At 46.3% G+C, this 57671-nt stretch carries 45 protein-coding genes, 1 tRNA gene, 2 pseudogenes and 1 CRISPR repeat array (2 of these 49 only partly in view); of the genes and pseudogenes, 19 read left to right on the forward strand and 29 right to left on the reverse strand.

The annotated features are described in order from the left end of the window. Positions 1-661, forward strand: partial view of a mechanosensitive ion channel family protein gene (locus SPI9445_RS0111350; protein WP_017304869.1) — the 3' portion only. Its footprint begins 185 nt before the window's first position; the window shows 661 of its 846 coding nt (coding positions 186-846); its start codon lies beyond the left edge, outside the window; its stop codon occupies positions 659-661. Between the two features lie 275 nt (positions 662-936). Continuing rightward, positions 937-1021, forward strand: a tRNA-Ser gene (locus SPI9445_RS0111355). Positions 1022-1071: 50 nt separating this feature from the next. Further along, a CRISPR array of direct repeats spans positions 1072-4476; the repeat unit is 37 nt; unit sequence GTTTCAATTCCTAATAGGCATTATACATTATTTCAAG. A 334-nt stretch (positions 4477-4810) separates the two neighbouring features. On the opposite strand, the gene SPI9445_RS0111365 is transcribed toward SPI9445_RS0111355, so the two are convergent. From SPI9445_RS0111365 to SPI9445_RS25230, 4 genes are all read right to left on the reverse strand, one after another. Continuing rightward, on the reverse strand, positions 4811-6214 hold the full coding sequence (locus SPI9445_RS0111365; RefSeq protein ID WP_017304870.1) for an amidase: 1404 nt from the start codon (positions 6212-6214) through the stop codon (positions 4811-4813). 129 nt (positions 6215-6343) lie between these two features. Then, complete coding sequence (locus tag SPI9445_RS0111370; protein ID WP_017304871.1) at positions 6344-7744, reverse strand: amidohydrolase family protein; 1401 nt, start codon at positions 7742-7744, stop codon at positions 6344-6346. A 220-nt stretch (positions 7745-7964) separates the two neighbouring features. After that, positions 7965-8246: a hypothetical protein gene (locus SPI9445_RS0111375; protein ID WP_017304872.1), complete on the reverse strand. Its 282-nt coding sequence runs from the start codon at positions 8244-8246 to the stop codon at positions 7965-7967. Positions 8247-8253: 7 nt separating this feature from the next. Further along, entirely contained in the window at positions 8254-8520 is a 267-nt protein-coding gene (locus SPI9445_RS25230) for a hypothetical protein (protein ID WP_052646670.1), read from the reverse strand. Positions 8521-8772: 252 nt separating this feature from the next. On the opposite strand from SPI9445_RS25230, the gene SPI9445_RS0111385 reads away from it, so the two are divergent. Genes SPI9445_RS0111385 through SPI9445_RS0111395 form a run of 3 tightly spaced genes read left to right on the forward strand, consistent with a single transcriptional unit; the run spans position 8773 to position 11685 of the window. Further along, positions 8773-9186: a DUF3110 domain-containing protein gene (locus SPI9445_RS0111385; protein WP_017304874.1), complete on the forward strand. Its 414-nt coding sequence runs from the start codon at positions 8773-8775 to the stop codon at positions 9184-9186. A gap of 24 nt (positions 9187-9210) precedes the next feature. Next, positions 9211-10125 (forward strand): N-acetylmuramic acid 6-phosphate etherase, encoded by a 915-nt coding sequence (murQ, locus tag SPI9445_RS0111390; RefSeq protein ID WP_017304875.1) that lies wholly within the window; start codon positions 9211-9213, stop codon positions 10123-10125. Positions 10126-10176: 51 nt separating this feature from the next. Beyond that, positions 10177-11685, forward strand: a complete 1509-nt coding sequence (locus SPI9445_RS0111395; RefSeq protein WP_017304876.1) for a site-2 protease family protein — start codon at positions 10177-10179, stop codon at positions 11683-11685. 150 nt (positions 11686-11835) lie between these two features. Here SPI9445_RS0111395 and SPI9445_RS0111400 read toward each other — a convergent pair whose 3' ends face one another. From SPI9445_RS0111400 to SPI9445_RS0111445, 9 genes are all read right to left on the reverse strand, one after another. Next, positions 11836-14133, reverse strand: a complete 2298-nt coding sequence (locus SPI9445_RS0111400; RefSeq protein WP_017304877.1) for a transglutaminase TgpA family protein — start codon at positions 14131-14133, stop codon at positions 11836-11838. Positions 14134-14253: 120 nt separating this feature from the next. Beyond that, a complete protein-coding gene (locus SPI9445_RS0111405; RefSeq protein ID WP_164674509.1) occupies positions 14254-14613 on the reverse strand; it encodes a hypothetical protein in 360 nt (119 codons plus the stop codon). A gap of 148 nt (positions 14614-14761) precedes the next feature. Beyond that, positions 14762-15868: a hypothetical protein gene (locus SPI9445_RS0111410; protein WP_164674510.1), complete on the reverse strand. Its 1107-nt coding sequence runs from the start codon at positions 15866-15868 to the stop codon at positions 14762-14764. A gap of 28 nt (positions 15869-15896) precedes the next feature. Next, on the reverse strand, positions 15897-17015 hold the full coding sequence (gene hetZ, locus SPI9445_RS0111415) for a heterocyst differentiation protein HetZ (RefSeq protein WP_026079715.1): 1119 nt from the start codon (positions 17013-17015) through the stop codon (positions 15897-15899). 135 nt (positions 17016-17150) lie between these two features. Then, positions 17151-17345 (reverse strand): hypothetical protein, encoded by a 195-nt coding sequence (locus SPI9445_RS0111420; RefSeq protein WP_017304881.1) that lies wholly within the window; start codon positions 17343-17345, stop codon positions 17151-17153. Positions 17346-17905: 560 nt separating this feature from the next. Then, positions 17906-19114, reverse strand: a complete 1209-nt coding sequence (locus SPI9445_RS0111425) for an RNA-guided endonuclease InsQ/TnpB family protein (RefSeq protein WP_026079716.1) — start codon at positions 19112-19114, stop codon at positions 17906-17908. Positions 19115-19542: 428 nt separating this feature from the next. Beyond that, a complete protein-coding gene (locus SPI9445_RS0111435; protein WP_017304883.1) occupies positions 19543-20058 on the reverse strand; it encodes a YqeG family HAD IIIA-type phosphatase in 516 nt (171 codons plus the stop codon). Further along, on the reverse strand, positions 20055-21158 hold the full coding sequence (gene mltG, locus SPI9445_RS0111440; RefSeq protein WP_026079717.1) for an endolytic transglycosylase MltG: 1104 nt from the start codon (positions 21156-21158) through the stop codon (positions 20055-20057). The genes SPI9445_RS0111435 and mltG overlap by 4 nt, the downstream gene beginning before the upstream one ends. Positions 21159-21198: 40 nt before the next feature. Then, positions 21199-21786 (reverse strand): DUF3727 domain-containing protein, encoded by a 588-nt coding sequence (locus SPI9445_RS0111445; RefSeq protein ID WP_017304885.1) that lies wholly within the window; start codon positions 21784-21786, stop codon positions 21199-21201. Positions 21787-22064: 278 nt separating this feature from the next. Here SPI9445_RS0111445 and SPI9445_RS27555 point away from each other — a divergent pair, with 278 nt between their 5' ends. Then, a complete protein-coding gene (locus SPI9445_RS27555; protein ID WP_017304886.1) occupies positions 22065-24248 on the forward strand; it encodes an ATP-binding protein in 2184 nt (727 codons plus the stop codon). Positions 24249-24266: 18 nt separating this feature from the next. Continuing rightward, positions 24267-24593: an STAS domain-containing protein gene (locus tag SPI9445_RS0111455; RefSeq protein WP_017304887.1), complete on the forward strand. Its 327-nt coding sequence runs from the start codon at positions 24267-24269 to the stop codon at positions 24591-24593. A gap of 7 nt (positions 24594-24600) precedes the next feature. On the opposite strand, the gene SPI9445_RS0111460 is transcribed toward SPI9445_RS0111455, so the two are convergent. Then, entirely contained in the window at positions 24601-25962 is a 1362-nt protein-coding gene (locus SPI9445_RS0111460; RefSeq protein WP_164674511.1) for a glycosyltransferase family 87 protein, read from the reverse strand. Positions 25963-26230: 268 nt separating this feature from the next. Between SPI9445_RS0111460 and SPI9445_RS0111465 the strand changes: the two genes are divergently transcribed. Beyond that, positions 26231-27175, forward strand: coding sequence for a sulfotransferase domain-containing protein (locus SPI9445_RS0111465; RefSeq protein ID WP_017304889.1), 945 nt, complete (start codon positions 26231-26233; stop codon positions 27173-27175). 11 nt (positions 27176-27186) lie between these two features. Here the strand turns inward: SPI9445_RS0111465 and SPI9445_RS0111470 are convergent, their stop codons facing one another. Continuing rightward, positions 27187-28941 (reverse strand): protein kinase domain-containing protein, encoded by a 1755-nt coding sequence (locus tag SPI9445_RS0111470; RefSeq protein ID WP_017304890.1) that lies wholly within the window; start codon positions 28939-28941, stop codon positions 27187-27189. 412 nt (positions 28942-29353) lie between these two features. On the opposite strand from SPI9445_RS0111470, the gene SPI9445_RS0111480 reads away from it, so the two are divergent. Both SPI9445_RS0111480 and SPI9445_RS0111485 read left to right on the forward strand, forming a co-directional pair. Next, positions 29354-30466 carry a CobW family GTP-binding protein gene (locus tag SPI9445_RS0111480; protein WP_017304892.1) on the forward strand — a complete coding sequence of 371 codons (1113 nt, stop codon included), beginning with the start codon at positions 29354-29356 and terminating at the stop codon, positions 30464-30466. Positions 30467-31428: 962 nt separating this feature from the next. Beyond that, positions 31429-34068, forward strand: a complete 2640-nt coding sequence (locus SPI9445_RS0111485; protein ID WP_033374556.1) for a TIGR03960 family B12-binding radical SAM protein — start codon at positions 31429-31431, stop codon at positions 34066-34068. Here the strand turns inward: SPI9445_RS0111485 and SPI9445_RS0111490 are convergent. The 3 genes from SPI9445_RS0111490 to SPI9445_RS0111500 all read right to left on the reverse strand — a co-directional run bounded on the left by SPI9445_RS0111490 (position 34065) and on the right by SPI9445_RS0111500 (position 37573). After that, positions 34065-35300: an MFS transporter gene (locus SPI9445_RS0111490; protein WP_017304894.1), complete on the reverse strand. Its 1236-nt coding sequence runs from the start codon at positions 35298-35300 to the stop codon at positions 34065-34067. The two genes, SPI9445_RS0111485 and SPI9445_RS0111490, sit on opposite strands and share 4 nt — an antisense overlap. Before the next feature lie 282 nt (positions 35301-35582). Further along, entirely contained in the window at positions 35583-36140 is a 558-nt protein-coding gene (locus SPI9445_RS29590) for a hypothetical protein (RefSeq protein ID WP_017304895.1), read from the reverse strand. A 134-nt stretch (positions 36141-36274) separates the two neighbouring features. Next, positions 36275-37573, reverse strand: a complete 1299-nt coding sequence (locus tag SPI9445_RS0111500) for an RNA-guided endonuclease InsQ/TnpB family protein (protein WP_017304896.1) — start codon at positions 37571-37573, stop codon at positions 36275-36277. 274 nt (positions 37574-37847) lie between these two features. Here SPI9445_RS0111500 and uvrB point away from each other — a divergent pair, with 274 nt between their 5' ends. Continuing rightward, the gene (gene uvrB / locus SPI9445_RS0111505; protein ID WP_017304897.1) at positions 37848-39848 is read left to right on the forward strand and encodes an excinuclease ABC subunit UvrB; all 2001 of its coding nucleotides are present in this window, start codon (positions 37848-37850) and stop codon (positions 39846-39848) included. 432 nt (positions 39849-40280) lie between these two features. Here the strand turns inward: uvrB and SPI9445_RS0111510 are convergent, their stop codons facing one another. Continuing rightward, the gene (locus tag SPI9445_RS0111510) at positions 40281-41444 is read right to left on the reverse strand and encodes a pyridoxal phosphate-dependent aminotransferase (RefSeq protein WP_026079720.1); all 1164 of its coding nucleotides are present in this window, start codon (positions 41442-41444) and stop codon (positions 40281-40283) included. A 553-nt stretch (positions 41445-41997) separates the two neighbouring features. Here SPI9445_RS0111510 and SPI9445_RS32095 point away from each other — a divergent pair. Then, positions 41998-42207, forward strand: coding sequence for a hypothetical protein (locus SPI9445_RS32095; RefSeq protein ID WP_071525282.1), 210 nt, complete (start codon positions 41998-42000; stop codon positions 42205-42207). 315 nt (positions 42208-42522) lie between these two features. Beyond that, positions 42523-43107 (forward strand): thioredoxin family protein, encoded by a 585-nt coding sequence (locus SPI9445_RS0111520; RefSeq protein WP_017304900.1) that lies wholly within the window; start codon positions 42523-42525, stop codon positions 43105-43107. A gap of 378 nt (positions 43108-43485) precedes the next feature. Here the strand turns inward: SPI9445_RS0111520 and SPI9445_RS0111525 are convergent, their stop codons facing one another. From SPI9445_RS0111525 to SPI9445_RS0111540, 4 genes are all read right to left on the reverse strand, one after another. Then, positions 43486-43896, reverse strand: a complete 411-nt coding sequence (locus SPI9445_RS0111525) for a hypothetical protein (RefSeq protein ID WP_017304901.1) — start codon at positions 43894-43896, stop codon at positions 43486-43488. Between the two features lie 63 nt (positions 43897-43959). Continuing rightward, positions 43960-44946 (reverse strand): GAF domain-containing protein, encoded by a 987-nt coding sequence (locus SPI9445_RS0111530; protein ID WP_017304902.1) that lies wholly within the window; start codon positions 44944-44946, stop codon positions 43960-43962. A 100-nt stretch (positions 44947-45046) separates the two neighbouring features. After that, positions 45047-45355: a DUF3181 family protein gene (locus SPI9445_RS0111535; RefSeq protein WP_017304903.1), complete on the reverse strand. Its 309-nt coding sequence runs from the start codon at positions 45353-45355 to the stop codon at positions 45047-45049. Between the two features lie 6 nt (positions 45356-45361). Beyond that, positions 45362-45613, reverse strand: a complete 252-nt coding sequence (locus SPI9445_RS0111540) for a 2TM domain-containing protein (protein ID WP_017304904.1) — start codon at positions 45611-45613, stop codon at positions 45362-45364. 252 nt (positions 45614-45865) lie between these two features. Between SPI9445_RS0111540 and SPI9445_RS0111545 the strand changes: the two genes are divergently transcribed. The 6 genes from SPI9445_RS0111545 (at position 45866) to crtA (ending at position 52820) form a co-directional block, all read left to right on the forward strand. After that, entirely contained in the window at positions 45866-46075 is a 210-nt protein-coding gene (locus tag SPI9445_RS0111545) for a hypothetical protein (protein ID WP_017304905.1), read from the forward strand. Next, positions 46065-46454, forward strand: coding sequence for a type II toxin-antitoxin system VapC family toxin (locus SPI9445_RS0111550; protein ID WP_017304906.1), 390 nt, complete (start codon positions 46065-46067; stop codon positions 46452-46454). Before SPI9445_RS0111545 ends, SPI9445_RS0111550 begins: the two co-directional genes overlap by 11 nt. Before the next feature lie 114 nt (positions 46455-46568). Next, positions 46569-48815 carry a SulP family inorganic anion transporter gene (locus SPI9445_RS0111555; protein WP_017304907.1) on the forward strand — a complete coding sequence of 749 codons (2247 nt, stop codon included), beginning with the start codon at positions 46569-46571 and terminating at the stop codon, positions 48813-48815. Positions 48816-49060: 245 nt separating this feature from the next. Next, positions 49061-50767 (forward strand): ABC transporter ATP-binding protein, encoded by a 1707-nt coding sequence (locus SPI9445_RS0111560; protein ID WP_083883600.1) that lies wholly within the window; start codon positions 49061-49063, stop codon positions 50765-50767. A 159-nt stretch (positions 50768-50926) separates the two neighbouring features. Beyond that, complete coding sequence (locus tag SPI9445_RS0111565; RefSeq protein WP_052646633.1) at positions 50927-51724, forward strand: cistern family PEP-CTERM protein; 798 nt, start codon at positions 50927-50929, stop codon at positions 51722-51724. A 226-nt stretch (positions 51725-51950) separates the two neighbouring features. Next, a complete protein-coding gene (gene crtA / locus SPI9445_RS0111570) occupies positions 51951-52820 on the forward strand; it encodes a cyanoexosortase A (protein WP_017304910.1) in 870 nt (289 codons plus the stop codon). A 97-nt stretch (positions 52821-52917) separates the two neighbouring features. On the opposite strand, the pseudogene SPI9445_RS28475 reads toward crtA, so the two are convergent. The 6 genes and pseudogenes from SPI9445_RS28475 to hpsO all read right to left on the reverse strand — a co-directional run. Then, a pseudogene (locus SPI9445_RS28475) lies at positions 52918-53064 on the reverse strand (zinc ribbon domain-containing protein); the annotation flags it as partial. Further along, positions 53024-53578 (reverse strand): annotated as a pseudogene (locus tag SPI9445_RS29220) (type IIL restriction-modification enzyme MmeI); the annotation flags it as partial. The pseudogenes SPI9445_RS28475 and SPI9445_RS29220, both read right to left, overlap by 41 nt. Before the next feature lie 29 nt (positions 53579-53607). Then, positions 53608-55011, reverse strand: a complete 1404-nt coding sequence (locus tag SPI9445_RS0111580; RefSeq protein ID WP_017304912.1) for an aspartate ammonia-lyase — start codon at positions 55009-55011, stop codon at positions 53608-53610. Positions 55012-55038: 27 nt separating this feature from the next. Next, entirely contained in the window at positions 55039-56226 is a 1188-nt protein-coding gene (hpsP, locus tag SPI9445_RS0111585; RefSeq protein WP_017304913.1) for a hormogonium polysaccharide biosynthesis glycosyltransferase HpsP, read from the reverse strand. A gap of 42 nt (positions 56227-56268) precedes the next feature. Continuing rightward, complete coding sequence (locus SPI9445_RS25245) at positions 56269-57084, reverse strand: polysaccharide deacetylase family protein (RefSeq protein ID WP_017304914.1); 816 nt, start codon at positions 57082-57084, stop codon at positions 56269-56271. Further along, on the reverse strand, positions 57074-57671 hold the 3' portion of the coding sequence (gene hpsO, locus SPI9445_RS0111595) for a hormogonium polysaccharide biosynthesis glycosyltransferase HpsO (RefSeq protein WP_017304915.1). The gene runs 578 nt beyond the window's last position; 598 of the gene's 1176 nt are visible here — the last part of the coding sequence; its start codon lies off the right edge, out of view; it ends in the stop codon at positions 57074-57076. Before hpsO ends, SPI9445_RS25245 begins: the two co-directional genes overlap by 11 nt.

Below are 57671 nucleotides of genomic sequence, written 5' to 3' on the forward strand. Positions count from 1 at the left end.
AGACGAAACCCTAATTTCTTTCGCCGTCAACTTAACCTATTTTGGCGTATTAGTTTTCGTCTTCATTATCGTCCTTGGTCAGTTAGGCATCCAGACCACTGCAATTGTGGCGGCGCTCACATCCGGGTTTTTAGCTATCGGTTTAGCCTTACAAGGTTCTCTCTCGAACTTTGCGGCCGGGGTGTTATTGGTCATGTTTCGTCCCTTCCGGGTGGGTGACTATATCGAAGGTGCAGGGACTGGGGGAGTGGTTGAAGATATTCAAATTTTCACCACTATTTTAACCTCACCAGATAACAAAATGGTGGTCATTCCTAATGCGAGTTTGACCGGGGGAAACATCATCAACTATTCCGCTAAACCCATCCGTCGTTTAGACCTGATTTTTGGCGTGAGTTATAGTGATGATTTGAGCAAAGTTAGACAGGTTATTACGGAAGTTTTGGAAGCAGAAGAGCGGGTTTTAGCTGAACCTGCCTACACGATTGGCTTGTTATCTTTGGGGGACAGTAGCGTTAATTTTGCCGTGCGTCCTTATGTGAAAACGTCCGACTATTGGCCGGCTCATTTTGCCTTACAAGAAGCTATGAAACGCCGCTTTGATGCAGAAGGAATTAATATTCCGTTCCCACAACGGGATGTTCATATCTACAATAATTAGGGTCTGCTGTTCGCGAAGCGTTGCGTAGCAATATAACTCTGCTCCGGGTGGGAAACGGGGAATAGGGAATAGGTAATCGTCACCCTCGTTACTTGGCTGGAGCCAAGTAACGCCCTCTCGGAGACTCTGCCTCCACTCCAAGCGGCAGAGTCGCGCAATGCCCGTGTCACACGACTATTCCCCTCTCTTGCCTATTCCCAAAAAAAACGCCCAGATCCTACACAACTCCGGCAAAAGCTTGCTATTATAGGAAAGCCATCGGGGAAAAACCCCTTGGAGAGGTGGCAGAGTGGTCGATTGCGCTCGACTTGAAATCGAGTGTACCGCAAGGTACCGTGGGTTCAAATCCCACCCTCTCCGTATCAACGCTTAACCAAAGTGGGGGCAGCCTGCGCTGTCCTCGGTTTCAAGTTTCAATTCCTAATAGGCATTATACATTATTTCAAGCCTGTTGTTTGATTTGGGGCGCTCAGGGGAGCGGAGTTTCAATTCCTAATAGGCATTATACATTATTTCAAGGCAGCCCTTCGCTCCTTTTTTAAGCTCGGCCAAGAAGTTTCAATTCCTAATAGGCATTATACATTATTTCAAGAGCATTGTGGTCAGTTTCATCCTTATACAAGCCCGTTTCAATTCCTAATAGGCATTATACATTATTTCAAGATTAGTGCGGGTTGCTCTCTGGAGCGAGTTTGTCCAGTTTCAATTCCTAATAGGCATTATACATTATTTCAAGTCGATGGGCAAACGGAGAATGGATGGAATGGATGGAGTTTCAATTCCTAATAGGCATTATACATTATTTCAAGGGATCGGGGGGAGGACTGCCTATATGAAAATAGGTTTCAATTCCTAATAGGCATTATACATTATTTCAAGGCCGTCCGACTATGCTCGGTTCGTCTATGCCTTCCAGTTTCAATTCCTAATAGGCATTATACATTATTTCAAGATTCGCAGCGCGCCACTGGGAAAGTAAATAGTCAAGTTTCAATTCCTAATAGGCATTATACATTATTTCAAGATTCATGTCCTTTGTTAGTAGTTAACATCCCCCCAAGTATGTTTCAATTCCTAATAGGCATTATACATTATTTCAAGCTGCTGCTGCTCGTATCCATCTCCATAGATTTCGATGTTTCAATTCCTAATAGGCATTATACATTATTTCAAGTCTTTTCCTTCAACCCCGTTTAAGGTAGGTTCTTTGTACCGCATGGTTTCAATTCCTAATAGGCATTATACATTATTTCAAGAAGAGTTCTAACCCAACTTACAGAAACGTATTATTGTTTCAATTCCTAATAGGCATTATACATTATTTCAAGCATAATAACCTCCCTAATTTAAGCCATCCATAACTTTTTTGTTTCAATTCCTAATAGGCATTATACATTATTTCAAGGTTTGCCGAGGAGAGAGCCGATGCAAAGACTCGTTTCAATTCCTAATAGGCATTATACATTATTTCAAGTCGAGATTCGCTGGAAATCGCGCTCTAGGTTCGTGTTGTCGTTTCAATTCCTAATAGGCATTATACATTATTTCAAGTTCAAGCACACCGCTCCAAATCCCCTCTCTAGACACTCTCAGGTTTCAATTCCTAATAGGCATTATACATTATTTCAAGCTCGATTTGGGAGAAGCTTTTCCGTTTCTCGTAGGTTTCAATTCCTAATAGGCATTATACATTATTTCAAGCAGAAGCCCCTAGGAGGCTCTCTAAGCCCTCTTGGTTTCAATTCCTAATAGGCATTATACATTATTTCAAGCAATGGACTGAGCGGGATCTAGACTAGTGCCTAAAGTTTCAATTCCTAATAGGCATTATACATTATTTCAAGCTTTGTATAACACTATGATTACAGCTTCTGGAGATATCGGCGTTTCAATTCCTAATAGGCATTATACATTATTTCAAGTTTGGTTATTACTTCCGTTGGCGATCGCTCTCTCGTTTCAATTCCTAATAGGCATTATACATTATTTCAAGCTTCCCCCGTCGTGGTCAAATCGAGGGGGAATGGGTTTCAATTCCTAATAGGCATTATACATTATTTCAAGTCTTTAGCGTTCATTGTGCGTCTCCTTTTGGAATGTTTCAATTCCTAATAGGCATTATACATTATTTCAAGGAAACACGGTATGGCATCGGAACTAGAATTAATAGGTTTCAATTCCTAATAGGCATTATACATTATTTCAAGGGGAGTACACGCTATCTGGCGTGATGTGGAGGAAATCCGGGAGTTTCAATTCCTAATAGGCATTATACATTATTTCAAGATCAAGTTAATAGTGTCTAGATCATCTTGATTGGTTTCAATTCCTAATAGGCATTATACATTATTTCAAGGATCTTGTTTAATATATCTTCCTCCCCCGTAGAATGTTTCAATTCCTAATAGGCATTATACATTATTTCAAGCATATTTTCAATGCACCTACACAGAAAGGGATGTATCTGTTTCAATTCCTAATAGGCATTATACATTATTTCAAGTTGGAGATCAATCGTGGGCGGGGGCGACCCGGCAGGTTTCAATTCCTAATAGGCATTATACATTATTTCAAGTTTAATCTTTTATACTCATCTAAATTTTGCCCCGCAGCAGTTTCAATTCCTAATAGGCATTATACATTATTTCAAGATTGCATTTTTATTTGATTTTTTATTCAGGTTAGTTTCAATTCCTAATAGGCATTATACATTATTTCAAGGGGAGTATTCGATGGGAGCAGTGGCTTATATCTAAGCGTTTCAATTCCTAATAGGCATTATACATTATTTCAAGGGCCCGGCGGGCAGTTTTACAAGCAAATATCAGTGTTTCAATTCCTAATAGGCATTATACATTATTTCAAGATTGAGGATTGTAAGGAGGGGCGCGGTTTTGGATATGTTTCAATTCCTAATAGGCATTATACATTATTTCAAGCTTCCAATACACCAACGGGGGGAGGTGGGAAGACCTCGGTTTCAATTCCTAATAGGCATTATACATTATTTCAAGTTTACCCGGAGGATGCAGCCCTCTTGTACGGTGTTTCAATTCCTAATAGGCATTATACATTATTTCAAGAAATCTTATCTACCACTTACCGTTGCACCTGCAAGTTTCAATTCCTAATAGGCATTATACATTATTTCAAGCTAAAGCATCGGTAAGTGAACTGATGGAGGATTTAGGCACCTGCAAGTTTCAATTCCTAATAGGCATTATACATTATTTCAAGAATCCGAGGTCTGTAAGTTGGTCGGCAAGACCTTCGTTTCAATTCCTAATAGGCATTATACATTATTTCAAGTATAAATCTATTGTTACAAAATCCCGCTCAAGCTCAGTTTCAATTCCTAATAGGCATTATACATTATTTCAAGGAGGTCAGCCGCCGTCGTCGGGGTAATGAGCAAGTTTCAATTCCTAATAGGCATTATACATTATTTCAAGGTTGAGTATTGCTACGAGAAGATAGAGGAGGTGAGTTTCAATTCCTAATAGGCATTATACATTATTTCAAGTGGTAGTCTTCGCGCTTCTCCAGCCTATCTCGGCTGTGAGGTTTCAATTCCTAATAGGCATTATACATTATTTCAAGAAATCCAGACAGTTCAGAAAGCCCTCCACTGGCCGTTTCAATTCCTAATAGGCATTATACATTATTTCAAGTTTAAAGTTTGTTGGAGTTGGTAGGAAGATTTGCCGTTTCAATTCCTAATAGGCATTATACATTATTTCAAGCTAGAGGTTATTTTTCATGGCTCTAAATATTTCAGGTTTCAATTCCTAATAGGCATTATACATTATTTCAAGAGCGGCACTCTGAAACCCTGACCCTGTGGGAGTTTCCCGCTTGACTTGCGCGACACCCACCCTCAAACTATAACACAGCCTTCCGGAAAAGACAAGAAACGGCTGAAACCCTTGCCCTGTAAGGTGCGCGACAGTCTCCGAAACACAAAGCCATTGAAACCCAGACCCTCTTTGAGTTTCAGCCATTTTTCCAGATCCTGCAAAAAAAACACCCACCCCGTCGCGCTAAATTGTAATAGGGAACGGGGAACGGGGAACGGGGAACGGGGAGCAGGGGAGCAGGGGAGCAGGGGAGAATTGATTATTTTTCCCGACTCCCTAAGCCCTAGCGAACTTAGGAACCCGTCACAGGGCGGTTTTGAATCCAAGGTTGACGCTGTTCTAATTGAGCGGCAACAGCCAAAATAGTCCCATCATCGGCAGGTTTCCCGATCAGTTGAACGCCGACGGGTAAACCTTGGGGGTCAAACAGGACTGGGAGGGCGATCGCAGGTAAACCCGCCGCATTCACCCCCGGACAGGGCGCAATCCACTGAATAATCTTCTCTAAAGTCGCTTCAGGACTGAGATCCGCCCATTCCCCCACCCGAGGGGGAGCATGAAGATGAACGGGTAAAACCAACAGATCAAAAGACTCGAAAAAGGCGACAATTTGGCGGGCAATCACCTGCATTTGCAGCACCGCTTGTAAATAGTCCCCCGCACTGCCTGCCTGTTGCACTAACCACTGATTCATGGGGCTTAAGGCCTCAAGCGGTAGCCCAGAGAAGGCGGTTCCCGCTTGCCAGACTCGGATAAAGGGTTCGGTTAATCCGGTGAAATCAGGACTCGCTTCGGTGAGATGGTGTCCCATTTCCGCTAAATGCTGCACGGTTTGCCTAACGGCCTGTTGACCCGGTTCACTGGCCGGACCAATGGGGGTAATCTGGGTTGAAAAGGCAATGCGTAGGGACTGGGGAGGGTGGTTCAGGGCTTCAAGAAAGGGCTGGGGGGGAGCAGGCAACCAATAGGGATCCCCTACTACATAACCACTCATTACGTCTAAGAGGGCGGCAGCATCGGCAACAGTGCGGGTTAATATCCCATCGGTGGCGATGCCGTTCAGGTAATCTCCGGCCGGGGCGTGGGTGACGCGGCCGCGACTAGGTTTTAGCCCCACAATGCCACAACAGGCGGCCGGGGTGCGAATGGAACCGCCTCCATCGGAACCTTGCGCTACGGCACAGAGGCCAGCGGCCACGGCACTGGCTGCCCCCCCACTGGAGCCGCCGGAGGTGTGGTCTAAGTTCCAAGGGTTACGACTGGGGGGGAATCCGGGGGGTTCGACGTAGGGCCAGGCCCCAAATTCGGAGGAGGCGGTTTTACCTAAAATCGTGAATCCGGCTCCTTTCAGTTTCTGGACAATGCCATCATCGTAACTGGCGATGTTGTCTTTCATGGCGAGGTTGCCACAGGTGAAGGGCATCCCGGCGACGGGGTTTAGGTCTTTAATCGCGGTGGGGACGCCAAAAAAGGGGGGTAAGTCTTGGGGGTTGGTTTGGCGGAGTTGTTCGGTTTTGGCTTGGGCTTCGGCGATCGCTTGTTCCTCGGCCACATAGAAGAAACTGCCGAGATGGGGGTTGAGTTGGGCAATGCGATCGCAGTAAAATTGAGTGAGTTCTAAGGGGGAAACCTCACCAGTGCGGATGAGTTGGGCTTGTTCTAAGGCAGAGGTAAAGGCTAGATCAGTGTCATTCATGGGGAAAGTTTCACCAGGAGGGTGAGGGAGGGATAGGGTGAGAATTACTAAGGATTAAGGGGGAAAAATGCCCGCTTTGGGGATATCTTTTGGTTTTTCTGACTCAATCCCCAAAACCGGGATCAAATCTCAAGACAAGCCCATCACTTGACGATAATGAGCTTCCATTTGAGCAATATTGCTAGATTGGCGGTTAGTCGTCCATTCCCCATATTGCAGGAGATTCTGGCGTAAGGTGTCCAGGTCTAGGCGGGTAGACTGTCCGTTGCTGACAATGCGATCGCCATTTACCCAGACATCGGCCACCGCTTGGGTCGGGCGACCTGTCACCAATAAACCGATGGGATCGGTACGGGGCAGGAGAGATAAACTGGTGAGGTCATAGAGAACTAAATCGGCTTTTTTCCCCACGTCTAGGGATCCCATTTCCGCCCCCCTGCCTAACCCCGTTGCTCCCCCCAAGGCCGCCATTTCTACCGACTGGCGAGGGGTAATCCAGTGTCGATAATCCGCGTCGGTGATATTGTGCAGCATTGAGCCAATTTTAATCGCTTCGAGGAGGTCTTGACCATCATTGCTGGCGGCACCATCACAGCCAAAGGATACATTTACCCCTGCTTGGCGGTATTTCAACAGGGGAGCAATCCCACTGCCCAAGCGCAAGTTACTGAGGGGATTATGAACCACCGTTGAGCCAGTTTCTGCCAAAATTTCAATATCTCGTTCTTCTAACCAGACACAATGGGCTAAAGAGGTGCGCTCATTAAGATACCCAATCCGGTGGAGATGTTCTACAGCGCTGACCCCATATTTCTCATCAGCAAGGAGTTTCTGGGCTTTAGTTTCCAGTAAATGAGCATGACGACAGAGATTATGGCGATCGCTTAATTCAATACAGCCCTTAAATAACTCATCCGAACACAGTTGAATCCCCGTAGGAGCCACCATGATACTAATTCCCTCTTCCGGTCGATGAAACCGTTTCACCACCGTCTCCATCATGGCGAGAACTTGCTCTGTAGTGCAGTAAAATTGACCATGTTCCCGCCCGACTCCCCCATCCGGTATCCCAGAAGCTAGGGCTTGATCTTGAATCAACGGGCCGATAAACGCCCGGATGCCAATTTCTCGATACGCTTTAACGGCCGCTTCGACAGTTTCCACTTCCTGCCCCGGAATCAAGACTAAATGATCCACCACACAAGTTCCCCCAGAAAGCAGCGTTTCTAGGGCTGTGGCCAAGGCACTCAAATAGATTTGTTCTGGATTGAGGGGGGAAAATTCGTGCAGTTCCCCAATCCATAATTCCAACGGGTAGGGGGGAATCATGCCCCGTTGCCACATTTCCGAGGAGTGAGTATGGGCATTGACAAAACCCGGTAACAGGAGTTTATTTGTTCCCTCTACAACTGTACCGACGGGATCTAATTGGGGAGCGACGGCCTTAATCCGATCTCCTTCAATTTGAACATCAATCCGACCATATCCTCCCTCTGTGGCGATGAGTGCCTGTTGAATGGTAAAAGTCACGCTAAACGTCCCCTGTTCCTTAAATAAGCGACCAAAGTTAGGTCTATCTTAACAAGTTAGCTCATCGTCGGGAAGCCCCGCACTGTACGAATGTCAGTGTCGGGATGAAAGACGGTTAATTGAGGGGTTCGATGCCTCGAAAATTAACCAACAATCATTTACTAAGGAGTGACGATTTATCCCTAGATATTGTATAAGTTGTATAATAGGTTCATGTCAATTAATCATTGGCTAGATCAGCTGTTTCCGCTTGAACTTGTAAAGCTTCCTGATAAATATTCCCTAAAGACTCCCGAGGAAGATCCGTCACTTCAATGGCATCTAAATAGCAGCAAACTGTCTCTAGGACATGGGCTGAAATTTCCTCAGAAAATCCTTCGCCAAAGTCTCCCAATCCTTGACCCAAAAAATAGCGTTCTTCTGTAGGTAAAAACTCAATATAAACTTTTCCCCCCTCATGAATTTCTAGGCGAAATTGTCCATAGTCTTGACTTTTCATCATGATTATGTTAGACCCCCAGCATTCCTTTTAACTTAACTAAACCCATCAGTGTTAAAATACTACCAACACTAAGAACCCCTAAAAGACTCCCAGCACTTAACACACTTAACAGACTCCCCGCACTGAATACACTTAAGATGCTGCCGACACTGCCAATGCTTAATACACTGCCGACACTGCCAATGCTTAATACACTGCCGACACTGCCAATGCTTAATATACTGCGGTAGCTTTTCCAGCTTAGAATATTGCGGGGGGGAGGGGAATCTGTCATGGTTTTAGTTAAAGATTTAGCGAAAAACATTATCCTACTATTCCTAGGCTCTAGGATAGCAACCCATCTAACGGGTTCAGGAAGTGAGTTAAACCCAACAAGCCCAGACAACTTGGTTAAGGCAAACCAAACCCCAAGAAATGGGAGTTGTTTATAGGGAACATGAATTCCCCGACTCCCGAACGGCGACAGAACGACACCTTGCAGGTTAAGCTAAAAAGGGAAAACTGTCTCGCGCTAACTCCAAGACTGATGCTTGCACCGAAACAAATTTATATTCTCTTGATTAACGCTGGAACGGATAATGAGGGGATTCATTCCCTGCAAGTGGGCGATCGCAATAAAATCTTGATGTTTGAAACAGAAGACGATGCGACCCGCTATGCTCTGATGTTAGAGGCTCAGGATTTCCCCGTGCCGACAGTAGAAGGGTTCCCCTTTGAAGAAATCGAGGAATTTTGTCAAGAGGCGGGGTATGAATGGGAACTGGTAGAAAGCGGGCAGTTAGAACTTCCCCCCGAGGCGAACGTAAAACGGACAGATTGGGAACTAGAACAGGAAAAAAACGCCGAAGCGTCACCGTTTGCCCCTCCTTCTGAGTCCGAGGAGGAAATCCCGTCAGAACAACTCGATGCCATTCGTCGCCAACTTGAAGGGCTATTGTAAAGTAAGACAACCTCCCGTTTAATTATGCTTAATTTAGAATCCCGGGGTCATTTGCTCACAGAGCAGAATAACCCCAATAGTCAAAACTTAGACCAACTCACGACGCTGGAGTTAGTCGATTTGTTTAATCAAGAAGATTATAAAACCCTAGAGGCGATCGCCCAAGCCCGTCACCCTTTAGCCCAAGCCATTGATCTCACCAGTGCAGCCCTGGGTCAAGGGGGGCGTTTATTCTACATCGGAGCCGGCACCAGTGGCCGTTTAGGAGTCCTAGACGCGGCAGAATGTCCCCCCACCTTCTGCACCCCCCCGGAGTGGGTACAGGGCATTCTAGCGGGGGGAGAGGCCGCTCTGGTGAAGAGTTCAGAAGCCCTAGAAGATCGGGCAGAAGATGGGGCGGCGGCCTTAGCGGCGGTTGAGGTGACAGAACAGGATGTCGTGTTAGGGATTACGGCCGGAGGAACTACCCCCTATGTTCATGGTGCGATCGCCGAAGCCAGAAAACGAGGCGCGACCACCTTATTTTTAGCCTGTGTTCCCGCCGAACAAGTCCCCATCGAGGTGGATGTAGATATTCGCCTGTTAGTGGGGCCTGAAATCCTAGCCGGGTCTACCCGTCTCAAAGCCGGAACCGTGACCAAAATGGCCTTAAATATCCTCTCAACCGGGGTAATGGTGAAATTAGGCAAAGTCTACGGCAACCGCATGATCGATGTTTCCGTGACCAATCAGAAATTACGCGATCGCGCCCTCCGCATCCTCCAAGACCTCACCGACCTCGACCGCCCCCAAGCCGCCGACCTCCTCAACCGCAGTGGTCAGCGCGTCAAACTCGCCCTACTCATGCACTGGACCCAAGTCAGTCCCGAACAAGGACAACAACTCCTCAACCAACATCAGGGTCAACTGCGCCAAGCCCTCCAAAGCCACTCACATTAATTCCTGTTTCCCTTAACCCAACCTCAACCCTATTGTTGCACCCTAAGCCTCATGTTTAATCAATCCGAAACCGTCGCCACCCTTGCCATCATTCTTGTCGCCCTCGGTTTCCTCATCTGGGGCTACAATCGCTCTAAACCTTACGGAAAACTAGGGATTCTCGCCTGGTTACAATCCGTCGTCCTCATCACCCCCTGGTTACTCTTCTTCGGTTTAGTCGCCCTTGGAATTTATATCAACCTGATTGGTGTTATCTTTCTATTAGTCATCTCCTCGGGCATTTATATTTATCTCGGGAACCGTCTACGCTCCGAAGGTCAAGAAGCCATCTTACGAGAACGCGCCGCCCAACGTCTCGCCCAACAAGAAGTGGAGGAAAATCGCGAACCCTCTCCTCCCTCCCGAGTCGAAACCGGATCTCCCCGTACTCCCGACCTCATCCCCATCCCCGACGAAGACCTGCAAAAAATCAAAGGCATTTTCGGCATCGATAGCTTCTTTGCCACGGAAACCATTTCCTACCAAGAAGGAGCCATCTTTAAAGGGAATCTACGGGGAGAACCGGAAAAAGTCTATGAAAAACTCTCCAACCATTTAACCCAAGCCCTCGGCGAGAAATACCGCCTCTTTTTGGTCGATAGTCCCGAAGGAAAACCCGTCGTGATTGTCCTACCCAGTACGAATGATCCTCGCCCGGCCACCCTCGCCCAGAAAAACCTCGCCCTCGTCCTACTCATCGCCACCCTTGCCACCAGTTTAGAAGCAGCCGCCCTGTTGTTAGGGTTTGATTGGTTCAGCGACCTAGGACGCTATAACGAAGCCCTGCCCATTAGTGCCGGATTGTGGTTCATTTTAGCGGCTCACGAGGGGGGTCATTGGCTCTTCGCCCGTCGCCATAACCTGCGTCTGAGTGTCCCCTATCTCCTCCCCAGTTGGCAAATCGGCTGTTTTGGCAGCATCACCCGCTTTGAATCCTTGATTCCCCATCGTAGCGCCCTGTTTGATGTGGCTATAGCCGGCCCCGCCTTGGGGGGTATCATCTCCTTCCTCATGCTGATCACCGGACTCCTCCTCTCCCACCCCGGCAGTTTATTCAAAATCCCCACCGAATTTTTCCAAGGTTCTGTCCTCGTGGGAACCCTAGCTAAAGTTGTGTTAGGGTCTGCTTTAGAAGCCTCGATCATTGACGTTCACCCCTTAACCATGATTGGCTGGTTAGGCTTAGTGATTACCGCCCTCAACCTCATGCCTGCCGGACAACTGGACGGGGGGCGCGTGATTCAAGCCATCTATGGCCGCAAAACTGCCCGTCGTACCACCATCGCCACCCTGATCATTTTAGGCTTAGTGGCCATTTTCAGCCCCGGTAATCCCATCCCACTCTACTGGGGGATTTTGATTCTCTTCCTGCAACGAGACTTAGAACGTCCCACCCTCAACGAGTTAACGGAACCCGATGACACCCGGGCGGCTTTGGGATTATTGGCCTTATTTTTAATGTTGGCCACCCTCGTTCCTCTGAGTCCCAGTTTAGCGATTCGCCTCGGTATTGGGGCTTAGAGAGAGTCTGCTGAATATCCCTCTAAGCAATTTTAATAGGGCTTTCGATTGGGAGCGAGAAAGTGCAAGGTTTTAGTGATAAAGAATCAAAAAGGCTTGCCTTTTTCCGACTCCCCCTGTTCCACCCAGAGCAGAGTTATTCAGCCAACCCTAGAGAGTTCTGCGCCAACGTTTTAAACGCTGCAATTGTTTTTGTAGTTGACCCACATCCGGAGACTCCCCGCCATAACGCCATTGGATATAGGCCTGGGTGATGTTTTCGATGTGTTCCGCCACAGCCGGGGGATACTCTTGTAGGGCCGATTGCGCGTATTCTAGGGGGGTTTGGGCGGGGTGTTTGGGGTAGCCTTTCCCCCGCAGGAATAAGAGCATTTGCTGATAAGTTCGTTCCACAGGGGGGAGTTTTGTTAAACGCCATTGTTGCCCCCACCCTTGGAGGCCGTTCCAGCCTAACCAACCGATGAAGACTAAGGCGATCGCACTAATCAACCCCGTCAACAGACCAATCACACTTCCAGACACCCACAACCATAGACCCCCCAAGAAGCGCGCTAAACCGATAATCACTGTCACCCAGACAATACTGAGGAAATTTAGCACCCCAGAAGGCAACCAGCCCGCCACCCACTGCCAAATCTGTTGTAACACCCCAAAGGTTTCCACCTCCTCCACCGAAGGCGGAATCAGAGGATGACCGGGCATAGGATCAAAATTAAACCAGCCAAAATTACCGAAATAGACCTCCGTCATGGTGTGAGCGTCCGTACTGCGGACAATATAAAAACCCGTGAAGGGGTTAAATTGTCCGGGGGAAAAGCCCGCCGATACCCGGGCGGGAATATCAATAGACCGTAATAACATCGCCAACACCGTGGCAAAGTGATCTGGATACCCCCCCCCAGCATCAAGGAAGGTTTCCACCAGATCCTGATTTTCCCCCAGGGTAAAATCTTCTTGGATGGTATAACGTTGTTTCAGGGCTTGGGCGAGGTAGAGGGCTTTTTCGTAAGCATCGGTGATGGGTTGGGGAGAAGTCGCTAAAAGCTGTTGGGCTTCTTGATGTAGGCGTTCCCGAATCCCCGACGGCACCTCCAAATAAAACCGCCGAATCGACTCCGGATAATCCGTACTCGCCATCCGTAACGCCGTCCGATTGCGCACCGGAACATCAGAAATCACCGTATAGGTCAAATTTTCCCCCAAATAGGTCGGCGCTCGAATCGCCCCCTCTGGATCTAATCCCACCTCCGGAGTCGGAAAATAAATCTCCCGAGGATAAGTCAACGCCGGAATTAAATTCGGCAACGGCGACACCACCGTATAGGTTTGAATCACAGGTTTCGTTTCCCCTTGAGTCCCAGAAGCCGAGAGGAAAAAGCGATACGTCCAAGGGGGACGTTCCACCCGCAATAACTGTTCATCCCTAGAGATTTCCCAACCCTTGCCCGTGTACCGATCAAACCCTAACACCCGCCAAAAGCCCGGCGCTTGGGAACGCACCCGCAACACCACCCGAGGCGTAAAAGGCGCGCCTTCTCCATCTAGGGGGCTTTGATCCATCACACTATTAAACCCATAGTATTGACCACTCCCATCCCCGGTTAGCTCCCCATTGCCCCCGGTTCCCTCTGATCCCCCTAAATCATCTTCCCCAAAGCGTACCCCCGGCGTAAAAATCCCTCGGTTGCGGTTCGTAAACCGTTGATTCTCCAAATCCACGGACTGGGTAACAGGCAGAGTTTGCAACTGATAGCCCGGAAAACGGGGGAATAAGGCAAAAATCCCCAATCCTAGACCCAAAATAACCAGAAAAAACACCCCCAGTTGTTTAAAGGACAGGGGAGAGTAAGAAGAACGACGAGATGAGGGCTTAGGCTGACCCTTACGCCTCGGAGGAGTTTGGTCAAACCCCAAGCGGGAGCGATAATCCAAGACCAAAAGAGGCAAGGCCAAGGCGAGGAAAATCAAAATCATGGGGGCAAAGGCCAAGGTTTCGCTTAACGTGGCCGCTACCCCCAATAAAATTAGCCCAATGACCATGGAGTAGCCCAAATCTTGACGACGGGGCAAATCAAAGCTATGTAGGACTTGCAATTGAATTAATAATTCCGCCAATACCAGCCGGGTATCGTTCAAATTCGCAAAAAGATTGCCAAAAAACAAGACCAACGTCAAGAGCATCCCCAACGCGATGACAAATTTTAGGGCAATATTGCGTTTTTTGCGCCGTTGCCAAGCGACAAACCCCCCAATGGCACTAAGGGGAATAGCCCAGAAACTCATGGTGGTTCCGGCGGCCAAATCTGTGGCGATAATGCCTAAAAAAACCAAGAGTTGCACCGTGATGCGCAGAGAAATGGATTCCTCCGTCTTGGGGCGAGGTAAATTCTCTAATCGTTCCCAAAGGGAGGCGAGAAGGGGGATTTTCAGGAAGGGTGGGTTATTCATAATTAAGTCTGGGCTTAACCTGACCGAGGAAATCCTGCGGTCGGTATCGCCCCAAAAAGAGCAGGGTCTACTCTATTTATGCTTAATTCTCCCCTTTTGATCAACCCAACCCGCTCTGAGTTATTCCGGGAGGCAACGCTGAATCACACTCACAAACTCTGGCGGGGCTTGTCCCGTTTCTTGAATCCGGGCTACTGTAGTAACAAAATCCTCGGGATCTGGGTACAGTTCAACAAAGCCCTCCAAGGTACAAATACAAAACTTTTGAGCGGCCGCTAAGTAGTCCGGGGGCAAGTCTTGGGGAGTCATCCCTTCGGGAACAATCCCATCGAGACATCCCGCTAAGTACTGCGCACTAGCTGTTGTTCCTTCGTCGGGCAGGGGAGGGGATTGGGCCATGATGGGCAAGAATCCACCTCCACTCAAGCCCAGGGTTAAACTCAACAGAAACAAACCAATACGCCCAGTTTTCTTGTTCAACAGTGTAAGTCTCCTAATCATTCATGAATCCATGATGGGGAATTTTTCCTCAATCTGCCACCCTTATTTTAGCTAATCTGCCGAGAAACCCCGCGCTCTCGCGTTGGTGCAGACTGCCGATAGGCATTAGGGGAGCGTCGGGAGGAAGTCACGCCGTACAAATAATTTTGAACTGCAAGGGAATTTGCCGGAACTCGGCGAGTTGAATTTCTAGGAAATAGGGCTGTCCTAGTTGCCAGTCGGATAATTCTACGGTCAGAGATCCCCCATAGGTTCGTTGGGCAGTAATGGATTCCTGATGGGCTTGTAGGGTTAAACTTCCCCCTTTGGGTAATTGCACTCTGGCACGAATAGGGGGGCGGCTTAATCCATCCTCATTCTCTGCTGTTTCTGGGTCATAATCGACCCGTAAACGCACTACCCCCACTTGAGTATCCCAAAGCCGTTCTACAGTCCGTTGACGGGGCGAGAGGCTTAAGGTCAGGGTGTCGAGGATTTCCTTGGCCACGAGCAAGGATAAGGCCATCTGTTGTTCTGGGGTGGCTTGGGCATAGTCCGGGGGCAACAGGGTGGCTAACTGTTGCCGTTGTTTCTGTTGTTCCTGTTTGGATAAACGACTGGGGGCAAAACTGGGGGATAGACGAATGCGGTCTACCATTTCGTTTAACACCCGGTTGTAGTCGGGGAACAGGCTTTTCACGGCGTTAATCATCTGCGCACTAGATGGCCGTAGGGAACTCATGGCCTCACTACAACCGTCTAGTAACAGAGCCAGTACGTCCTCGGGAATGGACACTGGAAAGAGTTGGGCAATTTGAGGCAGCCAAATCTGGCGCGTTAAGGACTCTTGAGGGCTGTCTGTGGCCGCAACCACGGGTTCCTCGTCGGAGTATTCCACCGCATAATCGACTAATTCAGTTTCCCAAGGGAATAGCGGGGGTTTGCGTTCGATTTCTGCATAAAATTTACGCTTCAGGAGGGCATTAAAACGTCTTTCCACTATTGGTACTTCTCCCATGTCAAAACCTTCTAGGGTTTGTGTGACTTCATTAAGTTCGGAAGATGCCCAGTTCAAGTTTTCTGCCTCCCAATCTAGGGGGTCTAGTTGTACGGTATCCCAATCTGTCGTCATTGCTTCCTCAATCGGGTTCAATTCAGACTCCCCAGAAACTTCGGGGGAGGGTGGTGGACTGTCAGACGGTTCTTGTAGCCAATTTAGTAATTGGCGATACAAAAAGTCTAAGTTTTGATTCATCTCACTATTCATCGACCGATGCCCCTGATCAGGATACTGAACGATTCCGAATCTCCCAAGCCATTTCAAGCAGCTTAAACCATTGTTTTTCCGTTTGACTGACGGTGAGGGCAAGGGCTTGAGCAATTTCTGAGGTGGGAAGTCCCTGTTGTTTATATTGTAAGAGTTGGGTTTGTTGCGGGGTGAGTTGGGTTTGCAGTTGTTGCCATTCTTGGGGGGTTAATCCTAAGTTTTTTTCGAGGTCTGCTTCTAGCCACTGGTGTACCAGTTCCCAACGATGGTATAGGGCAAAGCGAATTAGGTGGTATTTAAAGCGCTGTTGTAGGTAGTCCCGTTGACGGGGGTTGATGCCTAGGATTTCTTCAATTTCACTGGCGTTGAGGTCTTTAAGACGCAGGACAAAGTAATCAATACAGTCGGGTTGTTCCCGGTCTTGGAGGTATTGCACTAATTCTTCAATGATGGTGTCCCGCAGGGTGGGATCCGGTGCGCTACTGCTGGCATCGACTAATAGGGAGCGTAGTTGCTGCACGAGGGGATCACTCCGTTCTCCATCGGCTTCGCTGACTCCTCCTTCTGCGGCGCTGTCCATGTCAATGGTGGCCTCGGGGGGTTGTTTTTGGGAGAAGGTTTGCGATCGCAGAATAATTAACTGTTGCGATCGCCGACCGGGTAACGGAATCCGCCGTTTGGCGTAGCGTTCACAAAACGCCATATATTCCGCCAACTCTAACAACGTCCGAGGAGAATAGGTTAACGGGAGTTGATTCTCCCGCCGGAAATTGTGCAAGGCTTCGGCGTAAAATCCCTGTAAAAAATCCTCAATCAGCGTCACTCGCGCTTGATAACTATTCGCCCCTTGGGCTGGGGAAATATACCGATACACAATGGCACTCAGTAGACTCTGTAACTCGACTCTACCCCGTTTAGACCCTAATTTGTAATACCGTAGACACTGTTTTAGGCGATGGTTCGCGAGGGTTTTAGCCCAATTTTCCACCTCCCCTGATGCCTGAATCCGACTGCTTTCCGTACAAATACGGTTGACTTCCGTCGCTAGTCGTGATGCGACACTGTGGCAGACCCGTTCAGAGGCACGGGTTTGCTGTCGCAGTTGGGTAAATAGGAATTGAAATATTGTCTCCACGTTCGGGTAGATCGTCCCTTACCAGACCGAGATTTACTATTGAACCTAGCACAAACCTAGACGTTCGGCACTAGGGGGAAGTTCTCTTTTTGACCAGAATAAGCGAATTTGCGGGTTTCTCTTAGGTGAAAATTATTAAAAGCGCCGGGTTTTCTCAATCCCATATAAGATACCACTCCCTAAGCTGAGGAGAAGCAAAATCCACAAAATGCCCCCCGGTAGCGAAGTGAAGGGGGGCAGGGCAAACCCCCGCAAGAGGTACAATCCAACGGTTGCCCCCAAGGAGATAAAAAACAGGTAGCTAATGATTCGTTCTGTAGGACGGGACATTTTTTAGGATCAGATCAATTGTTCAGTGGGCAGCGCTAGAGTATCAACACATCGTAAATGTTCTCCTACAACAGCGACACTCTAAATTTGTTAACAATCGTAATATTTTGTAAAAACCTAACTCATCTGCTGTCCCGTAATGTACAAGATCAAGTAGAATGGCGGGTATATGTACAAAAAAACTATAGTACATAAAATCCCACAAAGAGGTAGGTAGTATCTACTATAGATGTAGCTTGCGGAGGTGAACTACCCCACCCTGCCTAGGCGCGAGGATGGAGCTTCCTGATTCAATGGGAAGTGCTTTCTATACCGAAATATAGCGAGTCTTATCTTCCCGACCCAGGCAGAAGTCCTAGTTCCTAAGACCCAAATTTTCTCTTGCAACACAGCCCTTTTTAGCTTGGTTTTCGCTTTAGGAGTTAGTGGTCAAGTCCATCCCCTCCCTGCAAGCGAGGAAGGGGAATTCCGCAACATTTTTGTTAAAAGATGTCTAGCACACATACGGGTATTGAGTGGACTGTTGACACTCCCGTCGCTAAAAGCGAGGGATTCTTGGTTCACCGAGTTTCCTTAACTTGACAGGACGTATCCAACCAAGCCAGAGGGAATCTCTCCCCAAGCGTATAAGTTTCGGTGTGTCCCACCGTACTTAGTCCTCTTTTCAAAATGTTGATAGCAGCATTAACATCTCTATCTTCCGTATAACCACAATGGGGACAAACATGGGTTCTTGTAGATAGGGATTTAGACACTTTTTGACCACAGTTAGAACAGTTTTGACTCGTGTTATGGGGCGGCACTGCTACCGTAGCCTTACCATATTTAAAGCCAAAATACTCTAGCCATTGACGAAAAGTTGACCAAGCCGCATCATTAATAGATTTAGCTAGTCTAGAGTTTTTTACCATGCCTTTGACATTTAAGTTTTCGTAGGCGATGAAATCGTTAGATTTAATGACGCGCAATGCCTCTTTTTCGGCAAAGCCTCTACGTTGCCTACTTATTCTTAAATGTTTTCTAGCATATCTCTTTCTAGCCTTTTGATAGTTGTTTGATTGGGGTTGACCTTTCTTAAACTTTTTAGATTTCTGCCGATTCAGACGGTTTAATCTTTTTTCGGCCTGGCGATAGTATTGTGGTATCTCTACTGTTTCACCATCACTGTTCCCATAGAACACTTTTAAGCCTACATCCAATCCTACACATCTTTTAGTCGGTTCTAGCGGTTTAGCGTATTCCCGAATATCAACGTTAAGACAGAATTGGACATAGTAACCATCCGCTCGTTTAATAATCCTAACTCGTTTAATTTGGTCTAAAGGATAAAAGTTCAGGTCTCTAGTTCCTTTCAGTTTAACCGTCCCGATGTTTTTCTTGTCTGTGAAAGTTATCTTTTTTCGGTCCTCCGATAGTTTCCAACCAGAGTGTTTATATTCTACAGAACGGTTATTCTTTTGGAATTTAGGATAACCTTTTTTCCCTTTAACCTTTTTCTTACAATTGTCATAGAAACGAGCAATAGCAGACCATGCTCGTTCAGCAGATGCTTGTCTGGCCGTAGAATTTAGAGTATCAACAAACTTGAACTGTTTGGCGAGAACTGCACAGTATTTGTTGAGAGAATATTTGTCTACTTTGTCTTCTCTCTTGGCATCCATCCAAAGCTTTAACGCTTTGTTTCTAATGAATTGTACTGTACGAATAGCTTCGTCTATAGCCAATGACTGATCAGGCTTAAGCACAGCTTTCATCTCTAAGACAATCATTGTTTCTCGACCCCAAACAACTATTTGTATGCTATGCTATATAGCACAAATTGTCAAAGTTTGAGTCGTGCCTCGTGTCACTGAGCCTGTCGAAGTGCTGTTTCTATACTGGTCGGGGTTTCATCCCGTCGGTGTTCGTGAAACGTTGCGCAGCTGTCCCCGAGGGTCTTCACCCCGACATTCTCGATAAAACTTGGAACCCGACAACTGGAAGGAGCATTAACCCCCGGTAATTTAGGGGTTAATGCTGGAGGTCTTTTATGTTTAGGGTCTTTATATTGGCTGACCCCATTTTTATTAAGTTAATTGTCTTTATTAAGTTGGTTTTCATTCTCACATAGACACGACGTAAAGTTTTGTTTCCTAATATTTTCTTTATATTTTGTTTTGCAAACATACATGAATAATCATGAAGTTCCGTAACGACATCAGGAGTCATGGAGGGAGAAGCCCAGAATTTTAGTCAGCCAGACTTCAAAATTGCGGATAGGGTAGCCTTGACTAATAGCAGGGTCGATCATGGGTTCTACTAAAATGGTAAACATTCCCAGACGATTTCCGGCCAAGGCATCAGTCAGGAGGCGATCGCCTACCATTGCCACCTGTTCCACTGGATGCCCCATCGCTTCGAGGGCTTGGCGCAATTTTTTCCGAGAGGGTTTTCTCGCCCCCAATAAATAGGGCACCCTCAGCGACTCAGCAATCCCGCCAATACGAGACTCGCTGAGATTATTACTCACTAACCAAATATCAACCAAGGGGCGCACTTCTTCCAACCAGTCAGCTACTTCTGGGGAAACCGTGCGTTCTCTTAAGGGAACAAGGGTTTCATCCACATCTAAAACTAAACCCTTAAGTTGATGCTGTTTCAATAACTCTGGGGTAATATCCACCACAGACCCCTGTAACATTAAATCGGGTTTGAGAAAGCGAGTAAAAGTCATAACGATTCTGTATCTGTTTCTAGTTGGCGTTGGCGTTCTCGTTCTTGACGGATGCGTTGTGTAGCCGCTTCATGTTCTTCTAGGGTGCGGCTAAAAACGTGAGTCCCGTCATAATTAGCCACAAAAAACAGATATTCCGTCCTTTCGGGATTGAGAACTGCTCTTAAACTATCCACTCCGGGGCTACTAATGGGAGTAGGGGGCAAACCCTCATTCAGATAGGTATTATAGGGGGAGGGTTGGCGCACCTGGTCTAAGGTCAAAGGTTGATCGGGGGTTTGACGAATCCCTGTGCCGTATTCAACGGTTGGATCGGACTCTAAACGCATCCCCTGAGAGAGACGATTGAGAAAGACTCCCGCAATACGGGGGCGTTCTTGGGCAACGGCGGCTTCCTTTTCTACCATACTCGCCAACGTCACCCATTCTTGCAAGGTTAAATCTTGATTCTCCTGTGCCGCTTCATATAACGGTAATGCCACCTCCTGAAAACGGGCTAACAGGATTCGGATCACCTGTTGGGGTGTAGCACCTTGGGGAAACTGGTAGGTATCGGGGTATAAAAACCCCTCTAAATGGGGTAAATCCGGCGGTAGCCAAGGAAACTCCTCGGGGGAGGGCATTTCCTGCGTTGCGGCCATAAACTCCGCCTGAGTGAAGTATTGCCGCCGCTCAAACTCCGCCCCCATTTGCTCTAATGACCAACCTTCCGGCAGGGTGACACGGGAATCCTCCACTACCCCCTCCCAAATACGGCGGGCAATTTCTGGCATGGACTGGGTAGGAGTCATGGTATAAACCCCCGCTTGGAAACCCCCCTCTCGATTTTGCCAAGCGAGCCAAAATGCCCAAATATTCCAAGCCCAAGCCGAATGAATCATCCCGGTGGCTTCTAAATCTTGGCCAATTTGCCGGGTGGATGTTCCGGTGGTAATTTCCAGTTGAATCTGGGTTTCTTCGGGGGAGATATCCTCTCCGTCTACCACAGGGGAAATCGCCCAGTACCACCAAGTCGCACCATGTAATCCCGCCACTCCAATCATTAAAGGCAAGAGGAGAAGGGGATAAGTCCATTGGGAAAGTCTTCTCAAGAGGGTCATAAGCAGGGTTGGCAAAGGATGAAATCAGAGGGGGGTTGCTTTAATTCATGTCCTCTTGTTCAAGGGTTTGGACTAGGAATTCTTCGAGATAGGGTTGAATCTCTTCTAATTCTTCGGCCGTCAGCAATTCGACTTTTTCGTTGTGGCGGCGTTTGCCAAATAACAGGAGGGGATTAAGTGGGGTGTAAATTTCATATTCTTGGTCTTCATGGTAGAAGTGGGTCAGGAATTGAAACTCTTCTGACTCAACTTGACCCGTTTCGGTTTCAATTTCTAGGGTTAAGATGCTATCTTCTTCGGTTTCGGGTAATTCTCCCGCCACCGTGAGGGTATATCCGGCGTAGTTCAAGACTAGATTCTGTTCGGCTAAGACTGCTTTGGCATCGGGAAAGACTGTCTGGAGTTCTTCGGAATCTTCCACCCAAGTGGCCTCGGAATCGTCTTCATCACTATCCCAAGCAATGATCGTAATGGGAGAGTCTACGGGGAGTAGGAGTAAATACTGGTCATCCTTATGAAAGAAAGCTTGTTCGACAAAACAGGGTAGCGATCGCCCTTCCTCATCATAAAGATGAACTACTTCGCGGTTCGATTGCTCCGGTTCTGGAAAAAATTGGGAAGAGGACATAAATCAAACGCCACCAAAACAAAGAGTAGGTTTCAGAATAGCACGGGACAGGAGTCAGTAATCACGGATCCTTGGGAGTGGGAGAGAGGGAAGGGAGGGAATCGGGAGTCGGGAGTCGGGAGATAGGGGGACTTGATAACCGTAAGGTTGATTAATTTTCCTATGGCTTCCCCTGTAGTGGCTACATTGCTCTTTATGATGTAAGGAGAGAAACGATCCATTTGAATCATTTGGGGTGAATCAATACCTAGGGCCTGATAGTGGGAGTCTAAAACAAAATGAAGAGCTTAATAGTAGACGATGCAAGGTACAACCTAGAACCCTTGGAACAAGTCTTGCGATCGCGAAATTATCAGATCACCCGTTGTTCTGATGTCAATGCCGCTTGGGAAATCTTTGCCCAGGAAGTGTTTCCTTGGGTCTGGATTGCCTTGGGGGATGAGTTAGCCCCTCGTTTACACCTCTGCCAAGAAATGCGATCGCGCTTTCCCCAACTCCTCTGTATTGCCATCATCTCCAGCGAAAACCCCACCATCCTTGAACCTTGGCTCAATCATGGTGGTAACGATTATCTCATTCTTCCCGCCTCTCCCGAGCAGATTAACCTCCGTCTTACCATTTGGTCCAAACACATTCAACCGCAAATTTCCAGTCTAGAGCGCTTTCAATCCCTCGATACTGCCAGTTTACGCCCCCTCCATCCCGACACCATTAAACGGGCTGCCTTGATGCAGTTTCCCTACATTGCAACCCACCACCTCCGCCAAACCCTCATTCAATTTAAAAAACAACTGTCTGAACTCCTAGAACAACCCCGACAAATCCCCCTAGATACAGCTGCTAATGACTATTTAACCAGCATTTTAGATCGGGCGAATTTAATGCAGCAATTAGTCGGCGACTTACTCATTGATACCCAATCCCAATTACAAGAAGCCACCCCTAACCCCGTCATTCATCAGGATTATGTTATTGTTAACAGTAACTTCACCATTAAAGAATTTTCCGACAACGCAACCCACTTTTCTGATGGAAAATATATCCTCAAAAAAGGAGAAGACATCCGAAAAGTTTTTCCTGAATTTATTGGCTCAGAGCAAAACTTATTGCAAATATTAAAAGGTAAACATAAATCCTTTGAACTCCTAGGAGTAGGACGTTTTGATGAGCAAGATCACCCCCTCTATTTTGATATTCATGTTCTGAAATATCCAGAAAATATAGCAGGTAAACGATGCTTGATTGTTTTATTGAATAATGCGACAGAACGTATGGTCTTTCAGCAAAAACTCGTTCAAACAGCCAACGAAACACAACTATTACTTAAAAAACTTTCTAGCACAAAAGACTACATCAATCAGATCATTTTGTCAATGGCTGATGCTTTAATTGTCACCACGAAAACCGGACTGATCAAAAAAATTAACCCCGCTACCCAAAAACTGTTCGGTTATCGTGAGTTAGAATTATTAGGGCAACCTATTACTAAAATATTTGCGCCTCACTATTTTGACGTTCTGCGGGACCAACAACAAAATCATATATTGTCCTCTACTGAAATTATCTGTTGCAAAAAAACAGGTGAAAAATTGTCAGTTTCTTTCTCTTGTTCTCGCATAGAAACTGACGAAGGAATGGAAGAATTTGTCTATGTTGGTAGAGATATTACCGAGCGTAAACAAGCCGAAATTAAAATCAAAAATCTGAATTACTCCTTACAAGAGCGCACCCAAGAACTTGAATTAGTTAACGAAGAACTTGAATCCTTTTCCCGCACTGTTTCCCATGACTTAAAAACTCCCCTTTCCCATATCGAGTTTTTTAATCAGATGCTATTAGAAGAATATGGTGATTGTTTAGATAATGAAGGAAAAGATTATCTGGAGCAAATTAGAAAATCCTGTGTAAGAATGCGCCAGATGATCCACGATCTTCTACAATTAGCCCATGTTACCCGCACTGAGTTAACCATTGGTCAAGTTGACTTAAGTCAGATGGCGGAAAAAATTATAAAAGATCTGCAACGGAATAGTCCTCAACGTGAGGCCGTCTGTTCTATTGCCCCCAACTTAATTGTTTATGGCAATGAGGGATTGTTGCAAGTTGCCCTAGAAAACCTCTTAGGCAATGCTTGGAAATATACAAAAAAACAACCAAAAACTAAAATTGAGTTTGGGGTATTGTCTAGTCAAGTAAGACGAGCTGAAAATTTAGAGTACAATGGGGAAGATGAAACCCAAAGAGTCTATTTCATCCGTGACAATGGCGCAGGATTTAATATGGAATATGCAGACAAATTATTTACCACCTTTGGGCGGTTACATTCTCAAAGAGAATTTGAAGGAACAGGCATTGGTTTAACTACAGTTCAGCGCATTATTCAACGACATGGAGGTAAGATTTGGGCAGAAGCAGAAGTCAACCAAGGGGCAAGCTTTTATTTTACACTCAAGATCAATTAAAGGTGAATCAAGCGTGAGATGAATATAGTTCTACGCCCCCAACGGGATTTAGATATTAAAGGTGCTTCTTTGCTTCAGCAAAAAGTGGTTAATTTGTTACCTGCACCCGATAATTCTTGCTGGGTCATTGATTTAGTTCAAGTGAATTCAATTAATCACTTTGGCTTAACTGCTTTAATGGCTGTCCGTCGGGCTGCCAGACAGTATAAGTGCCGTTTATACTTGTTAAATGTCAAGCAACAAGTGCGTTATATGTTGGAAATTACCGAGTTAGACAAAGAGTTTAAAATTATTGAAAGTTTAGAGGAAGTTTTTGATTCTGGGATTCGGTTGCTCTTGTGTTAATTGTCTTCTATGATTGATTGATCAGGGCTTTTAGTTTTGAAAACTGCTGAGGATGAATTAGGCTTAAATTAATTCCAGTTAGCACAATCCAGAGTAACATATTGGCAATAAACATATATTGATTATGCAGTAGCATATATTCCATCGTAATCAGCCCCAGTAACCACCAATGCCCATTTTCTACCTTTTCACGATTTCCCCATAAAAAGAGAATCGGGATAATATTAATTACACTCGAATGTAAAAGAGAACCGGGATAGATAATTAAAGAAAACATTAGCATAGACATAAAACTCCATTGCTCATGTTTCTGATTGATATTAAGACATACCCACAAAGTTGTTAAACCTAACAATAATCCCAAGGCAATATGCAGGGGATGGAAAATCGGTGAACCCCCAGAGGGTGTATAATTTGTAAGACGTAATATATTCGCTAACAGTGACCCATTGATTGGTTCAATATATACTTCAAAAGGTAAAGCAGAATAGGGAGCATCAGTTAAGTAAGTATGAAATGGCTTGACTCCAATAATTACTAAGGTCAGTGCTGTAAGTCCAATTAATACGGCAAAAGCTGAGACTAAAACTCTCCATTGTCGTCTGGCAATTACATAAACCAATAGTAAGGTAACAAAGGGTTTAATTAAAATACCTAATCCTAACCAAACCCCCCCTATGATTTTAGACTGGTTACGCCAATACATTAAAATCGTGAGTAAAACTATAAAGTTAGTTTGAGCAAATAGGAGGTTACTTTTTACCCCAAAAATAGTTAAAATTAAGCTAGTTGTTACTAATAATCCCAATATTTTATGATGTTTTAGAAAAATCTGCCATAACAAAGTAATGGTTAAAATTAAGATTAAAATATTAACCGTATACCATAAAAGTAAAGCCTCTCTAGGCTCAAACCAACCTAGGGGAATAAATAACAGGATACTGGGGGGAGGGTAAGGAAAACCACAACAGAGAAAAGAGCGTGTGAATCCTTCGCCAATGTAATTGGTCAAATCAAAGGAGATCACCAAGGATTTCAGAACATTAGCATCATAAAGATTTAGACCACTAACGGCGGCTTTTCCTCCTAGCCAAAAAGCTAAAAAATCCCAGTCTGGAAGCTTTTTGATGTTGTTAATAACAATCGTAAAAAGATGATAGAACAATAGCATTAACAATCCTAGATTAATCCCCCATAATAATGTAGCTTGACTCCAGTTATATTGAGAAGTCCGCTCTTTAAAGTGTAACAATAACAAAATGATGGGAACAGCTAATATCCAGCCCGGAATATTTAAGAGTGTGGAGAAAACGGCCAGAAATCCCCAGAATAAAATGACTATTAACGTGGTGATATTTTTTCGTTTCATAATATTTTTACTGATTATAAATAAGTGTGTATAACTTTTATCTCCCATTATAGTAACTTTAGAGCAGGTGATCTCAAATTTCCTTGAATCCTCAGAGTTCAGAAAACACATTAGGGAAATGTTGACTACTGTATGCACTAGATGGTAGGGGGGGGAAACCGTGCAAGCTTTACAATCTGGAGATTATAGCCCTTGTGCTTTGATTGGTAATAAAATGTTCTATAAGTTTTCTGGTATAACTTTTAAACATCTCTCTAGGCAAACGAGCATGACAAAACCGAATTTTTTTATTGTTGGCGCTCCCAAATGCGGCACAACAGCGATGCACAGCTATTTAGAACAACATCCAGAAATTTTTATGCTTAACATCCCTGACTCACCGGAGAATATGGCCGGGGGGAAAAGGGAAATTCACTTTTTTGGCAGTGATTTAAATTTTAGCAGACCAACTCTTGAGGAATATCTCAGTTATTTTAGTGGGGCTAGTGGGAAAAAAGTTCGGGGAGAATCATCTGTATTTTATCTCTATTCTAAGCAGGCTGCACAAGAAATTAAGCAGTTTAATCCTGAGTCAAAAATTTTAATTATGCTCAGAAATCCTCTAGAAATGATGTATTCTTGGCACTCACAGTTAGTTTTTTGGGGGGATGAAACTATTGCTGATTTTGAAACAGCTTTAAAGGCAGAAAATACCCGAAAAAACGGGACGGGAATTCCGATCCAAAGGGATCATCCTATTGAATGCTTTTTTTATTCTCAAATTGCTTGTTATACGGAACAGATCAAGCGATATCTAGATACTTTTGGACGGGAGAACGTACAGATTATTATCTTTGATGATTTTAAGCAAGATACCCCGGCTATTTATCGCAAAACTTTGCAGTTTTTAGGCTGTCGAGATGATTTTGAAGCAGATTTTAAGGTCATTAATGCCAATCGTCAAGTCCGCAATTTAGCGGTTCAACAATTTTTACGTCGTCCCCCTAAGTCGTTGCGTTTGATGGTTCGTTCTTTGATTCCTTCTCCTATCCGAAAACGCTTAAGGGGTGTTTTAGAAAAATACAATATTGAACAAAAATCCCGTTCACCTCTCAGCCCTGAGTTAAACGCGAGTTTGCAGAAAGAATTTAGGTCAGAAATTGAAAAATTGAGTGAGTTATTAAATCGGGATTTAATGGCTTGGGTGGAGGGCAGTGGCAGTCCGTTAAATTAAAGTAGGTAAAATTAAAGGCGAACACTTTCTTGAAATACCCAGATTTCCCGGTTTGTGTCCCATTGTAAGCGAAAACGAAGCCGATCTCTTGAGGTCTGACCATTTTTGAGTTGATAACGGAGTTGGGTGATAACGGTTGCGGTTTCTCCGGTATTTTCGATCACTTGGACTTGTTGAACTTCCACATTTTCTACACTTTCCCACCAGTTTGTATAGTCACTGTAACGATTGTTGGAATGTTTGCGGTGGAAGTCGGGAGAAAGTTGTTCCCAGGCGCTGCTATAGTTACGACGGTTAATTGTTGCATAATAGTCTCGCACGGCTTGAGCAGGTGAGGGTTTAGTATTAGAAGCTGGGGTGTCTGTTGGTAGGTCTTGGAATTTGACGACATCGGGGCTATGGTTGGGGTTAGGGCTGGCGAAAGAACAGTAGGCATCGGGGATTTTTTGTCCGTGTTGTCGCAATCGTTCAATGCAGCGATCGCGCTGATCAAATTTCCCCGCGTAAACTTGATAATAAGGCCGACCGGATAAGTTGGCATAGTCAGGAATCCAAAATTCCCCCGCGCTGTTATATCCTGCCTGTCTCAACTGCCCCAAGCGCTGTTGAGCATTTTCCCGGTTTTCATAGGCAGAATCTGCTAAAAAGTAGAAGGGGGAAACGCTAGGAGTTGAGGGAGTCGCGGGAGTCGCGGGAGTTGAGGGAGTCGCGGGAGTTGCGGGAGTCGCGGGAGTCGCGGGAGTTGCGGGAGTCGCGGGGGTGGAGGGAGTTGAGGGAGTCGAAGCAGTGGGGGGTTTTTGGGGGGTATTAGAGGCGTTCAAGAACATAATGGCTACCACCCCACTCACGCCTACAATTGTCCCTATAATGGCGGCAAACAGCCACAGAGGGAAGATTTTTGAGGGGGTGGGAGTGATATTAGGGGGAGGACTAGCGACAACTGTAGGGGTAACGGGATGTAATGCGTCTAACATATCCTGTGCGCTGCGGAAGCGATCGCGAGGATGATACTCTAAAGCACGATCTAACACTGCCGCTAATTCCAAATCTAGGTTAGAAACCTGATGTCGCCACTTAATTTCCCCGGTTTGTGGGTCAATTAAATCCGAGGGGTGCTTACCCGTCAGAAGGGCAACAATTGTTAAAGCCAAGCCATATAAATCACTGGAAAAAATGGGTCGTCCTGCGGCTTGTTCTGAGGGCATAAAACCGGGAGTCCCAATAACAATAGAAGAAGTCATTTTTCCCTCAGAATTGACCTCAATTCCCATAGTTTCTTTAACCGCACCAAAATCAATCAGAACGGGTTTAAGGTCTGACTGACGCAAAATAATATTATCGGGTTTAATGTCACGGTGAATAATGCCTTCTGTGTGAATATACTGTAAGATGGGTAATAAACCAATCAGGACTTCCCGCGCTTCTGGACTGCTTAACGTTCCTTGATACATCCGTTTAGAGAGGGGCTGTCCTTGAATATATTCTTGCACCAGATAAAACTGATTGCTTTCCACAAAATAGGCGTAAAGTTGGGGAATTTGGGCTTGTTCTGTGCCGAGTTTCTCTAAAATGGCGGCTTCCCGTTGAAAGCGTTCTTGTACTAATTGATAAACGGCGGGCTTATGACCAATAGGTTGTAGTTTTTTTACCACACAAATACGCTGGGATGGCATATGGGTATCTTTGGCCAAAAAAGTTTCACCAAAGCCCCCTTGACCGAGTTTATTGATAATGAGGTAGCGATTATTTAATAAGGTGGGTGTCATTTTTTATGTTAAGCTTAAAATCGGGGGGTGATCCCATTCTTTTTTACATCCCGGCAATCATTAGATCCGCCAAAATAATAGTCTAGAGGGTGAGTCTAGAGGATTGTAGCCTGCATTGGAGGGACTCAACTTCTATTCTAACAGTCCCCTCTGGGTTCAAAATTGATAATGACTAGGGAATCGGGTGTCGGGAATCGGGAATCGGGAATCGGGAGTCGGGAATAGGCAAAAGGCAACAGTAATCAACCCATCCCCCCCTCTCCCCCTCTCCCCCTCTCCCCCTCCCCCTCTCCCCCTCCCCCGTAGGGGTGCAGTGGCAGATCATCCCCCAAAAGCATTAAGTCCTTCATGGCTTACACCCAAAACGATAAAATGGAGAGGTAGCATTCCCATAGGTTTTCAGACCAAGCTTATGCAGACAGTCGATCCTAAAAACAACCCAGTCCACAATATGGACATTCCTAAAGTTGGTTTACCCGTTACGATTATTACAGGATTCCTTGGCAGTGGTAAAACCACTCTCCTTAATCATATTTTGACGAACCAAGAAGGCCTGAAAACGGCGGTTTTGGTCAATGAATTTGGGGAAATTGGTATTGATAATGAACTAATCGTCAGCACAGGCGATGATATGGTAGAACTGAGCAATGGCTGTATTTGCTGCACGATTAATGAAGATTTAGTGAATGCAGTGTATCGGGTCCTAGAACGGGATGATAAAATAGATTATTTGGTGGTTGAAACTACCGGATTAGCTGACCCTTTACCTGTGGCTTTAACTTTTTTGGGGACGGAAATTCGGGATATGACCCGGTTGGATTCTATTGTCACGGTGGTAGACTGTGAAAACTTCAGTCTGGATTTATTTAACAGTGAAGCGGCCTACAGTCAAATTGCCTACGGTGATGTGATTCTATTGAATAAAGTGGATTTAGTAGATGAGGCCAATGTAGACGCGCTGGAGGTCAGGATTCGGGATATTAAATCTGAGGCGCGAATTTTACGCACGACTCGTTCACAAGTGCCGTTACCCCTTATTTTAAGTGTGGGTTTATTTGAGTCGGATAAATACTTTGATCAGATGGAAGATGACCATGATCATGATCATCACCATCACCATCACCATGATCATGATCATGACCACGAGGATCATGTTTGTGATGAAACCTGCGATCATGATCATGGTCATGATCATCACCATCACCATCATCACCATTACCACTCAGATCACCTAGAAAATGATGGTTTTACGTCAATTTCGTTTAGTAGTGATCGACCTTTTGCGATTCGCAAATTCCAGTCTTTCTTAGATAATCAGTTAACGTCTAATATTTTCCGGGCCAAGGGGATTCTCTGGTTTGAAGAAAGTCCCAATCGTCATATTTTCCATTTAAGTGGTAAGCGGTTTTCAATTGAGGATGATGAGTGGAAAGGGGAGAAAAAGAATCAATTGGTTTTGATTGGTCAGGATTTAGATCATGATAAACTGCTTCAACAGTTGAAGGATTGTTTAGTGGAGAGTTAAATCATGGGAACTCCCCTGTTCCTCATTAACGGGGGACTTAATTGATTGGAAACAAGATCGCTGCTAAATAATGGGTCGATCGAACATTAGTTCTCTATTAACACCGGACTGACTTGATTGCAAACCCAAGAGGAGAAGGCTAACTAACCTCCTCCTCTTCCCCTTTTATGGGGGAATTAGTTAATCAAAAATACTAACTAGATAACCTCCGGTAAAAATCAGGAGAATTGGGGTCAAGTATAAACCAAACTGCTGGATCATTTTCCTTCGCTCAAATGGTATTAAATCCAGCTTGGCGGAATCCAAAATCCAAGGCTCTACATCGGGCAAAAAGAGCAAAAATGCTGAGTTTATTAAGGGTTTATTGTAAACAGAAAATAATGGCGGTTTCTGATTGAATTAAAATCAGGTTGTGCAAGGAAAAAAGCCGTTTATCCGGTCGTTCAGAGTTTAAAAATTTGGGTTAAAGTCTAGATTGTTTGGGGTGCGTTAGTGGTGGCTACTTTAGAATTTTAGGAATTGCCTTTGTTCCCCAAGTCATTAGCGGGGATGACCTCTAAAAACTCTTGGGGTTGGTGCAATAAGCCCCTACAAACCTGTGACTTTGGGCAGCGCCAGCCAGTTTAAAGCCCCTAGAGTTGACATTCCCCATTTCCCAGTGAACTACCCCACCCTGCCTAGGCGCGAGGATGGAGCTTCCTGATTCAATGGGAAGTGCTTTCTATACCGAAATATAGCCAGTCTTATCTTCCCTCCCCAGGCAGAAGTCCTAGTTCCTAAGACCCAAATTTTCTCTTGCAACACAGCCCTTTTTAGCTTGGTTTTCGCTTTGGGAGTTAGTGGTCAAGTCCATCCGGTCCCTGCAAGCGAGGAAGGGGAATTCCGCAGCATTTTTGTTAAAATATAGCAAGAGTCCTCCTGCTCCCTTTAGAATGAACCTATTGACACAGGAGGAAAACACCTTGGTTGTTGCGATTGAAAGCCTACTTACCCCAGAAATCCATAAACCAGCCCGCTACTTAGGCAATGAAGTCGGAGCCGTGCATAAACCTTGGGACAGTGCCGCCGTGCGTTGGGTGCTGACTTATCCTGAAGTCTACGAGGTGGGGGCTTCTAACTTGGGGCATATTATTCTCTACAATGTGCTGAATGCCCAACCCCGTCAACTGTGCGATCGCGCCTATCTCCCCGCCTCCGACCTAGCCCAGAAACTTCGGGACACCCACACCCCCCTCTGGGCTTTAGAATCCCGTCGCCCCCTCCTCGATTTTGACATTCTCGGTTTTAGTCTCAGCTACGAATTAGGGGCAACCAATATCCTCGAAATGCTGGACTTAGCCGGAATTCCCCTCACGGCACAAGAACGCCTACAAACCACCTCCCCCCAGTACCCCCTCATTTTTGCCGGAGGACAAACGGCTACCTCAAACCCTGAACCCTACGCCGACTTTTTCGATTTTATCGCCCTGGGGGATGGGGAAGAACTCCTGCCAGAAATTGGCCAAGCCCTTGATGAGGGCAAGGCGGCCGGATTGTCTCGCGAGGCTCTATTACTTAAACTCGCCCAAGAAGTCAAAGGGGTTTATGTGCCTCACTTCTACGACATGGCCGAGGATGGGTCAGTGCATCCGAACCATCCCGACGTTCCCCCCCGGATTTTACGCCGCGTCGCCGCCCCCCGGCCGGAATATTCCATTGGTTTAGTCCCCCATATCCAAACGGTACACGATCGCCTGACGGTGGAAATTCGCCGGGGATGTACGCGAGGCTGCCGTTTTTGCCAGCCCGGAATGTTAACCCGCCCCGCCCGGGATGTGGAGCCGGAAAAGGTGGTAGAAGCCATTACCGAGGGGATGCGGGCGACGGGACATAATGAGTTTTCCCTCTTATCCCTCTCCTGTTCCGATTATTTAGCCCTGCCTGCGGTGGGGATGGAGATTAAAAACCGCCTCAAAGATGAAAATATTGCCCTCTCCTTACCCAGTCAACGGGTAGATCGATTTGATGAAAATATTGCCCGAATTATCGGCGGCACAAGGCAAACGGGCTTAACCTTTGCCCCAGAAGCGGGAACCCAACGGATGCGGGATGTGATTAATAAGGGCCTCACCAATGAGGAGTTATTACGGGGCATTAAAACGGCCGTTGAACAGGGCTGGGATAAGGTGAAGCTGTATTTTATGATTGGCTTGCCGGGAGAAACCGATGCGGACATTTTAGGCATTGCGGAAACCCTGCGCTGGCTGCGGCGAGAATGTGCGACTAAGGGGCGCAAACGCCTTGATTTTAATGTCACTATCTCGAATTTTACCCCCAAACCCCACACCCCCTTTCAGTGGCATTCTGTCTCAACGGCGGAGTTTTTGCGCAAACAGGAGTTACTGCGCCAAGAGTTGCGGGGAATGCGGGGGGTGAAGGCGAATTTTACCGATGTGCGCTTTTCGGTGATGGAGGATTTTCTGGGACGAGGCGATCGCACGCTGGCCCCTGTCATCCGTCGGGCTTGGCAATTAGGGGCGGGGATGGATGCTTGGATGGAAGGGTTAGATCAAGCCTTTGTCGCTTGGGAACAGGCGATTACAGAATCCGGCCTCAGTTGGAAATACCGCCAAATTGAGGAGGGGGAATGGAACGTCATGGAGTCCCAAAACACCCCTCTAGAGTCCAAACGCAAGCGCCCCCAATATTCTTGGGATGAGCGCCTCAACGCCCGTTTACCTTGGGATCACATCAACACAGGCATTGATAAAGACTGGCTTAAAGCCGATCTACAACGGGCTTTAGAAGCCGCCACGGTTCCCGATTGTGCCTTTGAAGGGTGTTCTCAATGTGGCATCTGTGGGGCGGATTTTGGGCAAAATATCGTCATTGAACCCCCACCCATTCCCGCCTTCCAAGGGCATTTTAAGCCCAATCAAGACCGGGTTCAGCGCCTGCGGGTGCGTTTTGGCAAATTAGGGGAAATGCGCCTCCTGAGCCACCTTGACCTGGTGCGACTGTGGGAACGGGTGATCCGCCGCGCTGGGATTCCTATTTCCTTTAATGGGGGATATCACCCCATGCCGCGCATTTCCATCACCTCGGCGTTACCTTTGGGCATGACCAGTTCCGGGGAGTTGGTGGATTTTGAACTAACTCAACGCTATGAGGTGGGCGAGTTTGAGCAGTTGCTGAAGGAGAAACTTCCGGCGGAGATTCCGGTGTATGAAGTCCAAGAGATTGATCTAAACAGTAAGTCCGCCAACCGTTTGTTACAACAGGCCGAATATACCCTCTTAGTGGCCGATGAGGGGGCAGACTGGGAGGGCTGGATTAACGGCGTGTTGGACTGTTCAGAGATTTGGTTTGAGAAAACCACTAAGTCCGGGAAACAACAAATGATTAACCTGCGCGATCGCCTTTTTTCCCTTAGCAAGGGAACAGCGAACAGCGAACAGGGAACAGCGAAACTCCACTATCGGGGCAGTTACACCAACGAGGGCGTAGTTCTCCATCCTGAGCATATTCTGTTCATGTTAGAGCAGGTTTCTGGGCAACCCCTTGAGTTATTACACGCCCACCGAGAGCAGTTAATTTTAGGTTGTCTATCCCCTATTCCCTAGGATTGAGTGCGATCGCGCCAAAGTTTTTGGAGATACCCTAAAATCAACAATCCCCCCCCGGTACTCAAGGCCGCCAACACCCAGAAACCATGAACAATGGCGGGCGTTTGATCCAACGCCCAGCCTCCCAATGGCGGGCCAATTAGATAGCCAATCGCCCAACATTGGGAGTTCAGGGAAAGGTAAATTCCCCGTAGGGAAGGGGGGGCGAGATCAACCACAAAACTGGAGGCAAAGGGGACATAACTTACAGTAGAAGCGGCTAGAATCCCGAGGCTGAGGAAGGCCGGGAGAATGGCATAATCGGACACTTGCCCCGTTAGCCAAACACAGGTAAATCCTACCCCCCAGCCACAGAGAGAACACATCAACGCATGGGGGCGGCTAAAATGGCTGAGAATCCGCACCATGGGCAACTGTAGGAGGGCAGCTAAGACAATATGAAAACTGAATAACAAACTAATAGTTTGGGGGGGGAATCCGATACCGTCAGCACTGCCGGGGACAAATTTGGTGAAGTAGAGGGGGAGACTGCTTTGAATTTGGGAAATGTAGGTGGTAAAGAGGACATTAACCACAAGATAGATCAGGAAAAGGCGATCGCCCAGCGCCAACACCCAACGCTGGGAAAGTGTCTCACTCGAAGGAGTGCCTTGACGAGTTTCTGCGATCGCCCCATAGATCAAGCCGAAAAACAAGACAAAGGAGATCCCATCCACCACAAACAACCAACGATAGAGGCCTAAAGTCGCCATGAAGCCCCCTAAAATGACCCCAACCCCTAATCCGGTCATATCCGCCAAACGAGTCACCGCAAAGGCTTCATCGCGCTTTCCTACCCCCGTAGAATCGGCCACCACCGCCTCCGTTGCCGGCCAGTACAAACCAATGCCCAACCCCATACACAAACAGCCCAACACCAACAGCGGGAAATTGTGGGTCAGGAAAAACACCCCATCGGCCAGGGCTGAAATGGCGGCCGACAGTAATAAGGTTTTGCGTCTCCCCCACTCCGGAGAATCCGATAAGCTGCCCCCCACAAAGCGTCCCACGATACCAGAAACGGCCTGACTGCCTAAGGCCAGTCCCACCTGAGTAGTGGAAAGTCCCACTTGATTGACAAAGAAAATGGGAGCATAAAAAAGGGTGAATCCTGTCCCTACTTGGGACAGTAAACGACCAAACGCTAAAATCCACACTGGAATAGGGAGTTGGGGAAACCAAGACTTCATAAGTTGCGCAAAGTGAGGGGGACAATTAACCGTGAATCAGTTTCTCAACAGTTCAACTCATGGTTCAAATTAATCATTTCATTGATTTTAGTCTTTTTTGTTGACTTTATGGGGTCGCCATTCATCCCCACCCTACAGAGGATAGGGGCATTCTTGCTTCCCTTTTGATCAAAAGAGGGTACGCGCAAACGTACCCTACGGGACTAAAAAAAAATGAATTACCCAAAAAATTGATCTTTAAAATCGGGCTTGAAAAGGTCAATCAAGATTCAAACCTTGCCCCTAGTCGAGATAACCAATTAAAGTACTCATGTCTTCAATTTCATTAGAAGCTACGGGACGATTGCCCATAATACTGTAACTCTGGCTAATCGCTAACGTGCTTTTCATGATGGGACGATTGCCCGAAACCACCATACTGCTACTGATATCTAAACCACTGGCCGTCACCGGACGTAAACCCATCGTGTCGTAAGTTCCGACCACTTTCAGATGACTGGGTTCAATCGGGCGGTTCTGGGGTAGTCTGGTGGAAGACTGGTAGACTAAACCCCCAGACTTTTGGCTAGCGGGTGCTAAACCCCCTTGAGAAGTAGCCGCAACAATTCCTGTTTCTGGTTTGCCCATTTCCTCTTTTCCTTTATTCTCTTTGCTGGTGTTATCTTTGTGTATGGTATCTTTACTGGTGTTCTCTCTGCCATTAACAGCCGTTGCATTATCACCACTCACAGTTTTTTCTCCCTTGTCTTCAGAAGTTTTCAGATCCGGTGTCTTTTTGCCCGAACTTTGAGTTGTAACACTGTTTTTCACAGGTTTGGGTGCTTTGGCGGCATTGCTCATCTTGGTTGATTAAGCCTTGGGTGTTTAACCTTGGGCTTGTACTAGGTGGACTGCTCTACTACAATTCTAGGAATAAGTGGGTGACATCCTCCCGACACCGACCCTAGGGGTACGATGCGGGCTTCCCCATATCACTATGAGGCTTTCCTGCTTCTACGGGAGGCTCTAGATGTCTTTTTAGGGACATCCCCGTTCGCGTTCACTTCGTGACGCTTCGCGAACGCGAAGCGTTGCGTAGCAAAGCGTTGCGTAGCAATAACCTCTTCCTCTACAGGCAGCTTTACCCCCAGTCCAAGGGCTGCAAGTCCACGTTGCTCAACAACCATCGCCGCAGCAACGTCCCTATCCGTTACAAACCCACAATGAGAACATTTATGCACTCGTTGAGACAAGTCTTTCTTGCCAGTCACTACACCACAACTCGGACAAATTTGGCTAGTGAAATTAGCATCAACTTTCTCGAAATAAACATCTCGCTTCCAGGCCACGTGCTTTAATACCTCTAGAAACCCCCCAAAACCAGCATCAAGAGTATGCTTACACAACATCCCTCTAGACATGGCCTTGACGTTTAAATCTTCGGCAAAAATGATATCGGCTTGGTCACAAAGATGATGAGCGACTTGATAATGAAAGTTTTTGCGAGTGTTGTAAATATGTTCATGAAGTTTAGCTACTTTTTCCCGGGCTTTATGCCAGTTTTTTGACCCTTTCTGTTTCTTTGATAATCTTCTTTGTAGCCATTTAAGCTGACTTTGAAGCTCCACGAAAAACTTAGGTCTAGCTATTAATTCCCCCTGAGATGTTGCCATAAACTTCTCAAGTCCCAAATCAATCCCTAGAGATGTCCCTTCAGGTTTTGGAGAAGGAATATTAACATCCGACTGAATATAAAGGACAGCATACCAACCCGAAGCTTTTTTAACGATCTGAACTTGTTTAACTACAAATCCATCCGGTATAGGTCTGTGTAGATTAATGACCACAGAGCCTAGCTTAGGGAGTCTCAATTGATATCCAGTTACAGGGTTTTCCCTGAATTGAGGAAAGTTAATCGACCGAAACTGACCGTATTTCTTAAACCTAGGAAAACCAAAACTTCTTTTCCAGAAAAAGTTAAACGCTTTGTCTAAACGCCCCATAACCTCTTGCAAGACCTGAGACTGAACCCGTTTTAGTTCTGGGTATTGCTGTTTGGCTTGAGTTAAAGCTTTTTTCTGTTTATAATAGTCGGGAAAAGGTTGATCCGCAGGTATAATGTACTCAGAATGGAGGCTACAAGCGTTAACCTGACACTTGCGAGAATTTATCCACTCTTTTCGTTCTGCCAAGGCATAATTATATACACCTCGACAGATTTCTAGCCAGTCAAGTAATTCTTTTTCTTGACTGGCATCTGGATAAATTCTGTAGCAATAGTTGAGGTTTAACACGAATAGTAGCTTATTGACATGAACCTATTGTACAATATCTAGGGATAAATCGTCACTTCCTAGTAAATGATTGTTGGTTAATTTTCGGGGCATCGAACCCCTCAATTAACCGTCTTTCATCCCGACACTGACATTTGTACAGTGCGGGGCTTCCCGACGATGAGCTAAATTCTAAACTTAATTTAACGTCGGTCGAGGCTCCCCACTCTAAAAATACAGCGATCTGTAACAATAATCTATAAAAATTCATGATTGGGGCGAGAAGTTTTTCTTTATGGCGCAATTCCACCTCCAGGCACCCTTTACACCGACGGGAGATCAACCGACGGCGATCGCACAACTGACGGATTTACTCCACCAAGGCAACCGTCTACAAACCCTCCTCGGAGCAACTGGGACGGGAAAAACCTTTACCATTGCCAGTGTCATCGCCAATCTCGGCAAACCTACCCTCGTCCTTGCTCATAATAAAACCTTAGCGGCGCAATTGTGCAACGAGTTACGACAATTTTTCCCCGAAAATGCCGTTGAGTACTTTATTAGTTATTACGACTATTATCAACCGGAAGCCTATCTTCCAGTCAGTGATACCTACATCGAGAAAACCGCCTCGATTAACGATGAAATTGATATGTTACGCCACTCCGCCACCCGTTCCCTTTTTGAACGGGAGGATGTGATTGTAGTAGCTTCTATTAGTTGTATTTACGGCCTAGGAATGCCTGCGGAATACCTCAAAGCAGCCATTCCCTTACGAGTCGGAGAAGAATGTGATCAACGGCAATTATTACGGGATTTAGTCTCCGTGCAGTATAGCCGCAATGACACCGAATTAAAGCGCAGCAATTTCCGTCTCAAGGGAGATGTTTTAGAAATTGTCCCCGCCTATGAAGATCGGGTCATTCGCCTTGAGTTTTTTGGCGACGAAATCGACGGAATTCGTTATCTAGATCCCCTCACCGGAGAAATTTTACAAAGTCTCTCGGCTGTTAATATTTACCCCGCCCGCCACTTTGTGACTCCTGATGAGCAGTTAGAGTCCGCTTGTCAAGACATTGAAATAGAACTTAACGAACAACTAGAAGTCCTACAAAAAGCCGGAAAATTATTAGAAGCTCAACGCCTAGAACAGCGCACCCGCTACGATTTGGAGATGTTGCGTCAAGTGGGCTACTGTAACGGGGTTGAAAATTATTCGCGCCATTTAGCCGGACGAAATGCCGGAGATCCGCCGGAATGTTTAGTCGATTATTTTCCTAAAGATTGGCTATTAATTATTGATGAATCCCATGTTACTGTTCCCCAAATTCGGGGGATGTACAATGGAGATCAAGCCCGGAAAAAGGTACTGATTGATCATGGGTTTCGTTTACCCAGTGCGGCGGATAATCGCCCCTTAAAAGCTGATGAATTTTGGGTCAAAGTGAATCAATGTATTTTTGTTTCCGCGACTCCGGGAGATTGGGAAATTGAACAGTCTGGGGAAGCCATTGTAGAACAAATTATCCGACCGACGGGGGTTATTGATCCAGAAATCTTTGTGCGCCCCACTGAGGGACAGGTAGATGATTTATATGAGGAAATTCAGGAGCGAGTTAAACGACAGGAGCGGGTATTAATTACGACCCTCACTAAACGCATGGCGGAGGATTTAACGGAATATTTTCAAGAGCATAATATTCGGGTGCGTTATCTCCATTCTGAGATTCAATCCATCCAACGCATTGAGATTTTACAGGGACTCCGAGAGGGGGAGTTTGATGTGTTAATTGGGGTGAATTTGTTGCGGGAAGGGTTAGACTTGCCGGAAGTGTCCTTAGTGGTGATTATGGACGCAGATAAAGAGGGATTTTTACGCGCTGAACGGTCTTTAATTCAAACCATTGGTCGGGCTGCCCGTCATGTGCGAGGCCAGGCCATTTTATACGCGGATAACCTCACAAATAGCATGATTCGGGCCATTGACGAAACTGAACGCCGTCGGGGGATTCAACTGGCCTACAATAAACGGCACAATATTACACCCCAACCGATTCAAAAGCGATCGCCTAACACCATTCTGGCCTTTCTCGACATTTCCCGTCGTCTCAATCGTCAGGAATTAGAGCAGATTTATGAATCTCAGGCCGATTTGCCCTTAGAGCAGATTCCGACGTTGATTGAGCAGTTGGAACTCCAAATGAAAGAGGCTGCGCAAAAGCTGGAATTTGAGGAAGCGGCAAAATATCGCGATCGCATCCAAAAATTACGCGATCGCCTCTTAGGTCATGTTTAGAGCGAACAGAGAAGAGGGGGAATCGGTGGGTTAGGAAAAGGGTTTATGCAATAAACCCCTACATTGTATTCAGTTAGTAGGGGCGTATTGCATACGCCCAAAAGGTTTGTTGGCTACGCTAGACCCGATGATCTGTTCCCTCTTCCCCGTTCCCTGATTGGGTCTAGCGTCTGTTTTTTTCAGCCAACCCTACCGTGAACGACCCCACCCTGCCTAGGCGCGAGGATGGAGCTTCCTGATTCAATGGGAAGTGCTTTTTATACCGAAATATAGCCAGTCTTATCTTCCCTCCCCAGGCAGAAGTCCTAGTTCCTAAGACCCAAATTTTCTCTTGCAACACAGCCCTTTTTAGCTTGGTTTTCGCTTTGGGAGTTAGTGGTCAAGTCCATCCGGTCCCTGCAAGCGAGGAAAGGGAATTCCGCAACATTTTTGTTAAACCGTCTCCACAAACTGACGAATCCGGTCTAATCCCTTAGCAATGGATTCCATATCCGTAGCATAGGAAATCCGAATACAATCATCCGCCCCAAAAGCAGCCCCCGGAATGACCGCCACTTGATGGGCTTCTAACAACTTGCTACAAAAATCAACCGACGATAAACCCGTTTGACCAATGTTCACAAACACATAAAACGCCCCCTCCGGAGTGGGACAACTCAGTTTAGGCATCGACCCAATCTGTTCTAAGATGTACTTCCGACGCTCATCAAAGGCCTTGACCATCTGGGTCACTTGTTCCTGACTGCCTTCTATGGCCGCGATCGCCCCATACTGAGCAAAGGTACAGACATTTGATGTACTGTGGCTTTGAATCGTGTTCATGGCCTTAATAATTTCCATCGGACCTGCCGCGTAACCAATCCGCCACCCCGTCATCGCGTAGCTTTTGGCGAAACCATTACTAATAATCGTCCGGGCAAAACTTTCTGGACTGACGGCCCCAATACTTAAATGGGTGGCTCCGTCATAGAGGATTTTCTCGTAAATCTCATCGGAAACTACCCAGATATCTAATTCCACCACCATCGCCGCCAAAGCGCGGATTTCGTCGGGGGTATAAACGCAGCCTGTGGGATTAGAGGGAGAATTGAGAACAAATAACTTCGTTTTAGAGGTAGTCGCGGCCTTAAGCTGTTCTGGCGTGATTTTGTAGCCACTGCTTTCATCCGTCGCCACAATGACCGGAGTTCCCCCGGCCAACTTGACCATCTCTGGATAACTCAGCCAATAGGGAGCGGGAATAATCACCTCATCCCCCGGCTCAATGAGCGCCAAAATCAAGTTAAAGAGGGAATATTTCCCCCCATTGGTGACAATCACGTTTTGCGCTTCGTAGTTCAGTTGATTGTCTTGTTGCAGTTTGCGGGCAATGGCTTCCCGGAGTTTCGGCTCCCCCGCCACCGGGCCATAGCGGGTTTTCCCTTCGTCTAGAGCCTTTTTCGCGGCTTCCTTGACATGAACGGGGGTATCAAAATCCGGTTCTCCGGCGCTAAAGCTACAGACATCTAGTCCTTCGGCCTTCATAGCTTTAGCCTTCGCAGATATGGCTAGGGTGACAGAAGGCGGGACTTGGGCGACTCGTGAGGCTAGTTTCACAGTGAATAACACCCCCATTTCATGGTTTGGATTGTTTGGTGTTTTCTTAGCCTAAAGTGCGATCGCCCAAATCTCCGATTTTTTCACTACTTTTTTAGATTGTCCCCTCCCTTCATTAAAAACCCGTCATGAGATTCGTCCTCATAACTCCCTCCAAGCCCAAAAGCCTAAATTTGTGATGTAAGTCACATTTTTAGGGCAATAATTATTTAAGAAACCCTGATGGCAGAATAACAGGGATTGTCACGGAATGAACCTCAGAGCCAGTCAGGAAAAGGATTTGATTCCCTTTTGCTCAAAAAAAACAGCCAACTTTTTAACATAGGTTTTAAGTGACCACAAGTATTTTAATGTTTTCTTAATAATTAACAATTCTCTACAAAAAAGTTGAATTACTCACAAAAAGCTCACATTTACTCAGTATTGTGTAAATCGTAGGCGAAAAGCGTTTCATCTGCTCTTAACCTTGATCCCCATTCCCAAGCCTAAGCAGATGAGCGCCAGTGACCAGCTTACTTTTCTCCCTGTTCCTGACTCACTCCCCCTAAGTCCTATGTCTCACGCATCTTGTCCCTGCTGTTCTTCTACACTCCTCCGTCATATTAGGCACTCGGGTGTTTACTGGTATTGTTCTCACTGCCACTCAGAAATGCCTAACTTTGCGGAACATACTCAACGCGGTATTTTGGGCTTGTCTCAAGTCTCTGTTAACACAGCGCTAGTTTTACAGTTTGAACGGTCTAAAGTCGCGGCGGCTTCCTAGTGTTTTAACTCAGAGTTTGAAATCCCTTTTTTGCCGACAAGTTTTTTTAGCATTTTTTGTTCCCTGAGTTTGTAAGTTTTTTAGTTTTCTCCTTTTTAGTTTTCTCCATTGATCCAGTTTTGACTGATCAGCCATCCCTTATTTAGATGTTGGCTGATTTTTTATGGGTTCTGCCTTGGGCAACCTTGACCAAAGGCTTAACTTCTCAGCCTTGTGCCTTGGGATATCTTAACCCTCCCGGCTCTTGTCTCGTCTAGAAGTCTCCCCGCGTCCTAGATAATAGATCAAGACCCCTTAAAACAGGAGAAAAAAAGTATGGTGCGCACCGCTTCAACGATGTTACCTCTGGGAACAGCTGCCCCAGATTTTCAACTATTGGATGTGGTATCCGGGAATCAGATTTCTTTAGCCAGCTTTGCGAAGAAAAAAGCGCTGTTGGTGATGTTTATTTGTCGTCACTGCCCTTTTGTCAAGCATATTCAAGAAGAATTAGCCCGTTTGGGAAAAGATTATCAGGACAGTGCGTTAGGTCTGGTGGCGATTAATTCCAATGATGTGGCAAACTACCCAGACGATGCCCCAGACCGCTTAAAGGACATGGCCCAGACGTTAGAGTTCACTTTTCCGATGGGCTATGATGAGACGCAGGAGGTAGCTAAGGCCTATACTGCGGCTTGTACTCCGGATTTTTTCTTGTTTGATGGCGATCGCAAATTGGTTTATCGCGGCCAGTTAGATGATAGTCGTCCGGGGAATGATCTCCCAGTCAATGGCAAAGACCTACGCGCTGCCATTGATGCCCTTTTAGCCGACCAACCCCTTCCCCCTGACCAGAAACCCAGTATTGGCTGTAATATCAAGTGGAAACCGGGCAATGAACCTCCCTATTTCGGCGCTTAAATCGTTGCCAAGTTCACCCATTTAGGGGATGTGTACCGATTTAGAAATCAGCTATGATGAAAATCGAGCTAGGAAATAACCAGTCGGTTATTTAGTGATAATGTGCATTATTCAACCTGCTGGAAACAGCAGGTTTTTTGTCGCAATCGGATTGTTCCCAGAGAAACCACAGTAGCTTAACTGACAATTCCTGAAACTCTTCTAGTTTTGTTCTACAGAGGGCTTGTTGAATGAGTCCGGGAATTGGGGAATCGGGAGTCGGGAGTCGGGAGTCGGGAATAGGCAATCGTGCCAGTTTTAGATGATCTGTTCCCTGTTAAGAGTTCCCTGTTCCCTAATCCTAGGAGTAGAGTTATTCAGGAAGCCCGACAAGAAACATCATCTAGACCAATAGGGGCGACCTTTCCAAAACACCCCGACAATGATTCCGGTGAGGGTGACACCCGACATTTGAAGGATGCCATAGGGAAGTATGGCACTTTTAACGATGACACTAACCAGTAAACAGAGGACTAACGCCCACAGTGTCCCACTATTTAACATTAAGCGCGATCGCTGCCTTTGAGCTAAGAGAACCCCCAGTACACCCAAACCTAACCCCACCAAAAAGGGCATAACTTCCCCCCAAGGTGGACTAAATAGAGGGGATAACAGAGTATTGGCGGCCTCGGATTGCCCCAACAATAAGACTAAAAACTGATCGGCGATCGCCCCAAAAAGTACCGTCATCCCAGCCACTAAAAACAAGATTGACCAAGGTTGTTGTTGAAAATTACGCCAAGGATTCATAGCCTACTGGGACGAGGGGGCGGAGAAATTCATCATTGAGACTTGAGACTTGATCATTGATTCCTAGACTAACTCAATCACACCAATTAATATATACTTGCCGAAAAACTTCGTCCGAGTTGCGTAGAGGTCGATCTCCATCAGACGGCGGTTTTTCTTTTGTCCTTGACAACGACAAGACAGGGTAGAAGTAAACCCCTTAATACATTGGGATAACTGATCCGCCACAGCATGATAATGACGAGTCGAGACTAACTTTAAAATAGAATCTAAAGCGACTAACTCTCCAAAATCGTAGCCAAACATATCCGCCACTTGGTTGTTGGCATACAAAAACTTGCCCGTGTCGGCAATAATGAACATTCCCAACTCCGATAAATCTCGTGACCTCTCTGAATATTCCTCGTCTTCTGCCTGAGATTTTTCTCGTTGTTGGTGTTCCTGCATATAGAGTCGGGCATTATCCAAAGCTAAGGCCATTTGAGTGGCGCACATTTGGATTAATTCCGCCGATTCTTGATTAAAATGCTCCGGTTTGGGGTGGGTGAGGGTGAGAATTCCTAACAAGACCTTACCGCGTAAAATAGGCACACAGAGGGCAGACCCAACGGTATAGGGTTGATTGGGCAATGTGACCCACCGTTCATCCTGTTTAGTATCACGAATTAAACCGATTTGACGACGACGGACAACCCAGCCCGCTAAACCTTGGTCTAATACTTTGCCAATCAGGACATCGCGTTCTTCCCGCAGGGTAGCCCCTCGTGCTAACACGCTTTCGGTGACTCGTCCTTCTTGATTGAGTAAAAATAAACTGCTTTCTTCGGCTTCGGTGAGTTTGATGGAAATTTTAGTAGTTTGCAGTAACATTGACCGCAACATCAGCCGTCCGGTAGCTGCCCGTCCCATAGAAATGAGCGATCGCACTAACTCATCTTGGGCATCAAAAGCCACTTTAATTTTCTGGAGTTTCGCCTGTTCTTGACGTAGGGTTTCGATTTCCTCGATCAATTCGGCGGGGGACATTTGGGAGAGGTCGCGATCGCTCATAATGTTTCGGTCACTCAAATAGGTCTGTAGACGCGCTTTTCACTTAAAGTTCCCTCCCCTTGGGGAAGATACACCATTATGAATGATTAATTCTCAACCCTTAAAGCTGACGTTGAAAATCTTCCAGTAAATCCATTAAATCCACCTGACACTGTAGCGGCAATAAATCAGCTAAGGGAACGTCTCGCTTGCCTCCCCCAATTTTGACCGATATATTACTGAGAACACGGGTCACATTATCCTCATTCAAATTATTTTCCACCAGCAGGGGATAAACCTGTTGGGCGACGATTGTATGGAGTTTGGCATCTGTTAAGTACAAGTGCCATTTTGCCACGTCAATATAAACTACTTTGCCAATTTCGGCGGCTAAATTCTCGATTACTTCTGTCGTGTGAAAGTCAACCATCGGCTTTTAGAGATCGGATTTTACGGAATAGTCTGCGATCGCCACAATATAGACCAAATGGCACAACACCACCACAGCCCAAACCCCTGTCACCCAGATTACCCAGTCCCAATTTGCTTGTCGGACAATATCCACAAACCACAAACCGGAATTACAAGCAGCAAAAATCGCGACATGGACAGCAAAATTCATCCGGTCATCTAAACGACGGTAAGCTGGATCATTGCGGTCAGGTTGACGAGGCCAACGGGGAGGCATAGGATTCTCCTTAATACAGTCGAAGGGGGCAACACTGGACAAGGTGAATCAGTGACCCCAAATCGTTCACCCATGAATTTATTATAGGGGAGAACGTCTTTCCTGCTTATCCTCTCCCCTCCCCCATGACCCAAATTCATGGGATATAACTTGTTGCCATACTTTGTGTATTTTGTCAAGCTCTAACTTTAGACATCAACCATTCAGGTAATACTAGAACTAGATACCTCAATTGGCAGGAACTTTAAACCCATGACCAACCGTGAACAATTGATTCAGGAACTCCAACAAGCCCCCGATGATTTAGTACAGATCATGCTGGATTTTTTACACAGGGTTAAAGCGACGCGCCAGCACCATCCTCTAACAAAATTTGCAGGAATTTTAAGTAATGCGGAGGCCGAAGAACTACAGCGAACCATTGCAGCAGAATGTCGGCAGGTGGATCTGAATGACTGGTGAGATTGCCCTTGATACCTCTGCGGCCGTTCGTTTCTTGAATGGGGATGCGACAATTACTCAAAGGATATTGGCTTTACCAGAAGTGGTTTTGCCAATGATTGTTGTAGGCGAGTTGTTATTTGGTGCAGAAAACTCAAAACGTCCGTTGCAAAACTTGCCGCGTTATCTAGAATTTTTGTCGGCTTGTAGGGCAGTGCCATTAGGGAGAGAAACAGCAACAATATATGCCCAAACACGATTAGCCTTGAAGCGCAAAGGACGACCCATTCCAATGAATGATGTGTGGATTGCTGCTCAATGTTTAGAACATAGTTGGGTATTAGTGACCGATGATACTGATTTTGATTATGTGGATGGATTGATATTGGAGCATTGGTAGCAAAGCGGAGTCTGTGTGGACGGAATGGAGGTTCTCGGTAGACATACCGGATCTATTAGCCACTCAGGTAAGATTAAGGGGAACGCCTTTCCTGCTCACGCTCTCCCCTCCCCCATGACTCAACAACTCGTCTGGCGGCGCTACTTCCCCCAACTCCTCGATCCCCTGCGCGCTGCCTTCCACCCCCAACAACTCATCCCCAGTGTAACGGCCGGACTGGTCACAGGCATTATCGGGGTCATTCGGGCGATTTCCTACGCCGCCTTGATTTTCTCCGGGAGTTTGTCAGTCTACCTCTCCACAGGCATTGGCATGACGGTATTTAGTGCGGCGGTGGTCAGTGCAGTAGTGGCCTTAACTAGCGCCTTGCCCGGGATGATTGCCACCCCTCTGGCCGCCCCTACCGCTATTTTAGCGATTATGGCGGGGTCAATTGCTCAAGGACTGCAAAACCAAGCCAGTCCGGGAGAAATCCTGATCACGGTGACAGTTGCGATCGCCCTTACCTCCTTTTTCACCGGATCTTGTTTATTCACCCTCGGTCAGCTTAAACTCGGCGATGCCATCCGCTTTATTCCCTATCCTGTAGTCGGGGGATTTATGGCCGGGACAGGATGGTTATTAGTCAGTGGTTTTTTCCAAGTCACAACGGATTTTTCCCTCTCATTTTATGCCCTCTCCCAACTCCTTACACCCCATTGTGTCCTTCATTGGGGAGTGGGTCTAATTTTTACCCTAATTCTCCTGTTTATGTCCCACCGCTTCAATCATTACTTAGTCATGCCGGGAACATTAATCAGTTTAATTGGGGTCTTTTATTTAGTCCTATTCTGCACCCAAACCTCGATTTATCAAGCCCGTGTAGAAGGTTGGTTACTAGCAAAATTTCCTCAAGGAGGACTCTGGCAACCTTTGGGATTTTCAAGTCTGGCTCAAGTGCAATGGTCGGTGATTTTCTCCCAACTTGGTGGCATGATTACCGTCATGTTAATTAGTTTACTCTCCTTGGTTTTAAGCAACAGTGGTATTGAGTTAGTAGTCGGGCAAGACATTCAACTCAACCGCGAGTTAAAAGCCATTGGATTAGCTAGTTTAGCCTCCGGTTTCGGCAGTGGCATGGTGGGCAATCAAGCCCTACCCAGTACCCTATTAGTCCACGAAATTGGGGGTCATAGTCGTTTAACCGGACTGTTTACGGCTGTTCCCGCTTTGGCGGTTTTATCCTTGGGATCAGCCTTTTTATCCTATTTTCCTAAACCGATTCTAGGCTGTTTATTACTTTATTTAGGACTCTCTCTCTTAATTCAATGGCTCTATCATGGCTGGTTTAAGTTGCCCTGGGTAGACTATGCCATTGTTTGGATTATTTTAGTGACGATTGGTAGTTTTGGCTTTCTCCAGGGGATTCTTGTAGGGTTTATCCTCACGGTGATTTTATTTATGTATCAATACAGCCATGTTGATGTGGCAAAAGAGGTCTTATCCGGGGATACAACCCGCAGTAATGTAGAACGCAATGGGGAAGAATTAAGCATATTAAAAGCAAAAGGTCAAGGTATTTTTATTTTAGCGTTACAAGGATTTCTCTTTTTTGGGACAGCCACTTATTTACTGAATCAAGTCAAGTCTCGGGTGGAAAATTCTCAGTCTTTACCTGTTCAGTATTTAATCATTGATTTCGGTCGGGTGACAGGAATTGATAGCTCGGCGGTTTTAAGTTGTAGTAAAATTCTCAGAATTGCCCAAAATTATCAAATTCAACTGGTTTTTACTAATATTTCCCCAGCCTTTCAGGAACAACTGACGAAGGGGGGAGGATTGAAAAAAGAGGCGGCGTTTTGCCATATTTTTCCAGATTTAGATCGCGGCTTGGAATGGTGCGAAACTCAGATATTAGACCAGATGGGCTGTTGTCGTTCGTCGGGGGATGAGTTAGAGCAACATTTGATCACACTGTTTGGACAAAAGCAACGGGTTGAACGATTTATGGGCTATTTACAGCCCCAACTGTTCCCCGCCCAAACCTTTATTTATACGCAGCAAGATCCCGGTGATGCTCTTTATTTTATTGGTCAAGGTCAGGTCAGTGTTTTGTTAGAATTACCCGATGGACAAACTAAGCGGTTACAAACCGCTAAAGCGGGAAATTTGCTGGGAGAAATGCGCTTTTATGGCAAAAATCCCCTGTCTACTTCAGTGGTAGCGGATACGGATTGTCAACTCTACCGTTTAAGTCAAGACGCTTTAAGCCAAATGCGTCAAGAATCCCCAGAGTTAGCGGAACAATTGGGGGGCTATATTATTCGCCTGTTGTGCGATAGTTTAGCCCGACGCGAACAACAATTAAAGGTTATGCTGTGACATTGAGGGGGCAGGGGAGAGGGGGAGACGAGGAATTAAGACTTATTCCCGACTCCCGACTCCCGATTCCCTTATTCAACAAGCCCTACAGAGACTCCCCACCAACCCATCTGCTATCCTAGAATGAAATCCCCCAAATAACCTTGACTGGTGCATGGAAAAAGCCCTTGAAAAGTAAGAACTCTCCCTCGGTGAAACATCCCCTCAAGCGCCTCATCCGCTACGGGCGCAAATATCGTCCTTTAATGTGGCAAGCGGGGATTTGTTCTGTTCTCAATAAACTCTTTGATCTCGCTCCCCCCCTCCTGATTGGGATGGCGGTGGATGTTGTGGTAGAGCAACAGAACTCTCTACTGGCTCGATGGGGCTTGGAGGATATTTTCAGTCAATTATTGATTTTATCGGTCTTAACGTTCATTATTTGGGGCTTAGAATCCATCTTTGAATACGCCTATGACCGACTGTGGCGCAATTTAGCCCAAAATGTTCAGCATGACCTCCGCTTAGATGGCTACAGTCACTTACAGGATTTAGAATTGTCCTTTTTTGAGGAACGCAGCACCGGGGGACTCCTCGCTATCATCAATGATGATATTAACCAGTTAGAGCGATTTCTGGATATTGGGGCCAACGAGATTCTACAAATCACAACTACCGTTATTGCGATTAGTGTGGGTTTTTTGATTCTCGCTCCTACTGTGGCTTGGATGACTATGATCCCCATTCCGGTGATTGTCTGGGGGTCGATTGTCTTCCAGAATAAACTCTCGCCCTATTATGCCCAAGTGCGGGAACAGGTGAGTTTACTCAGCGCTCGTCTGTCTAATAATTTAAGCGGCATTACCACGATTAAAAGCTTTACCACTGAGGTCTACGAAATCCAACGACTGGCGACGGAAAGTGAGGCCTATCGTCAAAGTAATTATCGGGCGATCGCACTGAGCGCCGCTTTTGTCCCTCTAATTCGCTTTGCCATTCTCTTTGGCTTTACGGCAACGCTTCTCATTGGGGGAGTCCAAGCGGCCGAAGGACAGTTAGCGGTGGGAACTTATAGTGTCCTAGTGTTCATGACTCAGCGTTTACTCTGGCCTCTCACCGGATTAGGGAAAACTCTCGATCAATACCAGCGTGCGATGGCCTCTACCCAGCGCGTGATGAATCTCCTTGATACCCCCATCCTCATTCACTCTGGGCATTTATACTTAGACCACGTTCAAGGGGCGATTGAACTAAAAAACGTTAATTTTGCCTATGGGAATGGGGTAGAAGTGATTAAAAACCTTTCTCTGCATATCCCGGCGGGTCAAACCATTGGCATTGCTGGTTCTACGGGATCGGGCAAAAGTACCCTAGTGAAATTACTGTTACGCCTCTATGAAATCCAACAGGGAACGATTACCTTAGATGGGGTGGATTTGCGGGATATTCAACTGCACAGTTTACGACAGGCGATCGCCTGGGTGAGCCAAGATGTCTTTCTCTTTCATGGCACTGTGGGGGACAATATCGCCTATGGTAGCCCGGAAGCCAGCCCAGAGGAGATCACCCACGCCGCGAAACTCGCCGAAGCTCACGAGTTTATTCTAGAACTCCCCCAAGGCTATGAAACCATTGTGGGGGAACGGGGACAAAAGCTCTCCGGGGGACAACGACAACGGATTGCGATCGCCCGTGCCATCTTGAAAAACCCTCCCGTCCTCATCCTCGATGAAGCCACCTCCGCCGTCGATAACGAAACCGAAGCCGCCATCAGTCGCTCCCTAGAGCATATCACCCAAAACCGAACCACCATTGCGATCGCTCATCGTCTCTCTACCATCCGTCACGCCGACTGCATCTATGTCATGGAACAAGGCCAAATCGTCGAACAAGGCACCCATGAAACTCTACTCGCCCAACAAGGCGTATATGCCAACCTTTGGCAAGTCCAAACCGGAAGCAAACCCGCCTAACCTCGCCCTCTTTTACCGTTACAAATATTCATCATGATTCCCGTTAATTCACGGAAACTTTACAGACATTTTGCGTAATTTTATGTAGACTTGATCAATCAGGTGGATACTACCTCAGTAATATCTAGGAATACCATTCACCATCCCGAGGGTTTAATTATGGATAAATTACTCAGCAGACTTTCAACCAGCCTCTGTATTGCCACAGGAGTGATACTCACCTCCTCCGTGATGCTGCCAGCAGAGGCCTTCACCATTACACAAACCACCGACACAGCAGGGAATCCAGCACAGCCTCTGTGGACTGTGGGCATGACTCAAGATGATGTGGGTGGCAGTTTCATGACCAATTGGTTACTACCCGCTAGTCCTAGTGACCCCTATGAGACTCTCACTCAAGACCTGAGTGCTAGTGCCACTTACACCCTGAGTGCTTTTACTAACACCTACATGGACTTAACCATTAGTCTGAGCAACACCACCATACTCAGCCAACTCAGCAATGCTAACATTATGAGCTTTGGCTTTGGGGTTGATCCCAATGCAACAGGGGTAAGTTTCCTAACCGAGGGAAACGTATTTGATGATGTGAGACTCAACAGCAACCCTAACTTTACAGGCGGTTTCAAAAACATTGATATTTGCGTCTACGCGGCTCAAAACTGTGCAGGAGGCAAAATCAATCAAGGTCTAGTTGCCGGAGCAACAGACACCTTTAGCCTACGGATTTTTGGGGACTTTTCCACAGGAACCGCCAGTTTAGGTAGCTCTTCTGCCACTCTCTCCGACTTCCCCATCAAATTCCAAACCTCAGCCGGAAGTTATCAGTTAGCGGGTTCTGGTCATGTGGAAGAAGTTCCCGAACCTCTCACCATCTTAGGTACAGGATTAGCCTTAGCCTTTGGTGCAGGTCTGAAAAAAGAATACGACAAACGGAAAAAAAGTCTAGAAGCTTAACCCGGGTTAAGAACATCTACCCCCAAAATCGTCGGAACAGGGAACAGGGGGGTCGGGAAAATCCGGTTGTGTCCAATCGTGAATAGTCCGTAAATAATGTTGTCCAATTTGTGGAACGCTATATATGGGACTTGACAAAATGCACACAAGCCTGACTTGTTAAGGTTGCCTATTACCGATTACCGATTACCTATTACCTATTCCCCGTTCCCTGTTCCCTAGAGTAATGAAGCTTGAGCATAAAAACCGCCTGAATTATATTTACATTCCCCAATATTGGTTATTAGGGATTACCACAGGTTTAGTCGCCATCTATGGTCAATTAGTTTGGTGGAGTGATGACGCTAATCTTATCTCCTCTGTTCTATTATTCTTTGGGGTGATAGGTTATCTGGTTTATCAAAAACGGCACAGTCTTCAGCTAACCAGTAGTCCCTTAGCAACCCTGCTAGGCCTTCTCCTACTCGGCTTATTTTTACTCTGGACACATCTCCCCGCTAATGTATCCTTAAACCCTCGGTTTTTACCTGTTCTCCCTCTGTTTTTGGGTGGGGGATTAATATTAATCGCTTCCGGCTTTAAAGGCTTAAAACAATATCTTCCAGAACTAACTATACTAGCCGTTTTAGGTCTTCCCTATTTAGTGCTTTATTACGTTATTAATTTATCCGCTATCACCGCTAATTTTAGTGCCTTTTTGCTTTGGTATACTGGCTTTGATGTGTCCCATGTTGGGAGTTTTTTAATACTCCCGGAAGCTACCGTTAATGTACGGGAAGGCTGTTCCGGTGCGGAAGGGATTGCCCATTTATTAGGTCTTGGGGTTTTATTTTTAATCATGTTCCCTCAAAGTCACGGGAAAAAAGCCCTTTTACTGGTTTTCTCGTTTCTTTTAGGGTTTGTCATGAATAGTCTGCGCGTCGTTCTCATGATCATGTTGGTCGCTGGAGGAGATGGAGAGGCTTTTTACTACTGGCATGAAGGGGATGGCTCCTTAATTTTCTCGCTCATTTCTGTGACGTTTCTTGCTGGATTTTGTTTTTGGTTACTGCAAGAACCTAAATCGGAAAAACCTGATTCTCCCAGTTTATCCTAATACCCAATCTTGACAAATTAAGACCCAAAGTTAGAAGTCAAGGGAACAGGAAGGGGGAGTCGGGGAATTAATAATTATTCTCTCTTGCTTATGTGTTAATGTTGATAGCGGCGTTTTCATCCCTATTTAAAACACACCCACATTTACACTGATGGGTTCTAGTCGATAGAGATTTTTTAACAGTTTCACCACAATTTGAACAGTTTTGGCTTGTATAGTTCGGTGCGACAGCATAGGATATCTTCCGCGCAACGGGTTAAGTCGATTTTGTTTTGTTCGGTTAAAGTGGGGACGGGGAAGGTGTTCCAGCCAAGGGTGTTGGAGTAAGAAAAATCGGTTCTCATGCGGACGCAAACGGTGCCTATCCAGACCCAATGGAGGCGGGAGGCAATGAGCGCCATATTCCACAGGGGGGCATCGTAGAGGGCAAAGTTGCGATCGCCGATTATTGTTCCCCCTTGGACTAATCCAACGGGTAAAAACTCACGATTTTCTGAACTTACACGCGGAACAACTAAGGCATTCCCGCAAGTAATCCAATTATCATTTTTTAGGGGCAAAAACTCCAATAACGCCAACTGTAGCCTCCGATGCAATACATCACATTGAAACTCCGCAATAATCAACGCTAACCGGGCAATTTCTGCGGCAAAATGACGAATTTCTACCCCCCGAAAATTGGTTAACGGAATCTCAGAACTGCGATCTGCTTCTCCCCGCCGACGGTTAATTTCCGCCTCAATTTTCCGCATTTCGCGCCCCTACACGGACTCTCGACAAACCTTTGTTAATTCCCCGCTTCCGGTAACAAACTCATGGTTTCTAAGTCCAACACTTGGGCTAACTCCGCTTCTCCCATTAAGCCCCGTTCTAGCACAATTTGCCGTAGGGATTTCCCGGTTTCGAGGGATTCTTTGGCCACCGCGGCCGCGTTTAAGTAGCCAATATGGGGATTTAAAGCCGTCACTAAGGCTAAACTTCCTTCAGCATAGGCTAAACAGCGCTCCTCTTTGGCTTCAATGCCCTGTAAACATTTCTCACTTAATGCCTTGATAGCATTGCCTAAAATCTCGATACTCTGAATCAAGTTATAGGCAATTAAGGGCATCATGACGTTTAATTCTAATTGTCCCGCTTGGGCGGCAAAGGTGATGGCTGTATCGTAGCCAATGACTTGGAAACAGACCATTGAGATCATTTCCGCCATAACTGGATTATATTTCCCCGGCATGATGGAGGAGCCAGGTTGTACGGGGGGGAGTTGAATCTCTTTAAATCCGGTTTTGGGGCCCGAGTCCATTAAGCGCAAATCATGGGAGATTTTGATCACATCTTGGGCGAGATTGCGTAGGGTACCAGAAACGGCGACAAAGGGGGCCATACTCTGCATGGCGGCCATGAGGTGGGGGGCACTGTGTAGGGGTTGATCAATGAGGTCTGAGAGTAATTCGGCGACGCGGAAACGATAGTCGGGATGGGTGTTTAAGCCTGTTCCGGCGGCGCTTCCTCCTAAGCCTAACACGCACAAATCCTCGGCGGCCAGTTTAACCCGTCGGCTGTGATCGGCTAAAATTCTCGCCCAAGCGCGGAAACTTTCCCCCAGTCGCACGGGTACGGCATCCTGTAGGTGAGTCCTGCCGGATTTGACGACATCTTGGAAGGCGATCGCTTTTTCATTGAGGGCGGCAATGGCTTGATCTAAGGCCGGATACAAGCTATGGGCGAGGGCGAGTAAGCCCCCAATGCGAATGGCTGTAGGGATCACGTCGTTGGTAGACTGCCCATAATTGACATGATCGTTGGGGCTAATACGCTGATAATTGCCTTTACTGTCGCCCAATATTTCTAGGGCGCGGTTGGCTAAGACTTCGTTAATATTCATGTGGTGGGAGGTGCCGGCCCCGGCTTGGTAAACATCCACCACAAACTGATCCCGTAAGTTCCCCTGTAGAATCTCCTCGGCCGCTTGGACAATGGCCTGACTAATTTCGGGGGGGATGCAGCCTAATTCTGCGTTGGCGATGGCGGTAGCTTTTTTAATTAGTAAACAAGCGTCTACATAGGTGGGGAGGGGTTTTAGTCCGCTGATGGGGAAGTTTTCCACGGCCCGTAAGGTTTGAATGCCATAGTAGACGGTACTGGGAATTTGACGTTCTCCCATTGAGTCGCGTTCAATCCGGTAGTCACTCATCACACACTCCTGTTGTGTTTTCCTCTATTATCGGCCTTCGCAACGGTTGATGATCTGACGGTACACTCCCATCATCTGTTGTGCGATCGCCTGCCAACTATACTCCGACTGGGCTAAATTCCGGGCATTTACCCCCCGTTGTTTTAAGCTTTCAGGGTTCCCTAGCGCCGCTTTCAAGCCCTGATAAACCGACTCTACCTCACAAGTTGTCACCCAGCCCGCTTTTGCGCCTTCTATGGCCTCCCAGATATGGACTTGATCGGAAATTAAAACCGGAGTTCCGGCTAACATCGCCTCGGCTACTGCAATGCCGAAATTTTCGTAGTAGGAGGGGAGGACAAATAAATCCGCATCTTGCAGTAAGGCTAACTTATCCACACCCCCCACAAACCCCGTGATAGTGCTAGTTTCGGCTAAATGGAACGAGTGAAGGCGATCGCGCACATCCTGTTCAAACTCTGGATCTTGAGGATTTGCCCCCGCTAAGACAAAATGAAACTCAATCCCCTCCGCCTGCAACTTCGCCAACGCCGGAAATAATAAATCAAAACCCTTCTTCGGATCCAAACGGGACATAAACAAAATTAACGGCTTTTCCCTCGGAATTCCCCAATCCTGACGCGCCTTTCCTCCCTTCGGTAACTCCCCCTTTAACTCCACCCCCAACGGGATAACAATATCTTTGGTTTTCACCCCAAACCGTTCCGAAATCTTCGCCTCCTGTTCACTCGTAAAATGCACCCCCGCCGCCCCCGCCAGATTGGGTTTTTCTAACCAATGGCCGTATAACTTTTTAACCTGTTTTTTCTTCCGTAAATCCGCCGGATCTAACGTTCCCAACGGCCGTAAAATATAGGGCAACCCCTGCCACCGTGCCACCGTTGCCGCCGTCGTACTCACCGGAGAAAATAAGGCATGAATATGAGCCAGATCATACTCTTTCCCCTGCTTCCTTAACCAATTTAACAACCCCAACGAAAACTTATAACGGCGGAAAGGAGAACAGCGAAAATAACGGATAGAATAGCCATCCTCAAACATCGGTTCATCCAACGGCACATCTAAGGGCGGTTGTCCCACATCCCCATTAGAATTGGTTGTAATAATCTCCACCTCTACCCCTTCTTTCGCCAACGCCGCCGATAATCCCCGCACCATCTGACTTGGCCCCCCATACACCAAAGAAACCGAGGGAATAATCTGTAAAATCTTCATAGGTTTGGATGTCCTTGCCACCATAATATCATTCCTAAAACACTAAGAAACCTTCATCCCTTGCCCAACTAAACGAATCAGCTTTTCTGGAGAATCTTGATAAAACGCCCTTAATCGGGGCAAACTATAAGCATCCTGAAAAGGCCACAACCGGAAAAACTGATTATTGTATAAATACCCCGATTTGTAATACTTCCCCGTCAAGCGTCTCACTGTGAAACTAGCATCATTAAAAGGATAGGCAAAATGCAGCCCAGCATCCTCTTGTTCCAAACACTCTTGAATAGCAACTTGAGATTTCTTTAACTCCACCTCTAACGCTTCCTTGCCCAGTTTCGTCAGCCTAACATGACTCCACCCGTGAGACTGGATATCAAAAAAACCCTCCTCATAACCTACCCGCATTTGCTCACAGCTTAAATACTTGCTTGAGTTCAAACCCGGGCTAACAAATAACACAACCTTAACTTTAGTCTCATAAATCTGCTCTAATTTTTTCAACAAAGGTAATAAAATCTCATACATTGAGATATAACCATCATCAAACGTTAATAAAACAGGTTGACGATTACGATAGACTTCAGGAATGGTTTCTGTTTGATTCAGAAAATATTTATCTAGGGAATCTGTGTCCAAAAACCAATAATCATGGGTCACTAAATAAACTAAGAACTCCTCCAACTCATTAACATCATAGTCAATATAGGAAGGGGAATCATAAGGAGGCGCAATGACATTATGAAAGCCAAAAACCGGAATTTTAGGCAGTGCTAAAAAGCCCCCTATGGTTACAGCTAAAAGCACGCCAAAGAAAACCAACACCCATTTTCCCTGACGGATTAATCCCTTAAGATTCATGACAAATCATCTCATAAAATTTAAGTTGTTCCTGAGCAATAGCATGATTTGTATATTTCTCCATTGCCCGATCATAACCCTTCTGCCCCAACTCCGCCCGTAACTCTTCGGAGATTAAAACCTTCTCTAAACAATCTTTAAGCCCCTCAACATTGCCCTCCCGAAAAACTAACCCCGCCTCCCCAATCACATAGGGAATTTCCCCCGAATCCGAACCAATCACAGGCACTTTACAAGCCATTGCCTCAATTAAAACATGACCAAACTGTTCCTTCCACCCCGCCGCCGTCAGGGTTTTAAACTTATACGTTGTTTCCGAAGGCAACACCAACGTATCCATCACATTAATATAATTTGTCACCTCATCATGGGGAACACTTTCCACCATAATTAAGCGCTCCCCAATACCCGCCTCCTGTGCCTTTTCTTGAATCGTTGCCTGTAAAACCCCTCGCCCCAAGAGCAAGAATTTCCAATCATATTTTTTTAATTCTGTCAAGGCTTTTAATAAGGTTAAAATGCCCTTTTCTTCCACAAATCGCCCCACAAAACCAATCACCACCTCCCCCGGTTTAATCCCCAGTTTT

This window comes from Spirulina subsalsa PCC 9445 (genome assembly GCF_000314005.1).
Lineage (GTDB): Bacteria > Cyanobacteriota > Cyanobacteriia > Cyanobacteriales > Spirulinaceae > Spirulina_A > Spirulina_A subsalsa.

Bases quoted from the DNA above. Each gene is read 5' to 3' on its own strand.
- hpsP (WP_017304913.1), bottom strand. From the start codon at position 56,226: ATGAAGATTTTACAGATTATTCCCTCGGTTTCTTTGGTGTATGGGGGG.
- uvrB (WP_017304897.1), top strand. From the start codon at position 37,848: ATGGCGCAATTCCACCTCCAGGCACCCTTTACACCGACGGGAGATCAA.
- SPI9445_RS0111530 (WP_017304902.1), bottom strand. From the start codon at position 44,946: ATGAGCGATCGCGACCTCTCCCAAATGTCCCCCGCCGAATTGATCGAG.
- SPI9445_RS0111550 (WP_017304906.1), top strand. From the start codon at position 46,065: ATGACTGGTGAGATTGCCCTTGATACCTCTGCGGCCGTTCGTTTCTTG.
- SPI9445_RS0111480 (WP_017304892.1), top strand. From the start codon at position 29,354: ATGCAGACAGTCGATCCTAAAAACAACCCAGTCCACAATATGGACATT.
- SPI9445_RS0111545 (WP_017304905.1), top strand. From the start codon at position 45,866: ATGACCAACCGTGAACAATTGATTCAGGAACTCCAACAAGCCCCCGAT.
- SPI9445_RS0111580 (WP_017304912.1), bottom strand. From the start codon at position 55,011: ATGAGTGACTACCGGATTGAACGCGACTCAATGGGAGAACGTCAAATT.
- SPI9445_RS0111555 (WP_017304907.1), top strand. From the start codon at position 46,569: ATGACTCAACAACTCGTCTGGCGGCGCTACTTCCCCCAACTCCTCGAT.
- SPI9445_RS29590 (WP_017304895.1), bottom strand. From the start codon at position 36,140: ATGAGCAATGCCGCCAAAGCACCCAAACCTGTGAAAAACAGTGTTACA.
- SPI9445_RS0111435 (WP_017304883.1), bottom strand. From the start codon at position 20,058: ATGACTTTTACTCGCTTTCTCAAACCCGATTTAATGTTACAGGGGTCT.
- SPI9445_RS0111540 (WP_017304904.1), bottom strand. From the start codon at position 45,613: ATGCCTCCCCGTTGGCCTCGTCAACCTGACCGCAATGATCCAGCTTAC.
- SPI9445_RS27555 (WP_017304886.1), top strand. From the start codon at position 22,065: ATGAAGAGCTTAATAGTAGACGATGCAAGGTACAACCTAGAACCCTTG.
- SPI9445_RS0111375 (WP_017304872.1), bottom strand. From the start codon at position 8,246: ATGATGAAAAGTCAAGACTATGGACAATTTCGCCTAGAAATTCATGAG.
- SPI9445_RS0111420 (WP_017304881.1), bottom strand. From the start codon at position 17,345: ATGTCCCGTCCTACAGAACGAATCATTAGCTACCTGTTTTTTATCTCC.
- SPI9445_RS0111470 (WP_017304890.1), bottom strand. From the start codon at position 28,941: ATGACACCCACCTTATTAAATAATCGCTACCTCATTATCAATAAACTC.
- SPI9445_RS0111460 (WP_164674511.1), bottom strand. From the start codon at position 25,962: ATGAAACGAAAAAATATCACCACGTTAATAGTCATTTTATTCTGGGGA.
- murQ (WP_017304875.1), top strand. From the start codon at position 9,211: ATGCTTAATTTAGAATCCCGGGGTCATTTGCTCACAGAGCAGAATAAC.
- SPI9445_RS32095 (WP_071525282.1), top strand. From the start codon at position 41,998: ATGTCTCACGCATCTTGTCCCTGCTGTTCTTCTACACTCCTCCGTCAT.
- SPI9445_RS0111465 (WP_017304889.1), top strand. From the start codon at position 26,231: ATGACAAAACCGAATTTTTTTATTGTTGGCGCTCCCAAATGCGGCACA.
- SPI9445_RS0111520 (WP_017304900.1), top strand. From the start codon at position 42,523: ATGGTGCGCACCGCTTCAACGATGTTACCTCTGGGAACAGCTGCCCCA.
- SPI9445_RS25245 (WP_017304914.1), bottom strand. From the start codon at position 57,084: ATGAATCTTAAGGGATTAATCCGTCAGGGAAAATGGGTGTTGGTTTTC.
- SPI9445_RS0111455 (WP_017304887.1), top strand. From the start codon at position 24,267: ATGAATATAGTTCTACGCCCCCAACGGGATTTAGATATTAAAGGTGCT.
- crtA (WP_017304910.1), top strand. From the start codon at position 51,951: ATGAAGCTTGAGCATAAAAACCGCCTGAATTATATTTACATTCCCCAA.
- SPI9445_RS0111425 (WP_026079716.1), bottom strand. From the start codon at position 19,114: ATGATTGTCTTAGAGATGAAAGCTGTGCTTAAGCCTGATCAGTCATTG.
- SPI9445_RS0111565 (WP_052646633.1), top strand. From the start codon at position 50,927: ATGGATAAATTACTCAGCAGACTTTCAACCAGCCTCTGTATTGCCACA.
- SPI9445_RS0111395 (WP_017304876.1), top strand. From the start codon at position 10,177: ATGTTTAATCAATCCGAAACCGTCGCCACCCTTGCCATCATTCTTGTC.
- SPI9445_RS0111525 (WP_017304901.1), bottom strand. From the start codon at position 43,896: ATGAATCCTTGGCGTAATTTTCAACAACAACCTTGGTCAATCTTGTTT.
- mltG (WP_026079717.1), bottom strand. From the start codon at position 21,158: ATGACCCTCTTGAGAAGACTTTCCCAATGGACTTATCCCCTTCTCCTC.
- SPI9445_RS0111385 (WP_017304874.1), top strand. From the start codon at position 8,773: ATGCTTGCACCGAAACAAATTTATATTCTCTTGATTAACGCTGGAACG.
- SPI9445_RS0111400 (WP_017304877.1), bottom strand. From the start codon at position 14,133: ATGAATAACCCACCCTTCCTGAAAATCCCCCTTCTCGCCTCCCTTTGG.
- SPI9445_RS0111560 (WP_083883600.1), top strand. From the start codon at position 49,061: ATGTGGCAAGCGGGGATTTGTTCTGTTCTCAATAAACTCTTTGATCTC.
- SPI9445_RS0111535 (WP_017304903.1), bottom strand. From the start codon at position 45,355: ATGGTTGACTTTCACACGACAGAAGTAATCGAGAATTTAGCCGCCGAA.
- SPI9445_RS0111365 (WP_017304870.1), bottom strand. From the start codon at position 6,214: ATGAATGACACTGATCTAGCCTTTACCTCTGCCTTAGAACAAGCCCAA.
- SPI9445_RS0111445 (WP_017304885.1), bottom strand. From the start codon at position 21,786: ATGTCCTCTTCCCAATTTTTTCCAGAACCGGAGCAATCGAACCGCGAA.
- SPI9445_RS0111410 (WP_164674510.1), bottom strand. From the start codon at position 15,868: ATGAATCAAAACTTAGACTTTTTGTATCGCCAATTACTAAATTGGCTA.
- SPI9445_RS25230 (WP_052646670.1), bottom strand. From the start codon at position 8,520: ATGACAGATTCCCCTCCCCCCCGCAATATTCTAAGCTGGAAAAGCTAC.
- SPI9445_RS0111490 (WP_017304894.1), bottom strand. From the start codon at position 35,300: ATGAAGTCTTGGTTTCCCCAACTCCCTATTCCAGTGTGGATTTTAGCG.